At 73.1% G+C, this 56,746-nt stretch carries 54 protein-coding genes and 1 pseudogene (1 of these 55 cut by a window edge); 22 read left to right on the top strand and 33 right to left on the bottom strand.

The genetic code is table 11. The annotated features are described in order from the left end of the window. Positions 1 to 755, top strand: the 3' portion of a protein-coding gene (locus JOF36_RS19605) for an arabinosyltransferase domain-containing protein (protein WP_210028810.1). It extends 2,656 nt beyond the left edge of the window; only the last 755 of its 3,411 coding nucleotides appear in the window; the start codon falls outside the window, past its left edge; its stop codon occupies positions 753 to 755. Between the two features lie 25 nt (positions 756 to 780). Here JOF36_RS19605 and JOF36_RS19610 read toward each other — a convergent pair whose 3' ends face one another. The 3 genes and pseudogenes from JOF36_RS19610 to JOF36_RS19620 form a co-directional block, all read right to left on the bottom strand. Next, positions 781 to 1,191: a hypothetical protein gene (locus JOF36_RS19610; protein ID WP_210028820.1), complete on the bottom strand. Its 411-nt coding sequence runs from the start codon at positions 1,189 to 1,191 to the stop codon at positions 781 to 783. Positions 1,192 to 1,240: 49 nt separating this feature from the next. After that, entirely contained in the window at positions 1,241 to 2,101 is an 861-nt protein-coding gene (locus JOF36_RS19615; RefSeq protein WP_210028828.1) for an alpha/beta fold hydrolase, read from the bottom strand. A 163-nt stretch (positions 2,102 to 2,264) separates the two neighbouring features. After that, a pseudogene (locus JOF36_RS19620) lies at positions 2,265 to 2,636 on the bottom strand (histone-like nucleoid-structuring protein Lsr2); the annotation flags it as partial. A 639-nt stretch (positions 2,637 to 3,275) separates the two neighbouring features. Here JOF36_RS19620 and JOF36_RS19625 point away from each other — a divergent pair. Continuing rightward, positions 3,276 to 3,758 carry a hypothetical protein gene (locus JOF36_RS19625; protein ID WP_210028838.1) on the top strand — a complete coding sequence of 161 codons (483 nt, stop codon included), beginning with the start codon at positions 3,276 to 3,278 and terminating at the stop codon, positions 3,756 to 3,758. Between the two features lie 3 nt (positions 3,759 to 3,761). Here JOF36_RS19625 and serA read toward each other — a convergent pair whose 3' ends face one another. Beyond that, a complete protein-coding gene (gene serA / locus JOF36_RS19630; protein ID WP_210028841.1) occupies positions 3,762 to 4,961 on the bottom strand; it encodes a phosphoglycerate dehydrogenase in 1,200 nt (399 codons plus the stop codon). Positions 4,962 to 5,153: 192 nt separating this feature from the next. Between serA and JOF36_RS19635 the strand changes: the two genes are divergently transcribed. Further along, positions 5,154 to 5,369 (top strand): DUF1918 domain-containing protein, encoded by a 216-nt coding sequence (locus JOF36_RS19635; RefSeq protein ID WP_210028844.1) that lies wholly within the window; start codon positions 5,154 to 5,156, stop codon positions 5,367 to 5,369. Positions 5,370 to 5,457: 88 nt separating this feature from the next. On the opposite strand, the gene JOF36_RS19640 is transcribed toward JOF36_RS19635, so the two are convergent. The 6 genes from JOF36_RS19640 to JOF36_RS19665 form a co-directional block, all read right to left on the bottom strand. Then, a complete protein-coding gene (locus JOF36_RS19640) occupies positions 5,458 to 5,811 on the bottom strand; it encodes a permease (protein WP_210028846.1) in 354 nt (117 codons plus the stop codon). 55 nt (positions 5,812 to 5,866) lie between these two features. Beyond that, a complete protein-coding gene (locus JOF36_RS19645; RefSeq protein WP_210028855.1) occupies positions 5,867 to 6,457 on the bottom strand; it encodes a TetR/AcrR family transcriptional regulator in 591 nt (196 codons plus the stop codon). Positions 6,458 to 6,716: 259 nt separating this feature from the next. Further along, positions 6,717 to 8,384 (bottom strand): FAD-dependent monooxygenase, encoded by a 1,668-nt coding sequence (locus JOF36_RS19650; RefSeq protein ID WP_210028866.1) that lies wholly within the window; start codon positions 8,382 to 8,384, stop codon positions 6,717 to 6,719. 141 nt (positions 8,385 to 8,525) lie between these two features. After that, positions 8,526 to 9,419 carry an LLM class F420-dependent oxidoreductase gene (locus tag JOF36_RS19655; RefSeq protein WP_210028875.1) on the bottom strand — a complete coding sequence of 298 codons (894 nt, stop codon included), beginning with the start codon at positions 9,417 to 9,419 and terminating at the stop codon, positions 8,526 to 8,528. Positions 9,420 to 9,495: 76 nt separating this feature from the next. Continuing rightward, on the bottom strand, positions 9,496 to 9,981 hold the full coding sequence (bfr, locus tag JOF36_RS19660) for a bacterioferritin (RefSeq protein WP_210028884.1): 486 nt from the start codon (positions 9,979 to 9,981) through the stop codon (positions 9,496 to 9,498). A 121-nt stretch (positions 9,982 to 10,102) separates the two neighbouring features. Continuing rightward, positions 10,103 to 10,498 (bottom strand): (2Fe-2S)-binding protein, encoded by a 396-nt coding sequence (locus JOF36_RS19665; RefSeq protein ID WP_307862472.1) that lies wholly within the window; start codon positions 10,496 to 10,498, stop codon positions 10,103 to 10,105. Here JOF36_RS19665 and ligD point away from each other — a divergent pair. From ligD to JOF36_RS19700, 6 genes are all read left to right on the top strand, one after another. Beyond that, complete coding sequence (gene ligD, locus JOF36_RS40955) at positions 10,385 to 12,337, top strand: non-homologous end-joining DNA ligase (protein ID WP_307862473.1); 1,953 nt, start codon at positions 10,385 to 10,387, stop codon at positions 12,335 to 12,337. The genes JOF36_RS19665 and ligD overlap by 114 nt on opposite strands. A gap of 5 nt (positions 12,338 to 12,342) precedes the next feature. Further along, positions 12,343 to 13,116 (top strand): glycerophosphodiester phosphodiesterase family protein, encoded by a 774-nt coding sequence (locus JOF36_RS19680; protein WP_210028897.1) that lies wholly within the window; start codon positions 12,343 to 12,345, stop codon positions 13,114 to 13,116. 43 nt (positions 13,117 to 13,159) lie between these two features. Next, positions 13,160 to 14,476 (top strand): MFS transporter, encoded by a 1,317-nt coding sequence (locus tag JOF36_RS19685; RefSeq protein ID WP_307862474.1) that lies wholly within the window; start codon positions 13,160 to 13,162, stop codon positions 14,474 to 14,476. Positions 14,477 to 14,721: 245 nt separating this feature from the next. Then, a complete protein-coding gene (locus JOF36_RS19690; RefSeq protein ID WP_210028907.1) occupies positions 14,722 to 15,063 on the top strand; it encodes an RNA polymerase-binding protein RbpA in 342 nt (113 codons plus the stop codon). A 138-nt stretch (positions 15,064 to 15,201) separates the two neighbouring features. Then, on the top strand, positions 15,202 to 16,959 hold the full coding sequence (locus JOF36_RS19695) for a DUF885 domain-containing protein (protein WP_210028909.1): 1,758 nt from the start codon (positions 15,202 to 15,204) through the stop codon (positions 16,957 to 16,959). A 250-nt stretch (positions 16,960 to 17,209) separates the two neighbouring features. Then, a complete protein-coding gene (locus tag JOF36_RS19700; protein WP_307862475.1) occupies positions 17,210 to 18,334 on the top strand; it encodes a calcium:cation antiporter in 1,125 nt (374 codons plus the stop codon). A 108-nt stretch (positions 18,335 to 18,442) separates the two neighbouring features. On the opposite strand, the gene JOF36_RS19705 is transcribed toward JOF36_RS19700, so the two are convergent. Then, on the bottom strand, positions 18,443 to 19,021 hold the full coding sequence (locus tag JOF36_RS19705; RefSeq protein WP_210028913.1) for an anthrone oxygenase family protein: 579 nt from the start codon (positions 19,019 to 19,021) through the stop codon (positions 18,443 to 18,445). A gap of 292 nt (positions 19,022 to 19,313) precedes the next feature. On the opposite strand from JOF36_RS19705, the gene JOF36_RS19710 reads away from it, so the two are divergent. Then, on the top strand, positions 19,314 to 20,216 hold the full coding sequence (locus JOF36_RS19710; RefSeq protein WP_210028915.1) for a LysR family transcriptional regulator: 903 nt from the start codon (positions 19,314 to 19,316) through the stop codon (positions 20,214 to 20,216). A 3-nt stretch (positions 20,217 to 20,219) separates the two neighbouring features. Here JOF36_RS19710 and JOF36_RS19715 read toward each other — a convergent pair whose 3' ends face one another. From JOF36_RS19715 to JOF36_RS19740, 6 genes are all read right to left on the bottom strand, one after another. Next, positions 20,220 to 21,293, bottom strand: coding sequence for an MFS transporter (locus JOF36_RS19715; protein ID WP_210028917.1), 1,074 nt, complete (start codon positions 21,291 to 21,293; stop codon positions 20,220 to 20,222). A 28-nt stretch (positions 21,294 to 21,321) separates the two neighbouring features. Then, on the bottom strand, positions 21,322 to 21,816 hold the full coding sequence (locus JOF36_RS19720) for an SRPBCC family protein (RefSeq protein WP_210028919.1): 495 nt from the start codon (positions 21,814 to 21,816) through the stop codon (positions 21,322 to 21,324). A 118-nt stretch (positions 21,817 to 21,934) separates the two neighbouring features. Further along, a complete protein-coding gene (locus tag JOF36_RS19725) occupies positions 21,935 to 23,152 on the bottom strand; it encodes an RNA polymerase sigma factor (protein ID WP_210035947.1) in 1,218 nt (405 codons plus the stop codon). Next, the gene (locus JOF36_RS19730; protein ID WP_210028921.1) at positions 23,149 to 23,487 is read right to left on the bottom strand and encodes a YciI family protein; all 339 of its coding nucleotides are present in this window, start codon (positions 23,485 to 23,487) and stop codon (positions 23,149 to 23,151) included. The genes JOF36_RS19725 and JOF36_RS19730 overlap by 4 nt, the downstream gene beginning before the upstream one ends. A 31-nt stretch (positions 23,488 to 23,518) precedes the next feature. Further along, positions 23,519 to 24,736 carry an FAD-dependent monooxygenase gene (locus tag JOF36_RS19735; protein ID WP_210028929.1) on the bottom strand — a complete coding sequence of 406 codons (1,218 nt, stop codon included), beginning with the start codon at positions 24,734 to 24,736 and terminating at the stop codon, positions 23,519 to 23,521. Further along, a complete protein-coding gene (locus tag JOF36_RS19740) occupies positions 24,733 to 25,314 on the bottom strand; it encodes a TetR/AcrR family transcriptional regulator (RefSeq protein WP_210028943.1) in 582 nt (193 codons plus the stop codon). Before JOF36_RS19740 ends, JOF36_RS19735 begins: the two co-directional genes overlap by 4 nt. Before the next feature lie 152 nt (positions 25,315 to 25,466). Between JOF36_RS19740 and JOF36_RS19745 the strand changes: the two genes are divergently transcribed. Beyond that, positions 25,467 to 26,198, top strand: a complete 732-nt coding sequence (locus JOF36_RS19745; RefSeq protein WP_210028945.1) for a dienelactone hydrolase family protein — start codon at positions 25,467 to 25,469, stop codon at positions 26,196 to 26,198. On the opposite strand, the gene JOF36_RS19750 is transcribed toward JOF36_RS19745, so the two are convergent. The 6 genes from JOF36_RS19750 to JOF36_RS19775 form a co-directional block, all read right to left on the bottom strand. After that, on the bottom strand, positions 26,199 to 26,972 hold the full coding sequence (locus tag JOF36_RS19750) for a polyprenol monophosphomannose synthase (RefSeq protein ID WP_210028947.1): 774 nt from the start codon (positions 26,970 to 26,972) through the stop codon (positions 26,199 to 26,201). After that, positions 26,965 to 28,659: an apolipoprotein N-acyltransferase gene (gene lnt, locus JOF36_RS19755; protein WP_307862476.1), complete on the bottom strand. Its 1,695-nt coding sequence runs from the start codon at positions 28,657 to 28,659 to the stop codon at positions 26,965 to 26,967. Before lnt ends, JOF36_RS19750 begins: the two co-directional genes overlap by 8 nt. 56 nt (positions 28,660 to 28,715) lie before the next feature. After that, entirely contained in the window at positions 28,716 to 29,549 is an 834-nt protein-coding gene (locus tag JOF36_RS19760; protein WP_210028956.1) for a PIG-L deacetylase family protein, read from the bottom strand. A 245-nt stretch (positions 29,550 to 29,794) separates the two neighbouring features. Then, a complete protein-coding gene (locus tag JOF36_RS19765; protein WP_210035951.1) occupies positions 29,795 to 29,989 on the bottom strand; it encodes a PspC domain-containing protein in 195 nt (64 codons plus the stop codon). Positions 29,990 to 30,095: 106 nt separating this feature from the next. Further along, the gene (locus tag JOF36_RS19770) at positions 30,096 to 31,223 is read right to left on the bottom strand and encodes a M24 family metallopeptidase (protein ID WP_210028958.1); all 1,128 of its coding nucleotides are present in this window, start codon (positions 31,221 to 31,223) and stop codon (positions 30,096 to 30,098) included. A 91-nt stretch (positions 31,224 to 31,314) separates the two neighbouring features. Beyond that, entirely contained in the window at positions 31,315 to 32,151 is an 837-nt protein-coding gene (locus JOF36_RS19775) for an ANTAR domain-containing protein (protein ID WP_307862477.1), read from the bottom strand. A 70-nt stretch (positions 32,152 to 32,221) separates the two neighbouring features. On the opposite strand from JOF36_RS19775, the gene JOF36_RS19780 reads away from it, so the two are divergent. Further along, a complete protein-coding gene (locus tag JOF36_RS19780; RefSeq protein ID WP_245350906.1) occupies positions 32,222 to 33,196 on the top strand; it encodes a 5'-3' exonuclease in 975 nt (324 codons plus the stop codon). Positions 33,197 to 33,216: 20 nt separating this feature from the next. On the opposite strand, the gene JOF36_RS19785 is transcribed toward JOF36_RS19780, so the two are convergent. Beyond that, positions 33,217 to 33,801 carry a helix-turn-helix domain-containing protein gene (locus JOF36_RS19785; RefSeq protein ID WP_210028971.1) on the bottom strand — a complete coding sequence of 195 codons (585 nt, stop codon included), beginning with the start codon at positions 33,799 to 33,801 and terminating at the stop codon, positions 33,217 to 33,219. Positions 33,802 to 33,868: 67 nt separating this feature from the next. Between JOF36_RS19785 and JOF36_RS19790 the strand changes: the two genes are divergently transcribed. The 3 genes from JOF36_RS19790 (at position 33,869) to JOF36_RS19800 (ending at position 36,594) form a co-directional block, all read left to right on the top strand. Further along, positions 33,869 to 34,882, top strand: coding sequence for an NAD(P)/FAD-dependent oxidoreductase (locus tag JOF36_RS19790; protein ID WP_245350907.1), 1,014 nt, complete (start codon positions 33,869 to 33,871; stop codon positions 34,880 to 34,882). A gap of 23 nt (positions 34,883 to 34,905) precedes the next feature. Beyond that, positions 34,906 to 35,580 carry an SAM-dependent methyltransferase gene (locus tag JOF36_RS19795; protein ID WP_210028989.1) on the top strand — a complete coding sequence of 225 codons (675 nt, stop codon included), beginning with the start codon at positions 34,906 to 34,908 and terminating at the stop codon, positions 35,578 to 35,580. A 276-nt stretch (positions 35,581 to 35,856) separates the two neighbouring features. After that, complete coding sequence (locus tag JOF36_RS19800) at positions 35,857 to 36,594, top strand: LuxR C-terminal-related transcriptional regulator (RefSeq protein WP_307862478.1); 738 nt, start codon at positions 35,857 to 35,859, stop codon at positions 36,592 to 36,594. A 40-nt stretch (positions 36,595 to 36,634) separates the two neighbouring features. Here JOF36_RS19800 and JOF36_RS19805 read toward each other — a convergent pair whose 3' ends face one another. The 8 genes from JOF36_RS19805 to JOF36_RS19840 form a co-directional block, all read right to left on the bottom strand. Continuing rightward, positions 36,635 to 37,852 (bottom strand): GNAT family N-acetyltransferase, encoded by a 1,218-nt coding sequence (locus JOF36_RS19805; RefSeq protein ID WP_210029002.1) that lies wholly within the window; start codon positions 37,850 to 37,852, stop codon positions 36,635 to 36,637. A gap of 49 nt (positions 37,853 to 37,901) precedes the next feature. Then, positions 37,902 to 38,768 (bottom strand): DUF4333 domain-containing protein, encoded by an 867-nt coding sequence (locus JOF36_RS19810; RefSeq protein WP_210029012.1) that lies wholly within the window; start codon positions 38,766 to 38,768, stop codon positions 37,902 to 37,904. Positions 38,769 to 38,805: 37 nt separating this feature from the next. After that, the gene (locus tag JOF36_RS19815; protein WP_210029023.1) at positions 38,806 to 41,760 is read right to left on the bottom strand and encodes a DEAD/DEAH box helicase; all 2,955 of its coding nucleotides are present in this window, start codon (positions 41,758 to 41,760) and stop codon (positions 38,806 to 38,808) included. A gap of 73 nt (positions 41,761 to 41,833) precedes the next feature. Continuing rightward, on the bottom strand, positions 41,834 to 42,577 hold the full coding sequence (pyrH, locus tag JOF36_RS19820) for a UMP kinase (protein ID WP_210029040.1): 744 nt from the start codon (positions 42,575 to 42,577) through the stop codon (positions 41,834 to 41,836). Between the two features lie 106 nt (positions 42,578 to 42,683). Continuing rightward, positions 42,684 to 43,676, bottom strand: coding sequence for a twin-arginine translocase subunit TatC (gene tatC / locus JOF36_RS19825; RefSeq protein ID WP_210029050.1), 993 nt, complete (start codon positions 43,674 to 43,676; stop codon positions 42,684 to 42,686). A gap of 61 nt (positions 43,677 to 43,737) precedes the next feature. Next, entirely contained in the window at positions 43,738 to 44,025 is a 288-nt protein-coding gene (tatA, locus tag JOF36_RS19830; protein ID WP_210029064.1) for a Sec-independent protein translocase subunit TatA, read from the bottom strand. A 143-nt stretch (positions 44,026 to 44,168) separates the two neighbouring features. Next, entirely contained in the window at positions 44,169 to 45,221 is a 1,053-nt protein-coding gene (locus JOF36_RS19835; RefSeq protein ID WP_210029066.1) for a helix-turn-helix transcriptional regulator, read from the bottom strand. After that, a complete protein-coding gene (locus tag JOF36_RS19840) occupies positions 45,218 to 46,210 on the bottom strand; it encodes a helix-turn-helix transcriptional regulator (RefSeq protein WP_210029073.1) in 993 nt (330 codons plus the stop codon). Before JOF36_RS19840 ends, JOF36_RS19835 begins: the two co-directional genes overlap by 4 nt. A gap of 200 nt (positions 46,211 to 46,410) precedes the next feature. Here JOF36_RS19840 and JOF36_RS19845 point away from each other — a divergent pair, with 200 nt between their 5' ends. The 3 genes from JOF36_RS19845 (at position 46,411) to glsA (JOF36_RS19855) (ending at position 48,852) form a co-directional block, all read left to right on the top strand. Next, complete coding sequence (locus JOF36_RS19845; protein WP_210029075.1) at positions 46,411 to 46,650, top strand: hypothetical protein; 240 nt, start codon at positions 46,411 to 46,413, stop codon at positions 46,648 to 46,650. 84 nt (positions 46,651 to 46,734) lie between these two features. Beyond that, a complete protein-coding gene (gene glsA / locus JOF36_RS19850) occupies positions 46,735 to 47,784 on the top strand; it encodes a glutaminase A (protein ID WP_210029084.1) in 1,050 nt (349 codons plus the stop codon). A 60-nt stretch (positions 47,785 to 47,844) separates the two neighbouring features. Next, positions 47,845 to 48,852, top strand: a complete 1,008-nt coding sequence (gene glsA / locus JOF36_RS19855) for a glutaminase A (RefSeq protein WP_210029093.1) — start codon at positions 47,845 to 47,847, stop codon at positions 48,850 to 48,852. Positions 48,853 to 48,864: 12 nt separating this feature from the next. On the opposite strand, the gene pafA is transcribed toward glsA (JOF36_RS19855), so the two are convergent. Next, the gene (pafA, locus tag JOF36_RS19860; RefSeq protein ID WP_210029097.1) at positions 48,865 to 50,226 is read right to left on the bottom strand and encodes a Pup--protein ligase; all 1,362 of its coding nucleotides are present in this window, start codon (positions 50,224 to 50,226) and stop codon (positions 48,865 to 48,867) included. Between the two features lie 114 nt (positions 50,227 to 50,340). Here pafA and JOF36_RS19865 point away from each other — a divergent pair, with 114 nt between their 5' ends. From JOF36_RS19865 to JOF36_RS19880, 4 genes are all read left to right on the top strand, one after another. Beyond that, a complete protein-coding gene (locus JOF36_RS19865; protein WP_307862479.1) occupies positions 50,341 to 51,846 on the top strand; it encodes a bifunctional phosphatase PAP2/diacylglycerol kinase family protein in 1,506 nt (501 codons plus the stop codon). Next, positions 51,843 to 53,390, top strand: coding sequence for an amidohydrolase (locus JOF36_RS19870; protein WP_210029111.1), 1,548 nt, complete (start codon positions 51,843 to 51,845; stop codon positions 53,388 to 53,390). Before JOF36_RS19865 ends, JOF36_RS19870 begins: the two co-directional genes overlap by 4 nt. Continuing rightward, complete coding sequence (locus tag JOF36_RS40960) at positions 53,377 to 54,156, top strand: class I SAM-dependent methyltransferase (RefSeq protein WP_210029113.1); 780 nt, start codon at positions 53,377 to 53,379, stop codon at positions 54,154 to 54,156. The genes JOF36_RS19870 and JOF36_RS40960 overlap by 14 nt, the downstream gene beginning before the upstream one ends. Before the next feature lie 795 nt (positions 54,157 to 54,951). After that, positions 54,952 to 55,689: an SDR family NAD(P)-dependent oxidoreductase gene (locus JOF36_RS19880; protein WP_210029121.1), complete on the top strand. Its 738-nt coding sequence runs from the start codon at positions 54,952 to 54,954 to the stop codon at positions 55,687 to 55,689. The last annotated feature ends 1,057 nt before the right edge of the window (positions 55,690 to 56,746 follow it).

A 56,746-nucleotide genomic window follows, 5' to 3' on the forward strand; every position in this document is an offset into this window, starting at 1 on the left:
TCGACCCGTCCGGGGAGAACACCGGCACCCTGCGTACCCCGTGGGCGAAGCTGACCGACGAGCAGCGGGCCGGCACGACGCCGCTGGTGGTGACGGCCGCGGGGCGGCTCGGCGGCGGGAACAAGCTGACCGTGCAGTACGCGACAAGACTGTCCGACGGCCGGATGCGCGTGGTGGAGCAGACCGTTCTGGACGACGGCCGCGGCGAGGAGATGCCGTGGCGGGAGCTGCGGTTCGAGCTGCCGGAGCCGGCACGTGCGGCGACCGAGGTGCGGATGGTGGCCCAGGACAACTCGCTGGGTGCGGACGGCTGGCTGGCCGTCGCGCCGATGCGGGCGCCCCAGCTCGCGCCGCTGTCCACGGTCGTCGGTGACCAGGCGATGTTCCTGGAGTACCCGGTGTCGCTGGCGAGCCCCTGCCTGCGGCCGTTCGCGACCTCGGGGGGCATCGCGGAGATCCCGGCGTACCGGCTGCAGGCCGACGGCAGCCGGATGCGGGCCGACGGCGAGGGCTGGTCGTCTCCGCAGGCCGGCGGTCCGCTGGGCTGGATCACCGTGATCGGTAAGCAGACCGAGCTGCCGACCTACCTCGAGGGTGACCCCGCGCGGGACTGGGGGAAGGTGCAGGCGATCCAGCCGTACCGGCCGAACGCGGTGGAGCCGACGCTGGAACACACGGACGTGCTGCGCTCCGGCCTGTACAGCCCGGGCCCGCTCCCGGATCCGCCCCCCGGCATCCCGTCCCCGAGCCGCTGAGCCCGGGGGCGACGCCGGTGTCGCCTCAGGACAGGGCGATGACGCCGAGAGCCACGAGAAGGCCGACCTTGAGCAGCTCGAGGGCCACGTAGACCAGGTGGGTGCGTGAGCCCGGGGCGTCCTCACCGCGCAGCACGGCGGCGGTGCGACGGCTCAGGGCCGGCCGGACGGCGAGCAGCTGCACCGCCAGGACGCCCGCGGCGCCGGCCGCGAGCCAGACCGCACCCGCGCCCCCGGGCGCGACGAGCAGCCCGATCCCGACGATCGCGAGCAGGACGAGTTCGGCGATGTTCAGGGCGCGGAAGACCAGCCGGCCGATGCCGAGGCCCAGCACCGTGGTGATCCCCGGGGCGCGGAACTTCAGTGGCGCCTCGAGGAACGAGATCGCCAGCACCATGCCCAGCCAGACCCATGTCGCAGCCGCGACCACAGCCATCGTCGTTCCCTTCGTCGAGGTACAGCCCAGCACGCCCGGGGCGCGTGGGTCAGGGGCGTCGGTCCCGGGTCAGGCGGAGGATCTCCCCGGCCACGAGCTCGGGCTCGGTGAGCGGGACGAGGTGCCCCGAGCGCAGGGCGAGCACGTGGCGCCGTTCGGGCCCGGCTCCCGCGCGGGCGGCGTGTGCGGTGTTGAGCGCCGCGCGGCTCCGGCGGCCGATCCCGGCGGTCGCCGTCCCGGAGATCACCGTGACCGGTGCGGTCCCACCGGGCGGGGGCTCGGCCCGCAGCCGGCACAGGTCGTCGGGCAGCGACGCCGACTCGGCGAGGTGGGCGTCGATCCCGGCCGGGGTGAGCCACTCGGCGCGCAGGTCGGCGGCCGCGTCGGCGGGAAGGCGGCGGGCGACGGGGCCGGCGGCGAGGCGGGTCAGCCCGAGCCGGGCGAGCAGCGGGAGCACCGCGGCCGACGCGCGTTCGCGGGCGGCGAACGCAGGGGAGAAGTACAGCTCGCAGCCCTCATCCGTCGGGTCGACCAGGACGAGCCCACGGATCCGTTCCGGGCGCTGCGCGGCCGCCACCCGCACGATCGGTCCGCCCCAGCTGTGCCCGGCGAGCACGTAGTCCTCGGCGCCGACGTGATCGAGCAGGTCGTTCAGGTCGGCCGCGAGCCGGTCCAGGGTGGGCGGCCCGGGGTCCGGTGCGCTGCGCCCCAGCCCGGAGCGGTCGTAGACCACGACGGGCGCCGCCCCCGCGATCGCGCGCTGCACCGCGGCCCAGGACGAGCGGGTGGTTCCCATGCCGGCCTCGAGCACCACGGTCGGTACCCCGGCCGGCCCGGGCGTGTGTTGCAGGTACAGCAGCCGGCCGTCCCGGGTCCGGGCGGTGGCGTGCTCGCCCTGACTGTGCGGCACCGGCCGCTCAGCCGCTGAACTGCACCGACGGGGCCTGCGGACGGTCCGTGGCGGGCGCGGGGTCCTGCTCCGACTGCTCCGGCTGTTCCGGCTGTTCCGGTGCGGCAGGCACGGACGGGGCGGACGGCGCCGGCGCGGCAACCGCGGCCGTGGCGGGCGTGCCCCGACGGTAGGCCTCGACGACCTCCGACGGGATGCGGCCGCGCTCGGACACGGTGAAGCCGTTGTCCCGGGCCCACACCCGCACGGCACGGTTGTGCTCACGGGTCGCGGCATCCGACCCGGTGGCCGAGGGTGCGGCCGGCCCGGACGACGCGGGTGCCGCCGAGGCGCGCGCCCGGGCCCGCCGGGCACCGGAGGTGTCCGCGAGCCGGGCCGCGGACACGAACGGCGCGAGCCCGTCCCTCAGCCGCCGGGCGTGGGCGGAAGTGAGGTCGATCTCGAAAAGGCGCCCGTCCAGGCCGAAATCGACGGTCTCGTCGGCCTCGCCACCGGTGATGTCATCGACGAGCCGGGTCGTTTCGACCTTCGCCACTGCAGTTCCTCTCGCGTCGCCCCTCCGGAAGCCCGTCCGGCGTCGGCACGAGCATATCGACGGGGGCGAGCAGCCGGCGCACCCCCGTTCCTGTCGGCCGGGAACCGGCGTCGCACTGCTCGCCACGCACCCGGCCGGGCCGGGGAAACGGCGAATGCGCTGCTGACGCCACCCGCGCGCGAGGTTCCGGCGGTCCGGGCCCGCACCCGCGGAATCGTGGGCCCACCACACGCGCGGCTCACCGGAATGGGCGGGCACAGAACCGGGGCGACCACCCGACGGCTGCGCGAAACCGGGAGGGATCAGCCGCGTGCGGATTGTGAAATCCGTCGCTGTGAATCGGGCAATTCACGGGCCTGCGCCAGGATACCGCGATGCGTATAGCGATCGACGGCGTTCTTCGCCCCGGCCCGGCGGCTGTACGCGCGGCACGGGTTCGTGCGCTGCCCGCCGTTCGCGGACCATCCGGACGATCCGAACAGCGCCCACATGTGCCTCGACCTGTGACCGGACGATCATGTGATCCCACTCTCGCCCGTGCGCGGAGTGTGATCTAGAATGCTCTACGTGTCGTAGAACACGGCGCCGACGCCAGATCGCTCGACGCCTTCCCACAGACGGGGAACGGGGGCCACGGTGATGACGGTCGAGTCCGGTCTGGTCAATGCCGACCTGCGCCGCAAGCGAGCGGTGGATCTGGCCCAGCTGATCCAGGTGCGGCACGGCGACGACGTGACCGCGCTGCGGCGGGGCCTGCTCGACTATCCTTACCCGCGTCCTGTCCCGGAGTGGCACCGCAGGGAGGTCGCGACCGCCGCGGTGGGCAGCGATGTCCGGCTGGCGCTGGTCGCCTCCACCGCACCGGACGGCGCCGCACCGGCCGTCGGCGTGGGGATCTGGGAGCTGACCATCGCGACGCCGGACGGCGGCCCCTTGCCGAGGGGCGAGGCGGAGGGCTGGGCGCGGGCGCTGTTCGGTTACCGGTGCGCGCCTCTGGTCTACCGCAGGCGGACGGGCGGCGGACCGTTCCGCCGCCCGTCCAGTGTGGACTTCGTCGTGCACCACTGCGAGCACGGCCCGATGCACCCCTCGGACGTCGAGGCGTACGGGGCCTGTGCCTGAGCCTCAGAGCTCGTAGGAGCGCAGCCAGACCGTCTGCGGGCCCGTGCGGAGGGTGGACAGCACGTCGTCCGGGAGCGCCCGATCCGTGTCGGTGAGGACGTAGCCGAGCTCACCGCTGGTGGACAGCGCCTGACCGGTCACGTTCACCCCGGCGTCGGCGAGCAGCCGGTTGGTGTCCGCCAGGACCCCCGGCGCGCTCCGGTGCAGGTAGCCGGTCCGGAAGACGCCCGGCGGCCGGGGCGCCGACACGTTCGGCAGGTTGACCGACAGGGGAGTGGCGCCCCCGGTGACGAAGTCGAGCATCTTCGTGGAGACGAAGTGGCCGATCCCCTCCTGGGCCTCCTGTGTCGAGCCGCCGATGTGCGGGGTCAGGATGACGTTGTCCAGCCCGCGCAACGGCGAGTCGAAGACGTCGCCCTGGGCCTTGGGCTCGATCGGGAAGACGTCGACGGCGGCACCGGCGATGTGCCCGGAGAGGATGTTCTCGCGCAACGCCAGCTCGTCGATCACCATCCCTCGCGAGGCGTTGATGAACATCGAGCGCGGCTTCATCTTCGCGAACTGCTCGGCACCGAACAGGCCGGCGTTGCCCGGGCGCCCGTCGACGTGGATCGAGACGATGTCGGCTTCCTCCAGCAGCGCGTCCACGGTCGGGACGCGGCGGGCGTTGCCGTGCGCGAGCCGGTCCGCGGTGTCGTAGAAGATCACCCGCAGGCCGACGGCCTCCGCCATGTTCGACAGCTGGGTGCCGATGTTGCCGTATCCGACGATGCCCAGCGTGCGGCCCCGGAACTCGTGGCTGCCGCGCGCCGACTTGTCCCAGACGCCTTCGTGCATGCGCTGGGTCTTCTCGGTCAGCCGGCGGGCCAGGACGACGATCTCGCCCAGCACCAGCTCGACGACGCTGCGGGTGTTGGAGTAGGGCGCGTTGAACACCGCGATGCCACGCTCGGCGGCCGGGGCCAGATCGACCTGGTTGGTGCCGATACAGAAGCAGCCGACGGCCTGCAGGTCCTTCGCAGCGTCCAGGACGTCCGCCGTGACGGAGGTGTTGGAGCGGATGCCGAGCAGCTGCACGCCGGACACCGCGTCGAGCAGTTCGTCGCCGCTGAGCGAGCCGGGCCGGGCGTCGACCTCGAAGCCCGCGCGTTCGAACGCCGCGGCTGCGCCGGGGTGGATGTTTTCGAGCAACAGGACCTTCACGCCGACCAACCTAGGCCTGCTACCCGGCTCGGGACAGGGCGGGCGCGAACCGGTCGGCACCGTCGCGACGTCTGTCACACCGGTTGCCGACAGCCCGGTCGACGTGCCTCGGCGGCCGGGACGGCTTCCGTGTGGCCGGTCACAGCGGCATCCTGGACGATCGGACGGACACATGTCGGGAAGGAGCGCGCCATGCGAGCACGGGTCGGCGACTGGCTGGTGATCGAGGGACACTTCCTGGACCAGCCGCGACGGCAGGGTGAGGTCGTCGAGGTGGCGCACGACGACGGGTCGCCGCCGTACCGGGTGCGCTGGATGGACGACGGGCACGAGTCGCTGGTCTGCCCGGGCCCGGAGGCACGGATCGAGTCCCGTCCGGTGCCGTCGGCGAACGAGAACCTTCGCTAGGTCCGATCCGGACGGACCCGGGTGAGGGGCTCTCTGACGCTCATACTGTCATAACGTGCATTATCGGCTCAGTCGATGACAGTACGAGCTACTGCTCGCCCTGGTCTTGTTGGCGAATGAGCGCGTCGAGCAGCTCCACGATCTGCGCTTGCCCGGCGGCGGTCTGGTCGAACTTTCCGCGCATCTCGGTGAAGCCGGTATGAGTTTCGCTGCGCAGATCGGCGAGGTCCTCGCGCATGTCGTTGAAGCTGCTGGTCGTGGCTTGTCGGAAGTCGCGTAGCTCGGTGCGGATTTCAGAGACGTCCCGGTCGTTGGCAGCCGCCAGGTGCCGCGCGGCGGCCGCGTCCTCGCGCGCGACCTGCGCCTGCTGAACCTGCTCCGCCAGCTCGCTGACACGGGCTTCGAGCGTAGCCAAGCGAGCCTCAAGGTCAGGTTCCGGCATGAATCAAGCGTACCGAGCGTCGACCGACGCCGGGAACCAATTGCCGTCCTGCCGGCTACATCGCGACCCGGACCAGGGTCTCGGCCGCTGCCCGGGCGGTGGTCGCGGCGTCGGGCTGGCCGACGATGGAGTGGCTGACGATGGCGCCTTCGTGCAAGCTCAGCAGCTGGGCGGCCAGGGTATCCGGGTCGTCGACGCCGGCCTCGGCGAGCAGGTCGCGGAACAGGTCGCGTAGCCAGGTCTTCTCGGCGACCACGAGCCGGCGGCCGGGATGGTCCTCGTCGGGAAGCTCGGCGAAGGCGTTGACGAAGCTGCAGCCCCGGCTGCTGGGCACCAGCCACTCCGGCAACACGTCGAACGGCGCCAGCACCCGGGCCTGCGGATCGGAACCCACGGCGTCGAGGCGGGCGAGCACCAGCTCGCGCCATCGCCGGTCGCGGGCCGCCAGATAGGCCGCGACCAGTGCGTCCTTGGATCCGAAGCGGTCATAGAGAGTCCGCTTGGTGACCCCGGACTCGGCGGCGATGGTGTCCACGCCGACGGCGTGGATGCCGCGCCAGTAGAACAGCTCGGACGCGACCTCGAGGATCCGCCGGGCCCCCGGCGTCAACTTCGGGTCCGCACCGACGTCGGTGTCTCCGCTCATCATCTCCCCTTGACTTCACAGATCTGTGTACCTATCTTCGAGTACACCAGGTTCACAGACCAGTGTAGGAGACCGGAGATGCGAGACGTACTGCGCAGGCTGATCACGACCGGGCGAGACATCGCGTGGGGCATCAACGCAGGCCACGCGATCCGTCACGGCGTACCCGTTCCCGGCCGGGGGCGGTCACTCACTACCGCGACGCACACCCCTACGGCCGAGCCGGGCCACGTGGGTGCCCGGACAGGCGGAGGCTCGCCTACGGGACCAGCGTCGTATCCGGCCGACCCGCGTGAGCTGGGCGGTCCGGCGACGGCTGTGTGCTCCGCGGTGAGGTGATGCGCAGCGCGTGGGCGAGGTAGTCGCGCAGAACATCGGCGTCGGCGGAGTCGGCGACGAGGCCGAGGTAGCCGTCGGGCCGGATCACGGCGAGTCCCTCGGAGCCCAGGCCGTAATGACGGCCGATGGCGTCGTGTGGGTCGACCACGCAGTCCTCCCCCGCTCCGGTGACGTCGGGAACGATTCGGACCACCGAGCCGAGGTCTCCGAGGGTGGCGCGCAGGTCGTCGACCTCGGCGGGGCCCTCGCTGCGGACCAGCAGGACCAAGCCGGACCGGGTCAGGAGCTCCTCGACCGATACCGGTGTGCCGTCGGGCCGCAGCAGGCCGTCGGGGTCCGGGGCGTGCTCCCCCGCCCGCGCGGCGCGGCGGCGGTGGGCGCCGTGGTGTACCGAGAGGGCGCTGTCCCGGTAGGCGATCGTCGTCTCGGCCAGCGTCGCGGCACCCGTCGCCGCAAGCTTCGGAAGGTGGCCGACCAGGAACAGTGCGACGTCGCGGATCGCCGCCTCGGGGCCCGATGCGGTGCCGACGTTCGTCAGCGTCGTGGTCGTCCGGACGACCATGGCCCCGACGGGATGGCGCTCGTCGTGGTAGGTGTCGAGCAGCTCGGGGTCCGCTCGGCGGCGGGCGACGAGGGCGAGCTTCCAGGCGAGGTCGGTGGCGTCCTGGATGCCGGTGTTCATGCCCTGTGCTCCGGCGGGACTGTGGATGTGGGCCGCGTCGCCGGCGAGCAGCACGCGCCCGATGCGGTACTGCGGAACCTGGGCGTGGTGGACCTCGAAGTAGGTCAGCCAACGCGGGTTGCGCACCGTCACGGCGCCACCCATCCGCGTGTCGGCGAGGGCTTGGATCTGCTCGAGGGTGGGGTCGGGAGCTCCGGCACCGGGGTCGCCGACGAAGAACATGATCCGTGCGCGGTCGCCGGCGAGTGGGAAGAGGATGCCCATGCCGTCGGGGTGCAGGAACATGCGTATGGTGTCCGGCGACCACGTGGTGTCGACGTCGACGTCGGCCATGGCGAAGTGCTGGCCGTGGAACCCGCCTTCCAGTCTTGTGCCCGCGAGTGCGCGGGTGGCGCTGTGCCCGCCGTCGGCACCGATGACCCACCCGACGCGCGCCGGCTCCTCCCCCTGGGCGGAGCGCAGGGTGACGTCGACGCCGTCGGCGTCCTGGGTGAGCCCGGTGAGCGTGACGCCGCGTTCGACGACGATCCCGAGTTCGGCGGCCCGGTCGGCCAGGACCGCTTCGGTGTCCGGCTGGGGGACGTCGAGGACGTAGGGATGGCGGCTGGGAGCGTCGGTCACGGCCAGCCGGGCCCGGGTGACGCCGGTGCGGCCGTCGACCATGGCGAGGGCGTCGATACGGCGGCCGCGGGCCTCCAGCGGGTCCAGGACCCCCAGCGCGGCGAGCATCTCCATGGTGCGGGCGTGCACGCCCACCGCGCGTGACTCGGTGGTCGGTTGCTCGAGGGCCTCGACTACCCGGACGGGCACGCTGTGCCGCGCCAGCTGGCAGGCGGCCGTGAGGCCCACCGGCCCGGCTCCGACGACCAGCACCTCGTCCGTCGTGTTCGCCGTCTGTGTCGTCACGCCGGTCTCCCCTTCGCGCCGTGCAGCAGATGGTCGACGACGCGAACCGGGTTGCGGGGCGTCCGGGCACGTGGACCGCGTCCGGGGTGAGTCGGCGGTCACGCCGCCACCGTTACGCCATGGTCGACAAGGTGGGCGCGTTCAGCTCAGGCCGAGGGCCGGGGCGAGTTCGCGCAGTGCGGGCAGCGGGTCGGCGGAGCGGTCGTCACCGAGGACCTGGACCACCACGTGGTCGGCGCCGGCGTCCAGGTGCCGCTTCACGTGCGCGGCGGCAGTCTCGGCGTCGCCCATCGCCACCATGCCCTCGGCCAGTCTGTCCGAGCCGCCGGCGACCAGGTCCGACTCGTCGAATCCCTGCCGCAGCCACGACTTCCGGTAGTTCGCCAGCTGCGAGTACGTGTGCAGGTTCTGGTGCGCGCGCCGGAGACCGGTCTCCCGGTCGGTGGTGAGTGCGACGGCCTGCTCGCTGACCACCCACTTGTCGGGGCCGAGCCGCTCGCGGGTGTACGCGGTGTGCTCGGGCGTCACCAGGTACGGGTGTGCCCCGTCGGCGGCGCTGCCGGACAGGTCGATCATCTTGGGGCCCAGCGCGGCCAGTAGCCGGGCCGGACGCTGCCCGGCCGATTCGATTCGATCCGGGGCCGCATCCATGGTCTGCAGGTACTCCCGCATGGTGCTCAGCGGTTTCGAGTAGGAGCCGGCGTAGCTGCGCTCGACCAGCGGGGCGTGGCTCACGCCGAGCCCGAGCACGAACCGGCCCGGGTGCAACGCCCCGAGCGTGCGGGCGCCGGACTCGCTGGCCGGGGCGCTACGAGCGTGGATGTTGGCGATGCCGGTGCCGACGACCAGCCGCTCGGTGCCGCCCAGCAGCGCGGCGGCCTGGGTGAAGGCCTCCTTGCCGCCGGCCTCGCCGTAGAACAGCGAGCCGTAGCCGAGCTGCTCGATCTCGCGGGCGCGGTCGATCGCGTCGGTGATGGACCACAGGTCGCTGCTCCACCAGACACCGACGCGAGAGCTGAAGTTGATGTTGACCATGCCGCCGAGGCTACCTACCGCCGCCCCCGGCACGCGGAAACTGTCATAATTTCCGGCGCCGGGGGCGTCCGGCCGGTCAGCCCGACGTCGGCGGCTGGTCGACGAGCTGCGCCAGGTACAGCTGCTCGCCGAGCCGGTCCATCAGCTCGAGGTTGGTCTCGATGTAGTCGATGTGGTGCTCCTCGTCGGCGAGGATCTTCTCGAGCAGGGTCGCCGTCGTGATGTCGCCCTTGTCGCGGCACATCGCGACGCCCGGACGCAGGCGCTCCACCACGGCCACCTCGATCTCCAGGTCGGCCTGCAGCTGCTCGCGGACGGTCTGGCCCACGTTCAGCGTGAACAGGCGCTGGTAGTTCGGCAGACCGTCCAGGAACAGGATCCGGTCGGTGAGCTCCTCGGCGTGCCGCATCTCGTCGATGGACTCGCTACGGGTGTAGGCCGCGAGCTTGGTCAGGCCCCAGTTCTGCTGCATCTTGGCGTGCAGGAAGTACTGGTTGATCGCCGTGAGCTCGCTGGTCAGCTGCTCGTTCAGCAGCCTGATGATCTCGTCGTCGCCGCGCATGACTGATCCGATCGGTCGTCCGGTGCTGTCGGGCACCGAATGTAGGCCAGACCACATCGGAGGCAGGCGCCAGGACCGACTCACGGTCGTACAGGCTCACCTGAGTTGGGCGAGCCTCGGATCAGGCGGAGGTGGGCAGCCGGCTGATCTGCTCGCCGGCGAAAGCAGCGGTCAGGAGCGTCTCGAGCCGCCCGTGGCAGCTCCCGCATCCGGTGCCGGCGCCGCAGGCGTCACCGATCGAGTCCACGCAACGGGCGCCGTCGCTGACGCAGGCACGCACTTCGGTCTCAGTGACAGCTGCACAGATGCACGCGAACACAGCTCCCCCTTGCTTGTTGATAGGCAACCCTATCCTGACATCCGCTCCCCTGCCCCACAAGACCTTGATGGCTAGGCTCGTCCCGTGCCCTTGGAGGAGTACCGCCGCAAGCGCGACCGGCGGCGCACCCCGGAGCCCGTACCCGAGAGCGAGCCGACCTCCGGCGGCAACGACCGGTTCGTCGTCCAGGAACACCACGCGACGGCACTGCACTGGGACCTGCGCCTGGAACGTGACGGTGTGCTGGCCTCCTGGGCGGTTCCGAAGGGGCTTCCCGAGGACTCCGAGACGGTCCGGATGGCCGTGCGCACCGAGGACCATCCCCTCGAGTACCTGGACTTCCACGGCGAGATCCCGCGCGGCGAGTACGGCGGCGGGCGCATGTCCGTGTGGGACTCGGGGCGCTACGACACCGAGAAGTGGAACGACCGCGAGGTCGCGTTCGTGCTGCACGGCGAGCGGGCGCGGGGACGGTTCGTGCTCCTGCACCGCCCGGGTGAGCGTCAGGACCGCTGGCTGCTGCGCCGCACCCGCGAACAGCCCGCCACCTCGGCACCGTCCGGGGCGCCGCTCCCCCGCGACGCCGCGCTGGCCGTCGCCACCCCGGCGAAGCGGCTGCCGTCCGGCGACGATTGGCGGGTCCGTCCGGTGTTCGGCGGGCGGCGGGTGCTCGTGCGCAGCGACGGCGGGCGGCTCACGCTCTGTCCGGCCGGCGACGACGGCGTCCCCGGTGAGCCGATCCCGACCCCCGGCCCGCTGCGGGAGCTCGGTCCCGCGCTCGGCGCCGGCGGGCACCTGCTCGACGCCGAGCTGACCGGCGGCGGCGAGCTCTGGATCGCCGACGTCCTGCACACCGCAGGCCGCGACGCCCGGCCACTCCCCCTCGACGAGCGCCGCGCGCTGCTCGAGGACCTCCGGATCGACGGACCGCAGCGCCGCGTCGTCCCGCTCTACCCGAACGCGGGCGAACAGCTGCTAGCCGCCGTCCGTGCGCAGGGGCTGCCGGGAGTCGTCGCCGTCCGGGAGGGGTCGGCGTACCCGCAACCGGGTAGCCCGTCGGACGACTGGCGGGAGGTACGGGTGAGCAGAGCAGGACAGGGATCAACCCGGCCTGCGGCGCCGCGCACAGGTCACGGCCGGGCGTCGCTGTCGAACCCGGACAAGGTGCTCTACCCGGCGACCGGGACGACGAAGGCCGACGTCCTCGGCCACTACCTGGCCGTCGCCGAGGCGATGCTGCCGCACATCGAGGGCCGTCCGGCCACGCTGAAGCGCTGGCCGGACGGGGTGGAGTCGTCGTCGTTCTTCGAGAAGAACGTCTCCCGGCACGCGCCGGCCTGGTTGCGCACCGCCCGGGTCGGGACGCCCGGTGGCCGCTCGGAGTCCGCCGACTTCGCGGTGATCGGCGATGCCGAGGGACTGGCGTGGGCGGCGAACCTGGCGGCCTTGGAGCTGCACGTTCCACAGTGGCGCCTGGGTCCGCGCGACGGCCGCCATCCGCCGGACCGGGTGGTGTTCGACCTGGACCCGGGCGAGGGGGCGACGATCGTCGACTGCTGCCGCGTGGCGCTGCGGCTGCGCGCGCTGCTCGAGGAGCACGGGCTGGCGGTGTACCCGTCGACCTCCGGCGGCAAGGGCATGCAGCTCTACCTGCCGGTGCGGGTCACCGAACTGGAGCGCACCTCGGAGTTCGCCCGCGAGGTCGCCGAGCGGCTCGCCGCGGAGCACCCGCGCGAGACGATCGCGGTGATGACCCGGGCCCGCCGGCGCGGGAAGGTGTTCGTCGACTGGAGCCAGAACAACACCGCGAAGACGACGATCGCGTCGTACTCGTTGCGCGGCCGGGAACGCCCGACCGTCGCGACCCCGGTGACCTGGGACGAGGTGGCGGCCTGCCGGGAGGCCGAGGACCTCGTGTTCACCCACGAGGATCTGCCCGCCCGGCTGGAGCGTCACGGCGACCTGATGCGACCCCTGCTCGACACCGAGGGTTTCCGGCTGCCGCGTGGTGGCGCGATCTTCGAGGTGCCAGGCTGACCGGTGTGCCGCACCCCTACCTCGACGGCCCCTACCCGCGCGCCTACGCCCACCGCGGCTGGCACCTCGGCGAGCTGAGCGGATGTGAGAACACGATCGCCGCGTTCGTCGCCGCCGCCGACCACGGCCTGCGCTATGTCGAGATGGACGTGCACGCGAGCGCCGACGGCGTCCCGTTCGTGCACCACGACCCGGTCCTGGACCGCACGACCGACCGGACCGGCCCCATCGACGGGCTGCGCGCCGCGGAGCTGGACTCCGTACGGGTGCGGGATCGGGAGCCGCTGCCGCGCCTGGCCGACGTGCTCGCCGCGCTGCCCGGTGTGCGGATCACGATCGAGCTGAAGTCCGACGCCGTCGTCGCCCCCACCCTCGCCGTGCTCGACGAGGCCGGCGCCTGGGACCGGGTGTGCCTGGGCTCGTTCCACGACCGGCGCCTCATCGCCGCCCGGCTGGCCGCCGGCGCGAAGCTGTGCACCTCGATGGGGCAGAACGCGGTCGCCGTGCTGAGGGCCCGTGCCTGGGGCGCGCCGCAGCGGTTCCTGCCCCGGTTGACCGGCGACTTCGCCCAGGTCCCGCCCGCCTTCGGGCGGATACCGGTCGCCTCCGACCGGCGGTTCGTCGACGCCGCACACGCGTCCGGCCGGGAGGTGCACGTCTGGACCGTCGACGAGCCGGCCCGGATGCACCGGATGCTCGACCTCGGCGTCGACGGGCTGCTCTCGGACCGTCCGGACCTGTTGCTGCAGGTGCTCGGCGAGCGCGCCGGCTCTGCGTGATCACACCGAGGGCGCCGTCGGTGCGCGCCGATACGCTCGCCCGGTGACCGCAGCGCTCCTCCCCGAGGCCGGGCCCCGCCGATCCCGCGTGTGGGCCTGGGGCCTGTGGGACTGGGGCTCGGCGGGTTTCCAGCACATCGCCCTGACCTTCGTGTTCTCGGTGTACCTGACCGACGCCGTCGGGGCGCACCTGCCCGGTGACGTCTCGGCGAACAGCTGGCTGGCCTGGTCGACGGCAGCGGCCGGGCTGCTGGTCGCGCTGATGGCCCCGGTGATCGGGCAGAGCGCGGACCGTTCGGGGCGGCGGCTGCGTGCCACCGGCGTCTGGACGGCGCTGGTCGTGCTCTGCATGATCGGCATGTTCTGGGTCCGCGACGACTGGACCTACCTGTGGGCCGGCCTGCTGCTGCTCGGGTTCGCGTCGATCTTCATCGAGCTGGCGGCCGTCTCCTACTACGCGTTGCTGGCCCAGGTGTCGACGCCGGCGACGGTCGGGCGGGTGTCCGGGTTCGGCTGGGCGCTGGGCTACATCGGCGGGATCGTGCTGCTTCTCGGCGTCTACGCCGGGTTCCTGTCCGGTGGGGGCGGCCTGTTCGGCGTGTCCACCGACGGTGGCTTCGACGTGCGGATCTCGGTGCTGGTGGCCGCGATCTGGTTCGCGGTCTTCGCCGTCCCGATGTTCCTCGTGCTCCCGGAGACGCGGCCGGTCGCGCCCGGTGCGCCGCGGCTCGGTGTCGCCGGGGCGTACCGCAAGCTCGTGGCGGATCTGGTGGCGCTGTACCGGGCGAGCCCGCACACCGTCTGGTTCCTGGGGGCCAGCGCGCTCTACCGGGACGGGCTGAACGCGATCTTCGCCTTCGGCGGTGTGCTGGCGGTGACCGTCTACGGGCTCGAACCCGGCCAGGTGCTGATCTTCGGTGCCGCGATCAACGTGGTCGCCGCGCTGGGGGCGCTGGCCGGGGGCCGGCTCGACGACCGGGTCGGGCCCAAGGTCGTCGTCGTGTGGTCGCTGGCCGGGCTGACCGTCGTCGGGGTGGTGCTGCTGCTGGTGTCGGGCCCGACGATGTTCTGGATCTTCGGGTTGATCCTGGGCCTGTTCGTCGGGCCGGCGCAGGCGTCCTCGCGGTCCTACCTGCTGCGGCTGTGCCCCGTCGGGCACGAGGGCCAGCTCTTCGGGCTCTACGCCACCACCGGGCGCGCGGTGTCGTTCCTGGCCCCGACGCTGATCGGGCTGTTCACCTATCTGTTCGGCTCGGACCGTGCAGGGACGGTCGGCATCGTGGTGGTGCTGCTCGCCGGGCTGCTGGCCCTGCTCCCGGTCCGGGGCCCGGAACGTGCCCGGCCGCAGTCGCCGGGGTGAACTCCCGGCAACTTGACGGTGAGTAGGGTCACACATGGCTGACACGTCACATCAGCGTGTGTAACGGGCCGCAATAGGGAACACTGGCGCATCGGGCGCAGAGCGGGTTACTCCTGGGTAAGAACCAGGGAACTCCCTGCCCCGCCACCGGAATATCGTAGCGCCACGAACGTTACACCCGGTGGCGGCGACGTAACCGTCGAGGTGTCGCCGCCTCGACAGAGGAGCAAGGAGGGTGACGACGCATGGCCGACCGCGTTCTGCGTGGAAGCCGGCTCGGAGCTGTCAGCTACGAGACCGACCGCAATCACGACCTGGCGCCGCGGCAGATGGTCCGTTATGTGTCCGAGTCCGGCTACGAGTTCGAGGTGCCGTTCGCGAATGACGCAGAAGCCCCGGCGACCTGGGAGTCGCCGCAGGGTGGTGTCGGCCGACGGGTCGACGGGGCCGCGCCGGAGCAGAAGAAGCAGAAGCCTCCGCGCACGCACTGGGACATGCTGCTCGAGCGGCGTTCGATCGCCGAGCTCGAGGAGCTGCTCAACGAGCGGCTCGAGATGCTGCGTGAGCGGCGTGCCGAGATCGCCTGAGTTCGCCTGAGCTCGGAACACGACGGAGCCCGGGTCCCTTTCGAGGGGTCCGGGCTTCTTCGCGTCGACAGGCATGTCGCGTCGACAGGCATGTCGTTGGCGAGGGGCGTGTCGTGGCGAGGGGCATGATGGCGCGCGATGAGCGACGACGACCAGACCCGCCCCGATCCCGACCGTTCCGTGCGCGACCTCGCCGACGACCACGTCCGCCGGCTCGCCGAGCTCGACCCGATCGTCGCCGGTGACCTCGGGTTCACCGAGCGGCAGGACGAGCTGCCCGACCTCTCCCCCGACGGGACCGCCGCCGTCGTCGCGGTCGCCCGGGACACCCTGGGGCGCCTCGCCGCCCTGCCCGAGCCCGGCCACCCCGACGAGCGGCGCTGCGCGCGGCTGCTCACCGAGCGGCTCGGCGCCCAGATCGATCATGTGGAGGCGGGTGAGCCGCTGCGGACGGTGCAGGAACTGTTCGGCCCGCTCGCCACGATCCGCACCGCGTTCACCCTCATGCCGGTCGAGGACGAAGCAGGCTGGGCGACCGTCGCCGCGCGGATGGCGCGGGTGCCGCAGGCGCTCGAGCAGTACCGGGCGTCGCTGACCGAGGGTCGCCGGCAGGGCCTGCTGGCCGCGCCGCGCCAGGTCGTCCGGGTGGCCGAGCAGATCGACTCGTGGCTCGGCGACGCCGGTGGCCGCGGCTGGTTCGCCGCCTTCGCCGCGCCCGCCGAGGTCGGGGCTCCGGTCCGGGCCGACCTCGACCGGGGCGCGTCCGCTGCGGCCGGGGCACTCGCCGAGCTCGGCGCCTGGTTGCGCGCGGACTACCTGCCGGCGGCCGAGGGCACCCCGGACGGGGTCGGGGCCGACCGCTACCGGATCGCCTCCCGGTACTGGAACGGCGCCGACATCGATCCCGGCGAGGTCTACGCGTGGGGCTGGTCGGAGTTCCGGCGGCTGCGCGACGAGATGGCCGTCGAGGCGGGCCGCATCGTTCCCGGCGCGACGGTCCGCGAGGCCATGACGTTCCTGGACACCGACGGCGGGACGACCGGCGTCGTGGTGGGCGGCGAGGCGGCCCGCGAGCACCTGCAGAAGATCATGGACGACACGATCGCGGAGCTGCACGGCACGCACTTCGACCTGTCCGGGCGGATCCGCGAGGTCGAGTCCCGGCTCGCGCCCGCCGGGAGTGCCGCCGCGCCCTACTACACCCCGCCGACGTTGGACTTCTCCCGTCCCGGGCGCACCTGGCTGCCCGCCACCCCGGACGACCGCTACCCGATGTGGGACCTGATCAGCACCTGGTACCACGAGGGCGTCCCGGGGCATCACCTGCAGCTGGCCTCGTGGGCGCTGCGGTCGCGGGAGCTCTCGACGTTCCAGACGTCGCTGGTGGGGGCGGTGAGCGCGGACGTCGAGGGCTGGGCGCTCTACGCCGAGCTGTTGATGGACGAGCTCGGTCACCACACCGACCCCGGTTCGCGGCTCGGGTACCTCAACGGGCAGATGCTGCGCGCGGTCCGGGTGGTGATCGACCTGGGCATGCACCTGTCGCTGCCGGTCCCGGACGACTCACCCGTCGGAGCCGGGCAGGTGTGGACCCCGGAGCTGGGCCGGGAGTTCTTCGGGATGCACGTCGGCGGGGGCGACGCCCTGGCCGACTCGGAGCTGCTGCGCTACCTCGGCGGGCCGGGGCAGGCGATCGGTTACAAGCTGGGCGAGCGGGCGTGGCTCACCGGCCGGGAGCGGGCCCGCGACGCGCACCGGGCCCGCGGGGAGACCTTCGACCTGGCCGCCTGGCACGCCGCCGCGCTCGCCCAGGGGACGCTCGGTCTCGACGACCTGGTCCCGGAGCTGGCCGAGCTGCCGGGCCCCGGCGTCCGGGAGCGGAACGTGAGCCGCTGACGAGAGGGGGATCATCCGTTCGGTGCGGATCGGTGCCAACCCTGGCACCGATCCGCACTGAACGGGTGATCACCCGACGGGCCTCAGCTGACCGGTTGACGGCGGCATCCACCCCATCCGGCTCCGGCTCATGGGCCGGGTACGCAGCCCGGCTGCCGCAGTCGCGACCGTGTTCTCCTGCGGGTACCTCGCGCCACGTGAGTGACAATTGCCCGCAATGTCCGCCATCTCGCGATCGATCCTCACGCCCGTGGCCATCGGGCGCCTCGTCCTGGGCTGGGGCGCTTTCGTCGCGGTGATGGCTGCCGGGCCCCTGCTGGAACCGCCGGTCCCGGCACTGCTGCTCATCGTCGCCCTGGCGCTCATGATCGGCGTCATCCTGATCCTCGCGTTCGGGGTGGTCCATGAGGCCGAACACCTGGCGCAGCGACTCGGAGACCCCTACGGCTCGCTGGTCCTGACACTCTCGATCGTGCTGATCGAGGTGATCCTCATTTCCGCCGTCATGCTGGGCCCCGGCGAGCACGCCACCATCGCCCGCGACTCGGTCATGGCCGTATCGATGATCATCCTCAACGCGGTGATCGGCCTCGCGCTCCTCGTCGGAGGGATCAAGCACGGCGACCTCGCCCACAACCGCACCGGGGTGTCCGCCTACTTCGCCCTGCTCGTCGTGCTCTCCTCGCTCGCCTTCGCCCTGCCCGGCCTGATCGGTCGCGACGGCGCCTACACCCCGGCGCAGGAGATCCCCATCGTCGTACTGACGCTCGCCCTGTACGCCTTCTTCCTCTTCCGGCAGATGGGCACACAGGCCGAGGACTTCCGGGAGATCGACCCCCGCGTGACCCCCGGCGAGGCCTCCCACGGCAACACCGAGTCCGCGACGACAGGCCCGAACGTTCGCCAGATCATCGCCGAGCACCGCACCGAGGTGTCGTTGCGGGTCGCCTTGCTGGTAGCGACGGTCCTGCCCATCGTGCTGCCCTCCCATGACATGGCCACGCTGCTCGACGACGGGCTCGGGCGCCTCGGGGCACCGGTCGCACTCGCCGGCATCCTGATCGCCATGATCGTCTTCCTGCCCGAGTCGATCACCTCGGTGCGCGCCGCGCTGCAGGGCGAGATCCAACGCGTCAGCAACCTCTGTCACGGCGCTCTGGTCTCCACGGTCGGCCTGACCATCCCCGCCGTGCTCATCATCGGCCTGCTCACAGGACAGACCGTCGTGCTCGGCGAGTCCCCGGCCAACCTGCTGCTCCTGGGCGTCACGTTGCTGCTGTCGGTGGCGACGTTCGCGGCCCAGCGGGTGACTGCCATCCACGGCGCAGCCCATCTCGTGGTCTTCGCCGCCTACGGCATCGCCGTGTTCTCCTGAGCCTGCCGATGACGCCACCTGAGCCCGGCTGCCCGCGGCGACCGAACGCGGTCACTGTCGTCGCAGCGGCCTCGGCCAGGCGTCGGCCTGCGGAGTGCGTGTCCTCGGTCATGGAGTCGCTCCTGACGGTGGGCGGGGAACTGCTGAAGTCGAACGGCTTCTCCGGCCGGCCGGGTCGCCGGTGACCCGTCCGTGCAGGACGAGGGCACGGGCCAGGCAGCCGAAGGCGGCGGTGGTGGCGACGGTGCGGACGATGTTCCAGCTGCTCCAGCGGGTCTCCTGGAAGGTCTCGCGCACGGCGGCCAGGTCGGCGATGTGGTCGGGGTCGCCCGCGGTCCGGAGCACCTGGTTGAGCGGCTCGTGGACCGCCATCGTGATGGCGACGGTCGCCAGGTAGAGGCCGAACGCCAGCACGACCCAGGGCAGCGGCGCGCGGTCGTCGGCACGCAGGTAGAGGACCGCGGCGACGCCGGTGACCGCCAACGCACCGACGAAGGCGAGCATGAACAGTGGGCTGGTCATGATCGCCCGGTCGAGGACCTGGAACGCGCCGACGAACGCGCGGTCATCGAGGCGGGTCAGACCTGGCATCACCGAGACATCCCAGGCGAAGAAGAAGCCCGCCGTGAGTCCCATCGTGACGATCGCAGCCAGCAGGGTCGCGGCCTGCCAGGATCGCCGGCTCATCGCGGGCTACCGGGGCCGGGCTGGACCAGGATCCGGACGCCGGTCCTGCCGGTCCTGCCGGTCCTGCCGGTCCTGCCGGTCCTGCCCGGGACGAGTGTCGGTCGGTGCCGTGCGGTCTCGAACACGGCGATCTCGAACACGGCGATCTCGGTCATGGCGGTCCTCGACGTGCCGGGCTCCTCTGCTGGCCCTGCCTAGGATCGGCGCGACCGGGCTGGTGAACAACGCCGGAGTGCGCAACCATCGTTAACCACCAGGTTCACGAACAGCCCGGGTGGGCGGTGGAGCGACGATGGAGCAGCGCGACATCGAGATCTTCCTGACCCTCGCCGACGAACTGCACTTCGGCCGGGCCGCCGAGCGGCTGCACGTGTCCACGGCCCGCGTCAGTCAGACGATCAAGAAACTGGAGCGGCGGATCGGCGCGCCCCTGTTCGAGCGCACCAGCCGCCGCGTGGAGCCCACCCCGATCGGTCGCCGCCTCGACGACGAGCTGCGACCCGCCTACCAGCAGATCTACGACGCCATCGACCGGGCGAGGGCCGCTGCCCGCGGCATCCGCGAGTCACTGCGGGTCGGGTTCATCGGTGCCGCCTCCGGCCAGTTCGTCCTCGAGGTGGCAGAGACCTTCCGCACCGAGCGCCCCGACTGCGAGCTCCGGTCCTACGAGATCCAGTTCGGCAACGGATTCACTCCGCTCCGCGGCGGCGAGATCGACATGGTGCTCGCCACCGTGCCCGACCACGTCGCCCGTCAGGCGGACCTCACCTCCGGAAGCGTGCTGGACCAGGAGAACCAGCTGCTGGCCGTCTCGGCCCGGCACCCGTTCGCCGGTCGACCGTCGGTGGCGTTCGCCGACCTCGCCCGCACCACTGTCCTCCGCACACCACCGGCGATCGCCGACCACTGGGACCGAGCGCTCCTCCCCTCGCACACCCCCGACGGCCGGCCCGTCGAACGAGGGCGCTCCTTCGACACCACCCAGGAGATGCTCGCCCTCGTCGGCGCCGGCCTGGGCACCTATCCGGTGTCCACCCAGTTCACGAGCTACTACGTCCGCCCCGACGTCGCCTACGTGCCCATTCACGACGCCCCGCTCTACCGACGGCGCTTCCACTGGCTGTCCGCTGCCGAGACCGCCACGATCCGGGCCTTCGACCGGGCCGCCGCCGCTGTGGCCACGACGCGGCACTGATCGTCAGGGCTTCGTGGAGGCGCGTCCCGCCGAGGTGGCGGTAGACGGTGGGTCCGGTGGTCGCAGCCGGCTGGTCGCCAGGGCGGCCGGGATGGCGAGGACGGCGATCGTCACCGCGGTGAGTACCGCGGCGGGGGTGCCGAACGCGCCGAGGACCGCTCCGCCGGCGACCGCTCCGAGCGCGATGCCGGCGTTGGCGGCGGAGGCGGGCAGGGAAGCGGCGAGGTCGCCGCCGGGGCCGGCGAGCTCGACGATCCGGTACTGCAGGGCGGGGACCATGCCGAACGCGAACGCGCCCCAGATCAGCAGGGCCACCGCCACCAGCGGTGCGCTCGCGCCGACCAGATACAGGGCGACCAGGCCCGCGGCCAGTCCGATCGTGGCGCTGGTGACGGTGCGGGCGGCGGCGCGGTCGGCGAACCGTCCGCCGGCCGACGATCCGACCGCGGTCGCGGCGCCATAGGCCAGCAGGAACACGCTGACCGCCGGACCGGACACGCCGGTGACGTCGCGGAGGAACGGCACGATGTAGGTGAACGCGGAACTGATCGCGGTGAACACGAGGATCATCAGACCGAGCATCGCGAGCACCCGGGGGGCGAAGGCGTACCGGGCCTGACCGGCGACGGCCCCACCGGTTCCGGGCACGGCCGGGACCGCGACGGCGATGGCAGCCGTGAGGGGCAGTGCGAGCACGAGCACGGCGGCGAACGCGCCGCGCCAGCCGAGGGCCTGTCCGACGAGGGTCCCGAGCGGGACCCCGAGCCCGGTGGCCACCATGAAGCCGGAGATGACCGCGGACAGCGCCCGCCCGGTGCGGTCGGCGGGGACGATCGCGGTCGCCGTGATCAGGGCGGCGGCGATGAACAGTCCCCCTGCGGCGCCGGCGATCGCGCGGGTGAGGAAGAACAGCACAAGGTTCTCGATCAGGAGTGGGAGCAGGGTCGCCACGAGGAACACCACGAGGGTGACGAGCGTGAACGTCGCGAGGAACAACAGGGTCAGCACGAGGCCGGTGCGGGGGCCCGGCGCGGCGGGGCCGTCCTCGGTGTCGCGGGTGTCCAGGGCGGTGGACATGGTCGCCTCCCTTCGGAGCCGGAGCGGGTCAGGCGCTGTATTCCGGGATGGGCCGGCCGGTGCCGCTGATGATCAGCTGCGGCAGGCTGGTGGTGATGTAGAAGGTCCAGCCGGCCGAGCAGGCCTCGAAGCACTCGGATCCCGCCGCGCTCAGGCCCTCGTGCACGAAGCGCAGGGTGGTGCCGTCCGTGGTCGGTGTGATGTCGAAGACGACGGTGGTGTCGGTCCACTCGTTGCGGTCGTCGACGAAGGTGAGATCGGCGTCCACGACGTGCCAGACCATCCGCGCGCCGGGCACGACCTCGGTGAGCCGGAACCGGGCGTAGCGGATGCCGGTCTTCGCCCGGGCCGTCTCTCCCGGGAAGCTGCTGTCGTCGGTGAAGACGAACTCGTCGTGCAGGGCGGCGGTGTCGCCGATGATGTTCTGGCTCCACCATCCGCGCACGTCGGTGATGGCTGCGAAGACCTCGTCCGGCGTCCGGTCGACCGACATCGTGGCGGTCAGGTGGTCGGTGTGCGACATCGTTCTCGTCTCCTTCACTCGTGGGAACTCACCCCACCTACGAAGGAGGCCGTTCGGAATCGACATCGACCCGGGAACTTCTTCACGGTCGCCTCGACGACGGCACCGTGCCGTGTGGTCAGAGTTCGCGCAGGCGACCGGTCAGGTAGCGACGTTCGGCGTCGGTCGGGGCCAGCCGCAGCGCCTCGTCGTACGCCGCGGCGGCTTCGGGGAGACGGCAGGCCCGGCGCAGCAGATCGGCCCGGGTCGCGGGCAGTAGGTAGTACCCCTCGAGCGCGCCCGATTCGGCGAGCTCCTCGACCAGGGCGAGTCCTGCGGGGATGCCGTCGGCCATCGCCACCGCCACGGCGCGGTTGAGGTCCACCACCGGCGATGGCGCCAACCGCGCCAGCTCGCCGTAGAGGATCGCGATCTGCGCCCAGTCGGTGCCGGCTGCGTCGGGGGCGGTGGCGTGGCAGGCGGCGATCGCCGCCTGCACCTGGTACGGCCCGGCGCGCCGCACGGCCAACGCCTGGTCCAGCGTCTCGACACCTTCGGCGATCAGCGCATGGTTCCACCGGGAGCGGTCCTGTTTCTCCAGCGTGACCAGCACGCGGCCGTCGGTGCGTCTCGCACGGCGGGCCTCGAGCAACAGCATCAACGACAACAGGCCGCGCGCCTCGGGCTCGGCGGGCATCAGCCGGACCAGCACCCGGGCGAGGTGGATGCCCTCGGCCGTCAGGGCCCGGCGGCCGTCCTGCTCGTCGTAGCCCTCATTGAAGATCAGGTAGAGCACCCCGAGGACCGCGGGCAGCCGTTGCGGCAGCAGCTCCGCAGGTGGGACCCGGTACGGGATACCGGCCTCGACGATCTTGCGCTTGGCGCGCACCAGGCGCTGCGCCATCGTCGATTCGGCCGTCAGGAACGCCTTGGCGATCTCGGCGGTGCTCAGCCCCGTCAGCGTGCGCAACGTGAGGGCGACCCGGGCGGGAAAGGGCAGCGCGGGATGACAGCACGTGAAGATCAGCCGCAACCGCTCGTCGGGAATCGCCTCGACCGTCGACTCCACCGGGTCCCGAGCCAGCACGGCGAGCTGCCGCAACTTCGCCGCCCCTGCCGTGTCACGACGCAGGCGGTCGGTCGCGCGATGGCGTGCCGTCGTCGTGAGCCATGCTCCTGGACGAGGCGGCACGCCGTCACGCACCCACGTCACCAGCGCCGCGGCGAACGCGTCCTGTGCACAGTCCTCCGCCAGATCCCAGTCCCCGGTCAGCCCGATCAGGGTCGCGACCACCTGACCCCACTCGTCGCGATACGCCGCATCGACTGCGGCACGCACCGCGTCCGGCGCGGTCATTCCCACACCGGCCGAACCTCGACGCACCCCCAGCCCGCGTAGGGATGGCCCGCCGCGATCGCGATCGCCTCGTCCAGATCGGCGCACTCGATGATGTCGATACCGCCGACGAAATCCTTCGTCTCCGCGAACGGGCCATCGGAGACCAGCGTCTCGCCGTCGCGGACCCGGACCGTCGTCGCATCCGCCACGGGACGCAGCCGCGCCCCGCCGAGAACGACGCCACCACGCCGCTCCAGGCCCGCCTCGTACGCCTGATACGCCGGGTCCGCAGCGAGCTCCTCGGTCGTCGACGAGACCCGCTCGTCGTCGCAGATCAGCAGCACGTACTTCATCCCAGGATTATGGCCCGATCCAGCGGAAGGACTACCCACGCCGGGCGGCCGTGCCGGTGGGACTGTTCTGCTGGCGGCGCAGTTCGGTGACGACCGTCGAGGTCTTCCCGGCCAGCGCGCCGCCGATCACCCGGTTCAGGCCGGGCACGCGGGACAAGCCGAGCATTCCTCGCCGGACCCACAGGTCGACCGGCCCGCGCGGCAGGAACCAGCGCACGGCGCGGCGGGCCACCTGCTGCTTCTCCTCGGCCACGGGGCGCCACAGGCGCTCGTACCCGGCCAGTGCGGAGGCGACGGTCGGTGCACGGTGCAGCTGGTCGGCGAGCACGAACGCGCCCGCGACGCCGAGCGACGCGCCCTGCCCGGCGAGCAGCGACACCGCGTAGCAGGCGTCACCGACCAGGACCACCCGTCCGCGGTGCCAGGACGGCATCACGACCTGCGCGACCTGGTCGTAGTACAACTGCTCCGCGGGCGGGCACTGCGCCAGCGCGTCGGGCACGACCCAGCCCAACGAGCCGTACTCAGCTCGCAACGCCGCCACCGGGTCCTGCGGCAGGGCGGGGTCGTCGGTGCGGTGGACGGCGAACACCGCGACCCGGTCGTCGCGCAACCCGTAGAGGCCCAGCTGTCGGTCGATCGTGTCCGTGAGGTGGAACCGGTCCCGCACGCGAGCGTGCAGCGCGGGATCGGTGAAGCTGAACGCCGCGGTGTGGAAGCCCAGGTGGCGCAGGTAGTCCCGTTCCGGGCCGAAGACCATCGCCCGCACCGCGGAGTGGATGCCGTCCGCCCCGACCAGCAGGTCCGCGGTCAGGGTCTCGCCGTCGCGCAGCGTCACCCGGACGCCGTCGGTGCCGGTGTCGTCGATCCGTACCGGGCCGGTCCCGTACCGGATGCGGACCTCCGCCGGCAGGCTCTCGCGCAGGGCCAGCTCGAGGTCGGGACGCATGATGCTGAGCAGCCTGCCGCCGACGACGTCGGCGAACCGGTCGTAGCCCAGCCGGCCCCGGGGACGGCCGTCCGCGCCGACGAACGCCGCTTCGTGCACGTGGTAGCCGAGCTCGTGCAGCCGCGGCGCGATCCCCATCGCCTCCGCCGCGTCGTACCCGGTGCCGAAGAAGTCGATCATGTATCCTTGGGTGCGCGGTCCCGGCGAGCGTTCCAGCACCACGACGTCCCACCCCGCCGTGCACAGCCGGTTCGCCAGCGCCAGCCCGGCGATGCCGGCTCCGCAGATCACTGCCCTCATGGTCCGTCCTCCTGTCGTTCGGTCGTCACCAGCGTCCGGCGGATGACCGGGCGTACCGCGGCCGCCGAGAGCGTCGGATCGAGCGCCTGCTGGAGCACCAGGCCGTCGATCGCCGCGCACAGCACGGCCGCCGTGCTCTCGGGATCCGCGAGCCCGAGCTCGGCGAGCCTGATGGCCAGGCCGCTGCGGAACTGCGCGATCACCTCCGCGACACCGGCGCGCAGCTCGGGGTCGCGGGTCGCCGCGAGATACGTCTCGACGAACAGCACCGACACCGGGTCGGTCCCGGAGTAGGCGCCGAGCGAGGCGACCAGCGCCTCCGCGAGCTCGCCCGGATCACCGGCCCCGGCCAGCAGCGGGCCCGTCTCGACGGTCACCCGGTGCATCACCGCGATCGCGGCCCGGGACAGCAGTTCCTGCACGGACGTGAAGTGGTAGTGCACCAGCCCGGGCGCCACCCCGGCCCGTTCCGCGACGGCGCGGGTGCTCACCGCCGCCCATCCCCGCTCGGCGATCAGCTCCGCGGCGGCGTCGAGAAGACGCTGCCGTACCTCGTGTCCTCGCTGCGCAGACGTCATCCGCGAACCCCTCGGTCACTCGCCCTGGGCGATTGCCCAAATCTAGCGTACGCCTGCGTACGCTGCGCGAAAACCCGTGGGCGGACCAGGTCGACCGCGGCTACCTTTCCGGCAGCCGTGCGTGAGATCGAGGAGGTGGCACAGGCACGACCATGCGATTCACGTCGGAACGGCGCATCGACGACGGCGTCGGAGAACGCGCGTTCACCCTCGGCGAGATCCCCGGAATCCTGTGGACGCCCGGATCCGCCTCCGCACCGGCCCCGCTGATCCTGCTCGGCCATCCCGGCGGGCTGCCCGCGATGTACCCCCGCCTGGTCGCCAGGGCCCGCTCCTGCGCGGCGGAGGGCTTCGCCGCAGCCACCATCGAGCTGCCTTGGAGCGGTGATCGGCCCCGTTCCGCCGCCGCCGAGCAGGCCCGCGCCGATCTGCGCCGGGCGCTGGAGGCCGGCGAGCCGGTCGACGACGAGATCATCGACCGGCTCGTGCTCCCGCTGGTCGACCGAGCGGTCCCGGAATGGCGGGCCACCCTGGACGCCCTCCTCGCACTGCCCGGGATCGGCGGCCCCGTCGGGTACGCCGGAGGAGTGATCGGCATCGGCATCCGGCTGGCGGTGGTCGAGCCGCGCATCGCGGCCGCCCTCCTGTTCGCCGGGAGCTTCGTGCCGCGCACCCTGTTCGAGGAGGCGCGGCAGGTCACCGTTCCGTTGCAGGTCCTGCTGCAGTGGGACGACGAGGGAAACGACCGGCAGATGGCCCTGGACCTGTTCGACGCCTTCGGCAGCAGGGAGAAGACGCTGCACGCCAACATGGGCGGCCACACCGGCGTCCCGCAGTTCGAGGGGGACGCCGGGAACCGGTTCTTCGCCCGGCACCTGAGGTGATCAGGGGTGGGCGTCCTCGGTGACCGGGCCGGTCGGGTGCTGGGGGATGTCGCGGCCGAAGCGGTGCGACACGCCCCAGCAGGTCACCCGCCACAGGGCCTCGGCGACGATCGCGCCGTTCATCTTCGAGGCGCCGCGCTCCCGCTCGGTGAAGGTGATCGGCACCTCGTGCACCCGGAAGCCCGCCTGCACGGCGCGCCAGGCCATGTCGACCTGGAAGCAGTAGCCCTGCGAGGCGACGTTGTCGAGCTTCAGCTGCTCGAGCACGGCGCGGCGGTACACCCGGTACCCGCCGGTGATGTCGCGGATCGGGACGCCGAGGGCGAGGCGGGAGTACAGGTTCCCGCCGCGGGAGAGCATCTCGCGGTGCCACGGCCAGTCCACGACCCGGCCGCCGGGCACGTAACGGGAGCCGAGGACGACGTCGGCGTCCTCCAGCGCGGTCAGCAGGGCCGGGAGGTCCTCGGGGGCGTGCGAGCCGTCGGCGTCCATCTCGACCACGACCTGGTGCTCACCGGTCAGCGCGTGCCGGAAGCCGTCGAGGTAGGCAGCACCGAGACCGGCCTTGCCCACCCGGTGCAGCACCCGCACCCGGTCGTCGGCGGCGGCCAGCTCGTCGGCCAGCTCACCGGTGCCGTCCGGGCTCGCGTCGTCGACGACGAGGACGTCCGCGTCCGGGACCGAGGCGTGCAGCCGCGCCACCGCGGGGCCGAGGTTCTCCCGCTCCTCGTAGGTCGGCACGACGACCAGCACCGGGCCCGGTGGTTCAGCCATTCTCGTCCTTCCCCGCCCGTACACGCCGCCGCGGCGACCCTGCCTCACCACGCTCCCGACGCGCCGCCGCGAAGGCGAGTCCGGCTGCGAGCAGACCGACGATCGTCAGGGTCCACTCCGGCCCGGAGCGCAGGCGTGCGGACAGCGTAGTCGTCGTGCGGAGGTCGACGCGATCGACCAGGACGCCGGGGACGAACTGACCGGTCCGGTCGGTGACGGTGCCGTCGGGGGTGATCATCCCGGACACCCCGCTGGTGGTCACGACGACGACCGGGCGGTCGAACTCCACCGCGCGGACCCGGGACATCGCCATCTGCTGGTAGGTCATCTCGGTGAGGCCGAACGTGGCGTTGTTGCTCGGGACGGCGAGCAGCTGGGCACCCGCCGCGACGGCGTCACCGAAGGCGTCGTCGAAGGCGATCTCCCAGCAGATCGCGACCGCGGTCGGCACCCCGGCGAGATCGACCAGGCCGTCCCCGCCACCGGGGACGAAGAACCCGGCGCGATCGACATACTCGGAGAAGAGCCGGAAGAACGACCGCCACGGCATGTACTCGCCGAACGGCTGGATGCGGCGCTTGTCCTGCCGGTCGACGACGCCGGTGCCGGCCTCCCAGACCAGCGCGGCGTTGCTGGTGGTCCGGTCCGGGTTGACCAGCACCGCACCGACCATGATCGGGGCGCGGATCGCGCGGGCCGCGGCGTCGATCCGGGCGGCGGCGTCGGGGTTGCGCAGCGGGTCGATGTCCGAGGAGTTCTCCGGCCAGATCACGAGATCGGGCTGTGGTCTGTTGCCGGCCGCGACCTCGGCGGCGAGGTTCTCGGTCTCGCGGGCGTGGTTGTCGAGCACGGCGCGGCGCTGGGAGTTGAAGTCGAGGCCGAGCCGGGGGACGTTGCCCTGGATCGCGGCCACGGTGACGGTGCGGGCCTGCTCGCCGGGGGTGGGCGGGACCAGCGACGCCAGCGGCCCGGCCACGGCGACGAGTACCAGCAGCACGAGCGGGACCGCGACAGCACGCGCCCATCCCGGTGCGGTGTCCGGCTCGCCGGGGGCGGCCCGCGCAGCGGTCCCGCGGCGCACCAGACGGCGCAGGAGCTCGGCGACCGCGAGGCCCGCCAGGACGGTGACGAAGCCCAGCAGCGGCACCCCGCCGATCGCGGCGACCGGCAGCAGCGGCGACTCGGGCTGGCCGAACCCGACCCGGCCCCACGGGAACCCGCCGAACGGGACGCTGCCACGCAGCAGCTCCCCACCGATCCACAGCGCCGCCGCCCACACCGGCCAGAGCGCTCCGAGCCGACCGGGTACCCGCGACACCAGCGCGATCAGCGCACCGGTCAGGCCGAAGAACAGCGACTCGAACACCGACAGCGCCACCCAGGGCAGCGTCTGCACCAGCGAACCGACCCACACCAGCAGCGGCAGCAGGAACCCGAGCCCGAACGCGAACCCGGCGAGGAACCCGCGGCCCGGGCGGGCGTCGCGCAGCACCAGCCCGAGCAGGGCGAACGCCGGCAGGACCAGCCACCACAGGCCGTCGCGGGGCGGGAACGACAGGTAGAGCAGGACCCCGCCGAGCAGGGCCACACCCGCCGCGACGCCGGAGTCGAGCCACCGCCGCGACCGGCTCGGCGCACCGTCACCGGTCACCGCTGCGCCGGCCGGGGGAACGAGCGAGGAGGCCACGCCCGCGAGCCTACGACGGGCACCGTGAGCCCCCGGTGATCGCCTCGCAGCCGCGGTCAGCGGGCGCCGGCGAGGAGGTGGGCGTTGCCGAGGGCGTCGAGGACGCCGGGGGGCTGCGCGACGCCGCCGCGCAGGAACCACTCGTAGCCGTAGGCCGCGGCGAACGTCTCGGCGGGCACCGTGGCCGGGTCGATCTGGCTGCTGTGCGCGAGCATCGCCTCCCGCTTGGTGCTCAGGTCCGCGTCGGTCCCGCGCACGGCGACGGCGATCTCCACGGTGACCCGGCCGAACCCGACGCCGGCGGCGCGGGCGGCGCCGTGCACGAGGTGCCCGTCGCGGGCCGAGAGCGCGAGGTGCTCGCGGTCGACGGTCATCCGGTAGCCGTCGGCACCGGTGAGGGCGACGGCCACGGCGCCGGCGGCGTGCGCGGCGCGGTGGTCGGGATGGCCGTAGATGCCGGCGTCGTCGTCGTGGATGACGGTGCCCGCACCCTCGGCGTCGACCAGCTCGGCGATCCGGCGCCCGAGCAGGACGGGATCGGCCCCGGCCAGCGCCCGCGGGTGCCGGGTGCCGGGGCCACCGGGCAGGCCGGAGTCGCGATGACCGAGCAGCACGAGGCGGGAGACGCCGAGCAGCGCGGCGGCGTCCTCGAGCTCGCGGCGGCGCCGGTCGGTGATGTCCTCCCCCGGTGCCAGCGGTACCCGGGAGCCGCCGAGGTCGCCGCCGGTGGCCATGACCAGTACGACGCGGGCGCCGGCGTCGGCCAGGCGGCGCAGGGTCAGGCCGGTGAAGATCGACTCGTCGTCGGGGTGGGCGTGCAGGGCGAGCACGGTCTCGCCGGACAGATCGGAGCCTGGCAGATCGGAATTGTGCAGATCGGAATTGTGCACCTGGGTGATCGCTTCGCGTGCGGGGCCAGCGGGGGCCGGTTCGACGGGGACCGGAGACGGGTCGGTACCCGGGACGCGGAAGCGGAGAGCGTCAGCCGCGCGGGTACGGACCCGGACGACAGCAACACGCGGCGGCGCGCAGCTCGGCGCGCGCGGCGGCGGTCGTCGGGGCGATCACGCGGCACATCATGGCAGGGCCGCCGTCGCGGGGCCACGCCGGGCCCCTGCGACAACGGCCACACGAATCAGTAGTCCGTCTTGGGCATGATGATCCACAGCACGATGTAGATCACGAACTGCGGGCCGGGGAGCAGGCAGGACAGCACGAACAGCAGGCGGACCGTGTTGCGTCCCAGCCCGAACCGGTCGGCGAGGCCGGCGCACACCCCCGCGATCACCTTCCCGTTGCGCGGGCGGACGAGACTGCGGGACTGCGGCATGTTCACCGTGGCTCCTTCGGACGTTCGGTACGTACACCTCACAGCCTGGCAGGAGCGGAGGCGGTTCCGCTCGGGGAACACCCCGGAACCGCCTCCGGGTTTGCCCTCACAGCACGGTCAGCTCACGCGGGTTGGTGTTGAGCCGCTCCACGCCGCCCGCGGTGACGACGACGATGTCCTCGATCCGCGCCCCCCACTTCCCCGACTGGTAGATGCCGGGTTCGATGGAGAACGCCATGCCCTCCTCCAGCACGAGCTCGTTCCCGCCGACGATGTAGGGCTCCTCGTGCACGTCGAGCCCGATGCCGTGCCCGGTCCGGTGGATGAAGTGCTCGCCGTGCCCGGCGGCGGCGATGTGCTCGCGGGCGGCGCGGTCGATCTCGGACGCGGTCACGCCCGGCTTCACCGCGCCCACCGCACGCTCCTGGGCCTCCTGCAGCACCGCGTAGGTCGCCTTCACCTGCGGGTCAGGCTCGCCGCCGACCGCGTAGGTGCGGGTGCAGTCGGAGTTGTAGCCGCCCGGCAGCGGGCCGCCGATGTCGATGACGACCACGTCGCCGGCCTCGATCACCCGGTCCGACACGTCGTGGTGTGGGCTGGCGCCGTTCGGGCCCGAGCCGACGATGACGAACGCGGCCTCGGTGTGGCCCTCGGCGAGGATCGCGGCGGTGACGTCGGCGGCGACCTCGGCCTCGGTACGGCCCGGCTGCAGCCACTCGCCCATCCGGGCGTGCACCCGGTCGATGGCCGCGCCGGCGGCGCGGAGTGCGGCGATCTCGCCGGCGTCCTTGCGCATCCGCAGCTCGCGCAGCACGGAACCGGCCAGTGCCTGCGGGACCTCCGGGAATGCGGCGCGCAGGCCGAGCACGTGGCGGGCCGCCATGTCGTCGTCCACCGACATCCGGGTCGGGCCGCCGGCCAGGTCGCTGACCAGCAGGTACGGGTCCTCGCCGTCGGTCCAGGTGACGAGGTCGATGCCGAGGGCCTCCAGCGGGACGTTCGCGAAGCCGGGTGCCTCCAGCGACGGGACGACCAGCGCGGGCGGGGCGCGGTGCCCGGCCGCCGGGACGATCAGGCAGGTCAGCCGCTCGTGGGAGGACCCGTCGAAACCGGTCAGGTAGCGCAGGTCGGTGCCCGGGGTCAGGAAGAGCACGTCGGTGCCCTGCTCGGCGGCGTGCTCACCTGCCCGGCGCAGCCGGTCGGCGAGCAGCTCGGTGGGGACGGCGTCGGTCATGGTCCGCAGCGTAGGCGGGCACAGGGGGTGTGCGCCCGCGACCCGGCGCGGCCCGCGCCACGGCGTCGGCGGCCGGTCGGCCGGGCGCACGTCACGGCGTGTCGAGCGTGGTGGGGTCGGCGGTGACGGTGCCCGCGAGGTCGACGACCTTGACGTTGAGGTCCTGGGAGGTGCGGCGCAGCACCTCGAACGCCTGGTCGGCGGTCAGGCCGCGGCGGGTCATCAGGATCCCCTTGGCCTGCCCGATCACGTCCCGGGAGGCGATCGCCTGCCGCAGCTGCGTCTCCTGGAGCCCGGCCATCGACACCGCGCCGCAGACCGCCAGGGCCAGGGACGCATGGGTGGCGAGCAGCAGCATCCGGTCCCGGTCGGCGGGGACGAACGCGGTCGCGGGACGGGCGTAGACGTTGAGCGCGCCGGACAGCCGGGGCGGCTGCGCGTCCGGGAGCAGTGCGGTGGCCAGCACGGAGCGGTACCCGAACCGGGTGGCGGCCTCGGCGAACTCCGGCCAGCGCCCGTCGCTGCGCAGGTCGTCGGCGACGGCGAGGGCCGGTCCGTCGGCGCGGGCGGACTCGACGCACGGCCCGCGGCCACTGCGGTACTGGGCCTCGTCGATGTCGGACGCGGCCGGGCCGGTCTCGATCGGCGTGTGGAAGCGGCCGTCGACGTCGCGCAGGGTGACGCTCACGAGGTCCGCGGCCGGGACGACCCGGCGCGCCGCGGCGGCGACCCGCGCGAGGATGTCGGCGACGGAGCCGGAGGCCAGCAGCGCGGTGGTCAGCTCCGCGAACTCGCGGGCGAGCGGCCCGGCGTCGCCCAGGCCGCCCTCGGCGTACCCCGGACCGTCCCCGGCCCGGACGAACCGCGCGCGCTCCTCGGCCCACGCCTGCTCGCCACGACCGGGCCGGGCCGTCCCACTGTGCTCCACCGGCTCATGATGCACACCCGGGCGCCGGTGCGGCTCGCCGCCGCCGCCGCGGATGCCAGACTCTGCGACCATGAGCGACCGCCCGCTGATGCTGCTCGACTCCGCGAGCATGTACTTCCGCGCCTACTTCGGGGTCCCGGAGAGCATCACCGCACCCGACGGCACACCGGTGAACGCGGTCCGCGGCTTCACCGACATGATCTCCCGGCTGGTGACCGAGCACCGCCCGGCGCGGCTGGTGGCGTGCCTGGACCTGGACTGGCGGCCGGCGTTCCGGGTGGCGGCGCTGCCGTCGTACAAGGCGCACCGGGTGGTGGCCGGGCAGGCGGCCGACGAGGTTCCGGCCGGTGTCCCGGAGGAGGTCCCCGACACCCTGGCACCCCAGGTCCCGGTGATCATGGAGGTCCTCGCCGCGGCCGGGATCTGCACCGGCGGCGCCCACGGCCACGAGGCCGACGACGTCATCGGCACGCTGGCCGCCCAGGAGGGCACCGACCCGGTGCTGGCCGTCTCCGGGGACCGGGACCTGATGCAGATCGTGCGCGACGAGCCGGGCCCGCCGGTCCGCCTGCTCTACATCGGACGTGGGCTGAACAGGGCCGAGTTCCTCGGCCCGGACGAGGTCGCGGCGAAGTACGGGGTGCCGCGCGACCGGGCCGGGGCGGCGTACGCGGAGATGGCGATGCTGCGCGGCGACCCCTCGGACGGGCTGCCGGGCGTCCCCGGCGTGGGCGCGAAGACGGCGGCGACGCTGGTCGGCCGGTTCGGCTCCTGGGCCGAGCTGCTGGGCGCGGTCGACGCGACGGGGGACACGCGGCTGGTGGCCGGGGTGCGGGCGAAGCTGGCGGCGGCGAAGGACTACCTCGACGTCGTCGAGCCGGTGGTGCGGGTGGTGACCGGTGCGCCGGTCGAGCTGAGCCTGCCCGACACGGCGCTGCCCGGCGCGCCGGCGGACCCGGCGCGGCTCGACGAGCTGGCGCAGCGCTGGGGCCTCGAGTCCTCGGTGGCCCGGCTGCGCAAGGCATTGGCGTCCACCACGACCTGAGGCCGGCAGCCCACCGGCGCTCACCCACGGTCGCGCGGCGCCGCCCGGGTGTGGATCTTCTCGCCCTGCGGCCCGAACAGGCTCAGCACCTCCACCGACCGCCCGCGGTCGGCGCCGCCGAACCAGTGCGGGACGTGGGTGTCGAACTCCGCGGCCTCCCCCGCGCCCAGCACGACGTCGTGCCCGCCCAGCACGAGGCGCAGCCGCCCGTCGAGGACGTAGAGCCACTCGTAGCCCTCGTGCACCCGCGGGTCGGGATCGTCGCCGCGCCACGGGATCAGCATCTTGAACGCCTGCAGCCCCCCGGGCCGTTCGGTCAGCGGCACGACCGTCATGCCGTGGGTGTGGCGCGGTCGCAGCCGCACCCGCGGGTCCCCGACCGGTGGTGCGGCGACCAGCTCGTCGAGGGGAACCTGGTGCGCGGTGGCGAGCGGCAGCAGCAGCTCCAGGGTGGGTTTGCGGCCGCCGGACTCCAGCCGGGACAGCGTGCTGACCGAGATGCCGGTCGCCTCGGACAGGTCGGCCAGGGTCATGCCGCGTGCGGTGCGCAGCCCGGCCAGCCGGGGGCCGACGCCGGCCAGGGTGTCCGCGATCTCCTCGTCCATGCCGACCAGTTTGCCATTACAGCAACAGAGTTTGCCATTCTTCGTGATGAGCGTTCATTCTCGTGTCATGACTTCCTACGACGTGATCGTGATCGGTGGCGGCGCCGCCGGACTGTCCGCCGCCCTGAACCTCTCCCGGGCCCGCTGGCGGGTCCTCGTCCTCGACGACGGCACCCCGCGCAACGCCCCCGCCGCCGGCGTGCACAACTGGCTCACCCGCGACGGCCTGCCGCCCGCCGAGATCGGCCGGATCGGGCGCGCCGAGGTGACCGGCTACGGCGGCACCGTGCGCGACGTACGCGCCGTCGCCGCCCGCGCGTTGCCCGGCGGCGGGTTCGCGGTGACGACCGGGGACGGCGACCGGGTCACCGGCCGCCGGCTGCTGGTCACCACCGGCCTGACCGACGAGCTCCCGCCGGTCGACGGCCTGGAGGCGTACTGGGGCGGTGCGGTGTTCGGCTGCCCGTTCTGCCACGCCTGGGAGCACCGCGACACCCGGATCGGGGTGCTCGCCACCGGGCCGCACGACCTGGTCAAGGCGCACATCGCGACCCGCTGGAGCGACGAGGTGACGCTGTTCCTGCACACCGGCCCGGACCCCGACGACGAGCAGTGGGCCGGGTTCGCGGCCCGCGGGATCGCCGTCGTCGACGGCGAGGTGCTCGGGGTGCAGGGCAGCGGCGACCGGCTCACCGGGATGCGGCTGGCCTCCGGGACCGTGGTGCCGGTCGACGCGCTGGCGATCTCACCGCGGGCCCGGGCGCGCGCCGGGTTCCTCGACGGCCTCGGGCTCGCGGCCGTCGAGCACGCCTCCGGGCTGGGCGATCACCTGCCCGCCGATCCCGCGGGCGCGACCGGGGTGCCCGGGGTGTACGCGGCCGGGAACGTCACCGACCCGATGGCGACCGTTCCGGCCGCCGTCGCGGCCGGCGCGACGGCCGCCGCGGCGATCACCCGGGACCTGCTGTTCACCGACGTCGAGCAGGCCGTGCGGGACCGCGCGACACCGTTCTCCGCCGCCGCCGAGCGCGACTGCGCCGACCGGGTCGCCGACGAGCGCGTCCACGGTCTCGTTCCGTGACTTCGAACCTTCAGGAGGACCCCGTGAGCACCGACCACCAGCACACTCACCACCACTCGCAGCCCGATCCGGCCGCCGACCAGTTCTCGGCCGGGTTCTGGGACACCCACTACGCCACGAAGACCCGGCTGTGGAGCGGCCGCCCGAACCGATGGCTGGTCACCGTGGCGGCCGACCTCACGCCCGGGCGTGCGCTGGACGCCGGCTGCGGCGAGGGCGCGGACGCGATCTGGTTGGCCGAGCGCGGCTGGCAGGTCAACGGGACCGACGTCTCGCAGGTCGCGGTGGAGCGCGCCCGGGCCGCGGCCGAGCAGGCCGGGGTGGCGGACCGGATCACCTTCGCGGTCGGCGACCTGCGCGACGACATCCCCGCCGAGCAGGCCTACGACCTGGTCAGCGCGCAGTACCTGCACCTGCCGTCGGCGATCCGGCGACCCGCCTACGCCCGGCTGGCCGCCGCCGTCGCCCCCGGCGGCACGGTGCTGCTGGTCGGGCACCACCCACGTGACCTCGACGGGCCGATGCCGCGCCCGCAGGATCCCGACCTGTTCGCCGACGAGCAGGAGCTGGCCGCCGCGTTCGACGAGCGGGACTGGGAGGTCGTGGTGGCGCAGGCCCGCCCGCACCCGGCGACCCACCCGGACGGTCACGAGGTGACCGTGTACGACACGGTCGTCACGGCGCGGCGGCGCGGGTAGCCGCCGGTCACGACACCGCCGCGACGGTGGCTCGGGCAGGCGCGGACCGCCGGCCAGGTGCTCGGCAACACCCAGGGGCACCGCGATCGCCCCTGTGGCGACCTCGACCCCCGATTAGGACCGAACGGCGGTCGACGGCTCCGCATCCGGCTGTGTACCTACTAGAGGGACCGCTCCAGACCCCGGCGGGCATCGACTCCTGTCACCTCGATGCGCCGGGGCCGGCCGATCGGTCCCGGTGGGAAGGGGCCGTTCGTGTCCCGTACTCCGGCAACGGTGCCGGCTCCGCCGCCACCGTCAGCTCCCCCGCCGTCCGCTGCTGTCCCCGGCACCGTTCTCGACCCGTCGCCGACCGCGACGATCTGGATCGTCGACGACCACCAGCTGGTGGCGTCCTCACTGGCCGGCAGCCTGCGCGCCGCCGGGTACCGCGCACTGTGCCACCCGATCCGCTCGGCCCCCGACATCCTCGCCGCCACCATGCGTTCCGGGGCCGGGCTGGTGCTGCTCGACCTCGAGCTCGGCCGCGACGGCGCCGGTCACCGGATCGACGGTGTCGCACTGGTCGGCCCGCTACGGGCGGCGGGCCGGCACGTGCTGGCGCTGACCGACAACACCGCGCCGGAGGAGATCGGCGCCGCCCTGTCCGCCGGAGCCGCCGGCGCCATACCCAAGAACGCCCCGTTCGCCACCCTGCTGACCGCCGTGCACGGCGCCCTCACCGGTCGTCCGGTCAACTCCCCGGCGCAGCGCCGGCACCTGATCGAACAGCACGAGCGCCATCAACGCGCCCACCACCACCTGCACGACGCGCTGGCCGCCCTCACCGCCCGGGAACGCGAGGTCCTCGAACTGCTGGCCGCGGGCCAGCGCGCCCGGACGATCGCCGCGCACTACGTCGTCTCCGTGGCGACCGTGCGCACCCAGATCCGGGCCGTGCTCACCAAGATGGGGGTCAACTCCCAGCTGGAGGCCGTGGCCCTCTACAGCCGGTACGCCCGCCCCGGGCGCTGACCCCGCGGGGCCCGGAAGCCCGCGCCATCCGGAAAGCCGGTTAGAAGAACGTGCCGCACCACGGCGCCGGCCCGGGCACCGCGAACACCGCGTCCGCCCGGGCGGCGGCGCCGAGCGTGTGTTCGGTCCACCGCCCGCCCCGGGCCAGCGCCGAGGGTGTGCGGTCGCCCAGGAAGGCCGGTCCGAGGGACTCCAGGCCGCACTCCAGGTCCGGCAGCGTGTCCCCGGCCGGGGCGACGCCGTCCGGGCCGATCCGCCAGGTGCCGGCGTCGTCGAACAGCGGGTCGTGCAGGCGCAGCACCACCGGGTCGCCCGCACCCCACGCGCGGGCCCCGAGCGCGCCGGCGACGTCCACGATCCGCAGCCACAGGTCGTCGGACCGGCCGGTGACGCGGTGTGCGCGCAGGTCGGTGAGCATCAGGTCGAGGTCCTCGTCGAGCGGGCGGCTCCAGGCCGACACCGCGGCGGCGAGGTCGATCCCGGTGAGGAACCGCCACAACCCGGCCGTCGCGGCCGGGGAGCCCGCCCACAGCTGCTGGATCCGGATCTCGTCCCGGCCGCCGGGCAGGTCCCCCTCGGTCACACCCCACACCGCGAAACCGTCGTCGCCGTCCGGGCCGGTGTGCACGGCGATCGCCTTGTACTCGCCGGCGGCGGGGCCCGCCGGGTCGATCGCGCGGCGCCACCAGCGGGCGGTGCGGGTCATCCCGCCCGGGCGCCCGGCCGCCAGCCGGTCCTGCAGGTCCGGGAGCACCTTGGCCGCCTCGGCGCGGTCGAGCATCCGGACCGTGCCCGCGGCCGGGGCGTCCGGCCGCCATCCCGGGCGTGCGGTGACGGTGACGTGGTCGCCGCGCGAGGCGACGCCGTAGCCGTACCGGCCGTAGATCGCCGCCTCGCTGGCCCGCAGCACCGCGGCGGTGTCGCCGCGGTCGCGCACCGCGCTCAGCTGCGCCCGCATCAGCGCGGTCAGCCGGCCGGCACGGGTGGAGTCGGCGCGGACACCGACGCCGCTGACCGCCGCCGCGGCCACCCCGGCGCCGCCGGGCACGGTCAACCGGGTCGGGAACGAGTTGGCGCTGCCGACGATCTCGCCGTCCGCGGTGTACACGCCCAGCCAGTGCTCGTCGGCGGCCTGGCCGTGCGCCTCCCACACCTCGTCGCTCACCGGGCCGCGGTGCAGCGTCCCGTGGAACACGTCGGAGGCGGCGCGCCGGTCGGCCGGGTCGGTCAGGGTGCGGACGTCGTGCACTGTGCTCACGTCCGGTCAGCCTTCCGGTCCGGGCCGCAGCTCGCCACCGCTTTCCGGTTCAGACCCGGTTGACCTGGTAGTCGCCCTCGTCGGAGGTCACCACACCGGGCACCTCGACCTGCTCGCCGTCGACCACGGCCTGGCAGCTGAACGTGGTCCCGGCCGAGACCGTGACGTCGTCCGGGCACTGCACGGCGCCGACGGTGAGCCCGTAGTCCTCGGTGAGTACCTGGTTGACCCCGGTCTGCAGGGCGGTCTGGTCCAGGTGCTGCGGGAGCGCCCAGGCGGGCCACACGAGCGCGGTGACCAGCAGGATCGCGACCAGCAGCACGCCGCCGCCGATCAGGCCCCACTTCTTCGCGTCGAGCCCGCTGCGCACGGCCTCGGGCGGCGCCCACGGCTCCTCCCCGTCCCGGCTCGCCGGCCAGGCGCCCGATCCCCGGGCACCGTCGGCGGGCTGCGCGGTCGTCGCCTGGTCATCGGCCCACGCCGACGCCGGGGACGCGGCCGGAACGGCGTCGGTCGGCACCGCATCGGCCGGTTCCCCGGCCCGGCGGCGACGCCGCGGCCCGGTCGGGACGGCCCAGCTGTCGCCCTGGTCCGATGCGGCCTCGTCGCCCCACACCGGTGCGGACCGCGTGGCCTGCTCCGACGCGTCCCAGCCGCCGGTGTCCTGGGGCGCCCACGCGCCGGTCGCCCCGGCGTCGCGACCCGCGCTCTGCTGCGCGGTCCCCGGGTCCCAGCCCGCGTCCGCCGCACCCTGCCCGGCCCAGCCTTCCCGCGGGTCCCGCTCCGGGGACCAGGCACCGGTCGTCGCGGGATCGGCGCCCCACCCGCCCGGCGGTGGTGTGCCCCACGCGGGCAGTTCCCCCGTCCGCTCGGTGGCATCCTCCGGATGCCGATCCGGTCCCTGCGGGTTGCTCATCGCCGACCTCTCGCCGTCCTGCTGCTCGTCTCGCGCGTCATTCGATACCGGCCGCGACGACGCCGCGGCGGACCGCACCGGACGCCCGGTGTGCGGCCTTCCCGACGCCGCTCGACCGGCCGGCGACACCGGCGATCTGGTCGAGCAGGTCGAGCACCTGCCGGGCCCAGCGTACGAAGTCGCCCGCGGACAGTTCGTGCCCGTTGCGCTCGGCGGCCTCCAGAACCTGTGCGAGGGACTCCCCGCGCGCCCAGCGGTGCATCGGCCAGGCGAAGGCCAGGTCGGGGGCCCGGGTCCGTTCGGCCTTGTGCCGCCGCTGGTCGGCGTCGAGCTCCTCCCAGAGCCCCACGGTGCGCTCCAGGGCGTCGGCCACCGGACCGGAGGGCAGCCGCGGCGGCGGGCTGTCGTCGCGGCGGGACTCGTACACCAGCGCGGACACCACGGCGGCGAGCTCGTCGGGGGCCAGCCCCTCCCAGGCGTCGTGGCGCAGGCACTCGGCGGCGAGCAGGTCGGACTCGCCCCACAGCCGGGCCAGCACCCGGCCGTGCTCGGTGACCTCGCCCTCACCGGCGGCGACCTGCTCGGCGGGCATCAGGTAGCCGCGCTCGGTGAGCAGCGCCCGGATCCGGTCGAACGCCCTGGCCAGCGAGTGCGTGGTGGAGCGGACCTTCTGGCGCAACGACTCGGTCTCCCGCTCGAGGCGGACGTGGCGTTCGGCCCAGCGGGCGTGCACCTCCCGGTCGTCGCAGCCGTGGCAGGCGTGCGCCCGCAGGGCCCGGCGCAGGGTGACCAGCTCCGGGTCGTCCTGCACGCCGTGGCGTTTGCGGCGCCCGTCGGTGTGCGGCGCGACGATGCGCGAGCTGCGCAGCGACGACGCCAGGTCCCGGCGCACCTGCGGTGACCGGTGCTCGACCCGCTTCGGCAGCTTGATCCGGCCCAGCACCTCGACCGGCGCCGGGAAGTCCGCGGCGGACAGCCGCCCGGCCCAGCGGTCCTCGGTGCAGACCAGCGGGCGCGGCTCGGCGTCGCGGCCGTTCGCCGAGAACGCGCCGATGCCCGGGTCGAGCACGACCGCGATACCGGCCCGCTTCCCGGCGGGGATCGCGATCACGTCACCGGGGCGCAGCTCGCGCAACGACTCGGCGGTCTCGTCGCGCGACTCCGCGGTGTTCTGCCTGCGCAGCGCCTTCTCCCGCTCGGAGAGCCGCCGGCGCAGGTCGGCGTACTCGGTGAAGTCGCCGAGGTGGCAGGTCATCGACTCCCGGTAGCCCTCCAGGGCCTCGGCGTTGCGGTCGATCCGCCGGGCCAGCCCGACCACCGACCGGTCGGCCTGGAACTGGCCGAAGGAACGCTCGAGCAGCTCGCGGGCGGCGTCGGTGCCGAGCCGGCCGACCAGGTTGACCGACATGTTGTAGACCGGCCGGAACGAGCTGCGCAGCGGATAGGTGCGGGTCGAGGCCAGGCCGGCGACCTGCTCGGGGTCCATGCCCGGGGCCCACAGCACGACGGCGTGCCCCTCGACGTCGATGCCGCGCCGCCCGGCCCGCCCGGTGAGCTGGGTGTACTCCCCCGGCGTCAGGTCGACGTGCGCCTCGCCGTTGAACTTGACGAGCCGTTCCAGGACGACGGTGCGGGCCGGCATGTTGATGCCCAGCGCGAGGGTCTCGGTCGCGAACACGCAGCGCACGAGCCCGCTGACGAACAGCTCCTCGACGGTCTCCTTGAACGCGGGCAGCATGCCCGCGTGGTGCGCCGCGACACCGCGCTCCAGGGCCTCGCGCCACTCCCAGTAGCCGAGCACCCCGAGATCGTCCTGCGGGAGACCGCCGGTGTGCTTCTCGACGATCCGGCGGATCTCCTCGACCTCGTCGGGCTCGGTGAGCCGGACCCCGGCGCGCACGCACTGCCCGACGGCGGCGTCGCACCCGGCACGGGAGAAGACGAAGGTGATCGCGGGCAGCAGTCCCTCGCGGTTCAACCGGTCGATCACCTGCACCCGCGACGGCGGCCGGAACCCGCCGCGCGACGGCCCGCCCGGCCGCGGCCCCCGGCCGACGACGGCGGTGGGGTCGGGTTTGCCACCGTTGCGTCCCCGCCCGCGCGGGCCGCCCCGGCCCCGCGGGCCGCGGTCACCGGACCGGTCCGGTGACCGGGAACCGGTGAAGTCCCGCCGCTGCATCTCCCGGGTGTAGCGGACCAGGTCCGGGTCCACGACCAGCTCGGCCGCGCCGTCGCCCGGGCGGTCGTGCCCGCCCCGGTCGGTCGTCCGCTTCTCGCCGAACAGGTCGAACAGCCGGTTGCCGACCATCATGTGCTGCCACAGCGGCACCGGCCGGTGCTCGTCCACGACGACCGTGGTGTCCCCGCGGACCTCGATCAGCCAGTCACCGAACTCCTCGGCGTTGCTGACCGTGGCCGACAACCCGACCATCGCGACGTGCTCGGGGAGCTGGAGGATGACCTCCTCCCACACCGCGCCGCGGAACCGGTCGGCGAGATAGTGCACCTCGTCCATCACGACGTAGCCGAGATGGTCGAGCCGCCCGTTCGCCCGGCCGCCGGTCCCGGAGGCGGCGCCGTCGGAGTAGATCATGTTCCGGAGCACCTCGGTGGTCATCACGACCACCTGGGCGTCCCCGTTCACGGCGGTGTCCCCGGTGAGCAGGCCGACCGCGTCCGCCCCGTAGCGGGCGACCAGGTCCGCGTACTTCTGGTTGGACAGCGCCTTGATCGGCGTGGTGTAGAAGCACTTGCGCCCCTCGGACAGGGCCAGGTGCACCGCGAACTCGCCGGCGACCGTCTTACCGGCACCGGTGGGCGCGCACAGCAGGACACCGTGCCCGTCCTCCAGTGCCTCGCACGCGTCGCGCTGGAAGCCGTCCAGGTCGAACGGCAGCAGCCCGGCGAACTCGGCGAGCCGCGGATGTGCGGCGCGGGCCTTCGCCGCCGCGTAGGCGGCCGCCGGATCGCTCACGCCGGATCGGGTACTCACGCCCACAGGCTGTCACACACCCCCGACGGCCCGCCCTGTCGGACGGCCCGCCGTGACGTGCACGTCACACCGATCAGGGCTGTGCGTACTCGGCCTCGACGATGTCGGAGTTGATCTCCGTGCCGTGGTGCTCGCCGCGGCAGATCGCGGCCATCAGGCCGTCCTGCTCGATGTCGAACACGTGCAGCGGCAGGCCGTGGTCGCGGGCGAGGATGAACGCCGTCTGGTCCATCACGGCCAGCCGCCGCGACAGCACCTCGTCGTAGGGCAGCCGCTCGTAGCGGCGCGCGTCGGCGTTCGTGCGGGGGTCGGTGTCGTAGACGCCGTCGACCCCGTGCTTGGCGACGAGCAGCGAGTCGGCACCGATCTCCAGGGCCCGCTGGACGCTCGGGTAGTCGGTGGTGATGAACGGCTGGCCGTTGCCACCGGAGAAGATCAGGATGGCGTCCTTGTCCAGGTGCCGCTTCGCGCGCAGGCGCAGGAAGGGCTCGGCGACCGTGTTGATCGGGATCGCGGTCATCACCCGGACGTTGGCCTCGCCGCCCGCCGAGAGCTTGCCGCGCAGCAGCAGGCTGTTGATGACGGTGCCGAGCATGCCGATGTTGTCCGCCTCGACCCGGTCGATCCCCCAGGTGTCGGAGCGGTTGCCGCGGAACACGTTCCCGCCGCCGACGACGATGGCGACCTGTACGCCCAGCTCACGGACCTGCCTGATCTGCTCGGCCAGGTGGGCCAGCGCCTTGGCGGAGAACCCGAAGCCGTCGTCACCGGCCATCGCCTGCCCGCTGAGCTTGATGACCACCCGCTTGTACTTCATGCGCGTCCGACCCGCTCCTCGCCCTGTGCTGCCGCCGTTCGGTCCGGGCAGAGCGTACGGACACCTCCGGGCCGCCCCTCGGCGCGGGTGCCCGCGCCGGGGACGGTCAGGTGATGTCGTCGTACCGGGGGGCGGCGCCCGGCTGCGGATCGGTCTGCACCGGCGCCGCCGGCGGGCCGGCCGCGGCGGGCCCGGACCCGGCGCCACCGGCGGTCGCCGCGGCCGGGGCCCGCTCGCCGATCTCCGACGGGTCGTCCAGGTCGGAGGGCCCGTCGATCCTCGACGGTGTCGTGTCGATCTCCGACGGGCTGTCCGGATCGTCCCAGCCCTCGGCCGCGCGCTTGCGGGTGCGGCGCCGGTCGTTCAGCCGGCAGATCTGGATCGCGCCCTCGAACAGCAGGGCGAGCGCGAACGCCAGCGCCAGCATGGAGATCGGGTCCTGGCCGGGGGTGGCGATCGCGGCGAAGACGAACAGGCCGAAGAACAGCCCGCGACGCGACTTGCGCAGTGCCTCGTAGGAGACGACCCCGGCCCCGTTGAGCGCCACCACGAGCAGCGGGATCAGGAAGCTGACCCCGAAGATGACGATCAGGTTGACGACCAGCGAGAAGTACGACGTGCCGGTCAGCGCGGTCGTCTGGATCTCGCTACCGATCGTCAGCAGGAAGCCGAGCGCCTGGGGGATGATCAGGTACGCGAGGACGGCGCCGGCAACGAACAGCACCGCGGCGACCGAGACGAAGCTCAGCGCGTAGCGGCGCTCCTTGCGCATCAGGCCCGGCGTGATGAAACCCCAGAACTGGTAGAGCCAGATCGGGCAGGCCAGGATCACCCCGGCCGTCGCGCCGACCTTCAACCGCAGCATGAACTGGTCGAACGGTGTGGTGCCGAGCAGCCGGCAGCTTCCGTCGGCGGTGAGCACCGCCCGTGACGAGTCCGGCAGCGAGCAGTACGGCTCCTTGAGCAGGTCCCCCAGGCTGGGGAGACCGAAGAACGAGACCTCGAACCAGATGTAACCGAACACCGTCGTCACCGCGATCGCGGCGAGCGAGATGCCGAGCCGGTTGCGCAGCTCGTAGAGGTGCTCGACCAGGGTCATGGTCCCGTCGGGATTGAGACTGCGCGTCCGACGGAACGGGGACTTCACGGCGCCGGTTACCTCAGCTCGGGTTCGCGGTACCGCGGTCCTGCGGCTGCCGGTCCTGCGCCTGCGGGACCGGGTCGCCCTCGGTCTGCGGCGCCGGGGTGACCGACGGCAGTTCCTGCGGGGTGGTCCGCGACTCCTGCGTGGTCGTCGACTTGGCCTCGTCGTCCTTGAGGCCCTTCATCTCACCCTTGAACACGCGGGCCGACTGACCGACCGAACGCGCCATCTCGGGCAGCTTCTTCGCGCCGAACAGCAGCAGCAGTACGGCGATGATGATCAGCCACTCGTAGCCACCGGGCATGGTCAACCTCCGTCGGTCTTCACCGGGTCACGGCTGAGTCTACGCACCGTCGTGGTGCGCTCCCGCGCGCCCGGGGCGAGCGGGGCGGGTGATCACCGGCTGTTCACCGGGTGGCCACGCCGCCACTCGGGGTGACCGTACCGTCACGTTCCGTCCGACCGTGACAGGGCCTCCCGGGCGCGCTCGCGCACCACGCCGGACAGCTCGACCGGCTCCACGATCCGGGCCGCCCCGCCGAGCCCGAGGACCAGCCGGACCAGCCAGTCCGGGTCGGCGAACCGGATCAGGACGCGCAGCAGGCCGTCCGCACCGGGGACGGGGCCGTCGCCGCGCGGCCCGGCGTCCCGGGCCGCGCCGGGGGCTCCCGGCGGCGGATCGCCCTCGACCGCACCGCCGCCCGCCGTCCGCACGTCGTCGACCGGGTAGTACTCGGCCACCCAGTGCGCGCCGGGGCCGAGCTCGAGCACGGCGTGCCGGTGCCCGGCCCGGGGGCCGAACAGGCCGTGCGAGACGTCGGTCGGCTCGGCGTCCGGATGCGGGTGTGCGGGTTCGTCGAGCTCCTCGGCCTGCTCGACGCGGTCCAGCCGGAACATCCGCACACCCTCGGCGCGCCGGCACCAGGCCTCCAGGTAGCCGCGCCCCTCGGCGACGACCAGCCGCATCGGGTCGACGTCGCGGCGCGACACGGCGTCCCGGCTCGCGGTGAAGTACACGATCCGCAGCGCCCGGCCGTGGTCCAGGGCCCGGCGCACGACCGCCGTCGTCTCCCGCTCACCGGTCCCGGACTCGACGGTCACCAGCCCGCCGGGGCCCGCGGCGTCCCCGACCGCCGCCTCGATCTTGCCGATCGCGCGGGCGACCGCGTCGGAGTCGACCACCCCCGGGGTCTGGTGCAGCATCCGCAGCGCGACCAACAGGGCCGTCGCCTCGCTGGTGGTCAGCCGCAGCGGACGGGTCAGCCCGGCGTCGAACACGACGTCGACGGTGTCCCCGGCGAAGGACAGGTCGACCAGGTCGCCCGGGCCGTAGCCGGGCAGCCCGCACATCCAGAGCAGCTCCAGGTCCTTGCGGAGCTGTTTCTCGTCGACCCCGAAGTCCGCGGCCGCCTCCGCCAGTGGCACCCCGGGGTGCGCCCGCAGGTAGGGCACCAGCGACAGCAGCCGGGGCAGGCGCTGCGCGACCCCCTGGCGGCTCACCGCGGGCTCTCCAGCGCCGCGAGCCGTGCCGCGCCCGCCCACAGCTCCCGGACGGCGGCGACCAGTTCCGGCGGGTCCAGGACGGCGATGTCCGGCCCGTGCCCGGCCAGCCACCGGGCGACCGTGCCCCGGTCCCGGACGTCCAGCTCGATGACGACCCCGGCACGCCCGGTGTGCTCCTGCGGGCCGAGCTCGCGGCCGAGCCGGCGCAGTCCGGCCGCCCGGTCCTCGGCGACCCACACCCGGGCCGTCCCGGACACCGGCCGCGGCCCCGCCGAGACCCGCACGATGCCGCGCAGGTCGACGCCGTCGGGCACGGTGACCGCACCGGCCGGGCCGGTCGCGCGGACCGCACCGGTGATGCGGGACAGGCGGAAGCAGCGGATGTCCGCGCGGTCGCGGTCGTGCCCGACGAGGTACCAGCGCCCGCGGTAGGACACGACGCCCCACGGCTCGACCGTGCGGTGGGCCGGCGGGTCGGCCGGGCCCCCGCGGCGGTGGTCGAAGGTCACCACGCGCCCGGACCGGGTGGCGGCCAGCAGCGGCGCGAGCGCCGGCTCGCCCGCGTGCGGCCCGGGCCGCACCGTCGCGGCCGGGGCCTCGGCGACCTCCACGCCGGCCGCGCGCAGCTTCACCAGTGCCCCGTGCGCGGCACCGGCGAGGTCCGGGGTGTCCCACAGGTTCCCGGCCAGCGCGACGACGGTGGCCTCGTCGGGCGCCAGCTCGATCTCGCCGAGCTCGTAGTCGGCCCGCGCGATCCGGTAGCCCTCGACGGTGTCGAACATCGACGTGTGCCCGGTCTCCAGGGGCACGCCCAGCTCGCGCAGCTCGGACTTGTCCCGCTCGAACATGCGGAAGAAGGCCTCGCCGTTGGGCGCCTCGGCGTATCCCGGCACGGTGGCCCGGATCCGCTCCGCGGACAGGTACTGCCGCGTCGACATCAGGCAGAGCACCAGGTTCACCAGTCGCTCGGCGCGGGAAGACGACACGCCGGGGATCGTATCGGCGCGTGCGGCGGCGGACCGGGCGCCCCGCGCGGTCCGGCACCGGCGACCGCGGGCGGTGCCCGGTCCGGTGACGGGGTGTCTCATCCTGCGACAGCCCGGTTGACGGCCGCCCCCGCCGCGGAAAGGCTCTGGCTTCAGCGCGGCGACGCGGCCGCGCGGGGTACGTACGTGGAGGTGGCGTGATGACCGCGGAGCAGGAGACGTTCAACCCGTGGACCGTGGTGAACCTGGTGTTCCACCATCTCGCCGAGCAGGGCCTGCACCCGGTGCTGGGCGAGACCGGTGATCCCGCCGCGGCGGCCACCGGGCTGTTGCGGTCCATGGGCATCGAGCCGGCCCCGGAGAAGGCGGGCCCCGCCGACCCGGAGGTCCAGGACGAGCTCGCCGAGATCCGGCGCCGGATCATGCCCGGGATCGAGTGAGCCGGGGCCGGTGATCTAGGTTCCGCTCCGCAACCGGTAGCGGCGGTCCAGCAGCCCCGCGCGGACACGGCGGAGGGCGGGGACGTGGAGCAGCAGACCGAGCGGGAGATCGTGCAGCAGCAGCTCGAGGAGCTGCACCGGACCCTCGGCCGCCCCGGCGGCATCCCGGACGGCCGGGTCGTCGCCTACTACCCGCCGTCGATGGCGGGCGAGGCGCACCTGTTCGGCCTGGCCGCCACCGACATCGACGGCACCGAGTGGCAGGTCGGCGACGCGGACGTCCGGTTCCCGCTGCACTCGATCTCCAAGGTGTTCACCTACGGCCTGGCGCTGGAGGACAACGGCCGCGAGGACGTCCTGCTCCGGGTGGGGGTGGAGCCCTCCGGCGACCCGTTCAACTCGATCAGCTTCGACGAGGTCAACCACCGGCCGTTCAACCCGATGATCAACTCCGGGGCGCTGGTGGCGGCCAACCTGGTGCACGGGTCCAGCAAGGAGGAGAAGGTCGAGCGGCTGCTGACCCGGCTGCGGATCTACTCCGGCAACCCGGACCTGGCCGTCGACGAGGAGATCCTGGCCGAGCAGCTGGTCTCCAACGACCGCAACGTCTCGCTGTCCTACCTGATGCGCAGCCTCGGCATGTTGCACGGCAACATCGAGGACAACCTGTACGTCTACCTGGCCGCCTGCTCGGTGACCGTCACCGCGCTGGAGCTGTCCACGATGGCCGCGACGCTGTCCCGGGGCGGGGCGAACCCGTTCACCGGCGTCCCCGCGCTGCCCCGGACCTACACCCGCGACGTGCTGTCGGTGATGAGCATGTGCGGCATGTACGACGCCGCCGGCCAGTGGGCCTACGACGTCGGCATCCCCGCCAAGTCCAGCGTCTCCGGCGCGATCCTGGCCGCCATCCCGGACGCGATCGGCGTGGGCGTCTACTCCCCCGGGCTGGACCGCAACGGGAACTCCGTGCGCGGCGTCGCGGTCTGCCGGGCGTTGTCGGACCGGTTCGGGCTGCACGTGTTCGCCGATCCCTCCGAGTCGCGGCTGGGCCGGATCGTGCGGCCGGGCCGGCGCGAGAACGCCACCGAGATGTACCCGTCGGGTGACGGCTGGCTCCCCGAGGGGTTGTAGGGCCAAGATCTCCTCCGGCGTCACCGATCTCCCCCCGACGTCACCGACGAGAGGACAGCGATGGTCGCCGAGGCCGAGCGGGAACTGGTCCAGGAGCAGCTGGAGGATCTGCGCAGCACGTGCTCGGCGGGCGGCGGGCTGCTGCTGCCGGGCGAGGAGGTCGTCAGCTACTACCCGCCCGAGATGCAGCGGCGCGCCGACGAGTTCGGGCTGGCCGGCACGAACGTCGACGGCACCCGGTGGCAGGTCGGGGACTGCGACGTCCGGATCCCGCTGCACTCGATCTCCAAGGTGTTCACCTACGGGCTCGCGCTGGAGGACAACGGGCTCGACGAGACCCTGCGCCGGGTGGGGGTCGAGCCGTCCGGTGACCCGTTCAACTCGATCACCTTCGACGACGTGCACCACCGGCCGTTCAACCCGATGATCAACGCCGGGGCGCTGGTCGCGGCCAACCTGGTCAAGGGCGCCACCAAGGAGGAACGGGTCGAGCGCCTGCTGGAACGCAACCGGGCCTACACCGGGAACCCGGACCTCGTCGTCGACGAGCAGGTGCTGGAGCAGCAGCTGGTCTCCAACGACCGCAACCTGGGCCTGAGCTACCTGATGCGCAGCCTGGGCATGCTGCACGGCGACATCGACGACAACCTCTACGTCTACCTCGCCGCCTGCTCGATCACCGTCACCACCCCGGAGCTGTCGGCGATGGCCGCCACGCTCGCCAACGGCGGGGTGAACCCGTTGACGGGTGTCCGGGCCCTCGACCGCGAGCACCTGCGCACCGTGATCAGCGTGATGAGCATGTGCGGCATGTACGACGCGGCCGGCGAGTGGGCGCACGACGTCGGCATCCCCGCCAAGAGCGGGGTCTCCGGCGGGATCATGGGCGTGCTGCCGAGCTACTTCGGGCTCGGCGTCTACTCCCCCGGCCTGGACCGGCACGGCAACTCGGTCCGCGGGGTCGCGGTCTGCCGGGAGCTGTCGGCCCGCTTCGGGCTGCACATGTTCGCCGACCCGAGCGAGTCCCGGTTCGGCCGGGTGGCCCAGCCGCAGGTGAGCCACGGCTGAGCCGGAGCCCGGTCAGAGCGAGGCGATCAGCCGGTCCACCCGCTCGTCCACCGCGCGGAACGGGTCCTTGCACAGCACGGTCCGCTGCGCCTGGTCGTTCAGCTTCAGGTGCACCCAGTCGACGGTGAAGTCGCGCCCGGCGGCCTGCGCGGCGGCGATGAAGTCGCCCCGCAGCTTCGCCCGGGTGGACTGCGGCGGGGTGTCCTTGGCCGCCTCGATGTCGCCGTCGTCGGTGACCCGGTCGACGAGGTCCTTGCGCTGGAGCATGTCGAACAGGCCGCGCCCGCGCCGCACGTCGTGGTAGGTGAGGTCGAGCTGGGCGATCCGGGCGCTGGACAGCTCCAGGCCGTGCTTGGCCTGGTACCGCTCGACGAGCCGGTGCTTGATCGCCCAGTCGATCTCCCGGTCGATCAGCGACAGGTCCTGCTGCTCGACGGCGTCCAGGGTGCGGCCCCAGAGCTCGACGACCCGCTCCATCACCTTGTCCTCGTGCCCGCGCGACTGCATGAACTCCACGGCACGGGCGTAGTACTCGCGCTGGATGTCGAGCGCGCTGGCCTCCCGGCCACCGGCCATCCGGACCGGGCGGCGCCCCGTGAGGTCGTGGCTGATCTCCCGGATCGCGCGGATCGGGTTGTCCAGGGTGAAGTCCCGGAACTGGACGCCTGCCTCGATCATCTCCAGCACGAGGTGGGCCGACCCCACCTTGAGCAGGGTCGTCACCTCGGACATGTTCGAGTCGCCGACGATGACGTGCAGCCGCCGGTAGCGCTCGGCATCGGCGTGCGGCTCGTCGCGGGTGTTGATGATCGGGCGGGACCGGGTGGTCGCCGAGGAGACGCCCTCCCAGATGTGCTCGGCCCGCTGGGACAGGCAGTACACCGCCCCGCGCGGGGTCTGCAGCACCTTGCCCGCACCGCAGATCAGCTGGCGGGTGACCAGGAACGGGAGCAGCACGTCTGCGATCCTGGAGAACTCGCCCTGCCGGGCGACCAGGTAGTTCTCGTGGCAGCCGTAGGAGTTGCCCGCGGAGTCGGTGTTGTTCTTGAACAGGTAGATGTCACCGCCGATGCCCTCGTCGACCAGCCGGCGCTCGGCGTCGACGAGCAGGTCCTCGAGGATCCGCTCGCCCGCCTTGTCGTGGGCGACGAGCTGGGTCAGCGAGTCGCACTCGGCGGTGGCGTACTCGGGATGGGAACCGACGTCGAGGTAGAGACGGGCACCGTTGCGGAGGAAGACGTTGGAGGACCGGCCCCACGACACCACCCGGCGGAAGAGGTAGCGCGCCACCTCGTCCGGGGACAGTCGGCGCTGTCCGTGGAAGGTGCACGTGACACCGAACTCCGTCTCGACCCCGAAGATCCGACGCTGCATGCCGTTCAGGGTATGCGCCCGACCCCCTCTACTGTCAGTGCTGTGAGCGGATGGTTCGAGCGCGTCGCACGACGGTCCCGACGGGTGAACGGGGGAATCACCACCGTTTCCCAGGTGGACCAGGCGATCACCGACTTCATCGCGGGCCGCCCGCCCAGCCGGGTGGACACGACACTGCGCCGGCTCACCCACACGGCCGATCACAGCGTGCTCTGGTTCGCGGTCGCGGCGATCCTCGCCGTCCGGCGGGGTACGGGGCGGCACGCGGCGATGCGCGGGGTCGCCTCGATCGCGCTGACCAGCTTCACCGCCAACGCGGTGCTGAAGCCGCTGCTGCCGCGCCGCCGCCCGGCCGCGGCGGAGCTGCCGGCGTACCGGACGGTGGCCTGCCCGCCGTCGTCCTCGTCGTTCCCGTCCGGGCACGCCGCCTCGGCCGCCGCGTTCGCGACCGCCGTGCTGATGGAGAACCGGCAGGTCGCCCCGGTGGTCGTGCCGCTGGCCGCGCTCGTCGGGTGGTCGCGGGTGCACGTCGGTGTGCACTGGACCTCCGACGTGCTGGCCGGTGCGGTGGTCGGCACGTCCGTCGCGCGGCTCACCCGCCGCTGGTGGCCGGTGCGGCCCAGCGACGAGGCCCGGGCCCGCCCGATCGACACCGTGCACGCGCTCCCGCAGGGCGACGGCCTGGTGATCGTGTCGAACCCGTTCTCCGGCCCGCCGGACCACGACGTGTCCGACGAGGTGCGCGAGCGGCTCCCGGCCGCGCACCACCTCGTCGTCGGGGACGGGGTCAAGGTGGAGGACATGCTGGAGGACGCGATCGCGCAGCGCGGGCGGTGGGTGCGTGCGGTCGGCGTCGCGGGCGGGGACGGGACGGTGGGCACCGCCGCCGCGGTCGCGGACCGGTACGGGCTGCCGCTGGTCGTCGTCCCGGGTGGGACGCTGAACCACTTCGCCCGCGACGTCGGCGTCTACGACGTCCAGGAGGCCGTCGACGCCACCCAGGCCGGTGAGGCCGTCGCCGTCGACCTGGCGCTGGTCGAGGCGCATCCCGGCCGCCTGGACGACCCGGAGGACGTCTCGGTCACCCGGACCCGGTACTTCCTCAACACCGCCTCGATCGGCTCCTACCCGGAGCTGGTGCGGCTGCGCGAGCAGTGGCAGCCCCGCTACGGCAAGTGGCCGGCGTTCGCGGCCGCGCTGATCACCGTCCTGCAGCGGTCGGAGAAGATCAGCGTGCGGATCGAGGACCGCTGGTACAAGGTGTGGTTCCTGTTCGTCGGGAACGGCCCCTACCACCCGCGCGGCGCCGTGCCGGCGTGGCGGCCGACGCTCGACTCCGGGCTGCTCGACGTCCGCTGGCTCCGTGCCGACGTCCGGTTCTCCCGGCTGCGGGTGGTGCTCGCGCTGATCCTGTCCGCGCTCGGGCACAGCCGGGTCTACCACCAGCGCGAGGTGCCGCGCCTCGACGTCGAGCTGCTGGAGCCGAGCATGCTGGCCACCGACGGCGAGGTGGTCGAGGAGGCCGGCCGCTACACCTTCCGGGTCGCCGAGCGGCCGATCCCGGTGTACCGGCGCGACGAGGAGCGCTGGACCGGCCGCGACCGCCCGTTCCAGGGATGAGCACCCGCCGACGTACTCCCTCCCGCGGAGGCGGCATCGGTACCGTGCTGCTGCGTTCGGTACGTCCCCTCCTTGCGGACCGCACCGGCCTCGGCGAGCCGGTGGACGTGCTGCTGTCCGGGCACCGGGTCGCCGCGATCGGCACCGGTCTCGACGCCGGTGGCGCCGAGATCGTCGAGTGCGACGGCCGGGCGCTGCTGCCCGGCCTGTGGGACCACCACGTGCACATGGCGCAGTGGTCGCTGGCCCGCCGCCGCCTCGACCTGTCCGGGGCCCGCTCGGCCGCCGCCTGCGCGGCACTGGTCGCCGACCGGCTGGCGATCGACCCGCCCGCGCCGGGCGAGGTGCTGGTCGGGTTCGGGTTCCGGGACGCGCTGTGGCCCGACGAGGCACACCGCACGCTGCTCGACGACGTGTCCGCGGGCGTCCCGGTCGTGCTGGTGTCCGGTGACCTGCACCAGGGCTGGCTCAACAGCGCCGCCTGCGAGCGGTTCGGGCACCGTGGGCACCCGACCGGCCGGATCCGGGAGTCGGAGTTCTTCGCGGTCACCGTCGCGCTGCAGGACGTGCCCGACGACGTGCTGGACGGCTGCGTGGCCGACGCCGTGGCGGCCGCGTCGGCGCGCGGGGTGGTCGGGATCGTCGACTTCGAGGCGCCGTGGTCGCTGCCGGACTGGCGGCGCCGGATCGAGGCCGGCACGACCGGGGTCCGGGTCGAGGCGTCGGTGTGGCCGGACCGGCTGGAGGCGATGATCGCGACCGGGCTGCGCTCCGGCGACGTCGTCGAGGCGACCGGGGGCCTGCTCTCCGCGGGCCCGCTGAAGGTGATCACCGACGGGTCGCTCAACACCCGCACGGCCTACTGCTACGACCCGTACCCCCGCCCGCCCGGCGCGGTGATCGACCACCCGTGCGGGCTGCTGCTGGTCCCGCCGGACGAGCTGCGGCCACTGCTGGCCCGGGCCCGCGACGCCGGGCTCGAGGCCGCGCTGCACGCCATCGGCGACCACGCCAACACCCTGGTGCTGGACGCCTTCGCGAGCTCCGGGGCGCGCGGGCGGATCGAGCACGCCCAGCTGCTGACCGGCGCGGACGTACCCCGGTTCGCCTCGCTCGGCCTGATCGCGTCGGTGCAGCCCGAGCACGCCCTGGACGACCGCGACGTCGCCGACCGGCTGTGGGCGGGCCGCACGGAGCGCGCGTTCGCCTACGGCTCGCTGCACGCCGCGGGCGCCCGGCTCGCGCTGGGCTCGGACGCCCCGGTCGCCCCGCTGGATCCGTGGATCGCGCTGGCCGCGGCGGTGCACCGGACCGCCGACGGGCGGGACCGCTGGCACCCCGAGCAGGAGATCGACCGGGCCGTGGCGCTGGGCGCGTCGTTCGGGGTGGTGCCCGGGTCGGTCGCCGCGGTCGCCGAGGGTGTCCGGGCGGACCTGGTGCTGACCGACGCCGACCCGACGTCCTGCGATCCGGTCACGCTGCGGGAGATGCCGGTCGCCGGGACGCTCGTCGGCGGCCGGTGGACGCACCGTGCCGGAGTCTGACGCTGTTCCGTCCTCCGACGGCGCCGATGACGACGGCGGCGATGACGGCGGCGGCGATGACGGCGGCGGCGGCGGTGCCCGGTCCGGCCGGCCCGCGGGGCGGCCGGGCCCGGCCGGACCGACCGGACCGACCGGGCCCGCGGTGCTCGAGGAGGTCGCGCTACCGCACGGGCCGCTGACGATCCTGCGCCCGGCCGACCCGGACGCGGTGGAGTTCGACCCGGTCACCGGCGTCGAGGGGGCGGAGGAGCTGCACCCACCGCACTGGGCGCGACTGTGGCCGTCGGCGCGGGCCCTGGCGGCGGCGCTGGAGCAGGCCGGGCCGCGGCGGCTGGCCGGGCGCCGGGTGCTGGAGCTCGGCTGCGGGCTCGGGTTGCCGTCGCTGGTCGCCGCACGGGCCGGTGCGGTACCGGTGCTCGCGACCGACCGGTCCCCGGCCGCGGTGGCCTGGGTCGCCGCGAACGCCCGGCGGTCCGGTCTGCAGGTCGACGCCGCGGTGGCGTCGTTCGACGGGCGCGATCCCCTGCTCGACGCGCAGCGCTGGGATCTGGTGCTGGCCTCCGACGTCCTCTACGGCGCGGCCGCCGCCGACGCCCTGAGCGTGCTGCTGCCCCGGGTGACCAGCCGCCGGGCCGCGGTGTGGCTGGCCGACCCCGGGCGCCCGGAGACGCCGCGGTGGCTCGAGGCCAACCGGGACACCTGGACGGTCCGCACCCGGCCGCTGCCGCACGGCGTGGACCTGCACGTGCTGCGGCGCAGGCCCTGAGCTTGATCTTTAGCCTTGGCTGGTTCGGCTCGTCGCGGCATTAGCCGCGCGTTTCCCAACGTCGTGGCGGGTAGCGCGGCGTCGGTTGCGGGACCCGGGCCCGGCCCGGCTAGATTTCGGTGCCCTGGCCGGGCGGCTGGTGTTCACGCGCAGGTGGCGAAACCCGCGACGGGGTCAGCCCCAAGGTGCGCAGCACGCCCTCGAAGCACTCGTCGACGCAGCTCGCTTTACCTCGCCGCACGTTGGTGCTCTATTGGACTGGCTCTCGGCGGTGACGCTCCCGGACGGTGGTGTGCCGTTCAGCCTCCCCGTGAAAGCCCAGAATCCGTTCTCGTCGGAAACCGGTGGTCCCGGACCTGGCCGTCGACGAGGAGATCCTGGCCGAGCAGCTCGTCTCCAACGACCGCAACGTCGGAACCGGCTCAGCTCACCCGACCCGGTCAGGGTGTCCGGGCACGCATCGCCACCGACATGGTCACACTGGGCATCGCGGCCACCGTAATCGTCTTCGCGTTCTGTGAGAGGTACCCGAAGAGGATCGAGCGGTGGCCGCACCCATGTCCGGCCGACACGCCGCACTACCTGCATCAACTCGGCGACGGCAGCGCCTCGAGGTTAAAGATCAAGCTGGGAGCAGGAAGCTGCTTATCAGCCTCGAACGACCATCCCACGCCTTGTCATGCCCAAGTCATGCCCAAGGTAGAACTCCACGTCCGGTTCCCGCCAGAAGCCCGCCCACAGATCTGACAGCGTACTCGATGTCAAAAGAGCCATCGAACGAAAGAATCGATCACAGTGTCTTCAGTCAGTATCGTCACGGGCGCGACCCGCGGTCTCGGCTTCGCAACGGCCCAGGCGCTCGCCCACCTCGGTCACTTGGTCGTCGTCAGTGGTCGTGACGAGGGGGCAGCGCAAGACGCGGCGGAGAAGCTCCGTGCCGGAGGCGGGAGGGCTCAGTTCGTTCAGCTCGACGTCACCTCGGAGACAAGCGTCAAGTCTGCAGCGGCGCAAGTCGCTCGGTGGACCGACCATGTCGACGTGCTGGTCAACAACGCGGGCGTGCTCCCGGAATGGACTGACAACCAACCGCACGAATTCGCAAGCGTGACGATGTTCGAGCGTACATTTCAAACCAATGTCTTCGGGGCGGTCGCAGTGACGGAGCAGTTTCTTCCGCTGCTCCACCGGTCGAGGGCCGGACGAATCGTCAACATTTCATCGACCATGGGCTCCCTGCACGATCAGACAAATCCGGACTCGCCCTACTTCCAGATGGTCGTGCCCGCGTACCAGAGCTCGAAGGCCGCGCTCAACGCCGTGACGATCACCTTGTCCAAGGCACTGGCTGCGAGCAACATCAAGGTGACGTCAGTGTGTCCCGGCTTTGTCCAAACCAACCTCACGCCGATCAGCAGAGAGCAGGCACCTCTAACCGCAGAGCAGGCTGTTGCGCCAATCATTTCCGCCGCGACGCTGCCGGCCGGTGCACCCTCCGGACAGTTCGTCGACGCCGCCGGCATCGTCGCCTGGTAGATAGCGCTTCCGGCGACCAGGCTTCGCCGCGGTCGAAGCTCAAGGCCTCACCCGATGCGCCCTTATGGAGCGCTAGACACCGCTGGCGCAGCCGGACGCGCGGGGTCAGCCGCAGATGCGGCCATCATCGGCCGCGCGTAACCGCTTGAGGTAGGCCGGTGAGCCCGTAGTCGGCGCCGGTCGGCAACTGCACATACCGCAGCTGCCGGCCGAACCGGTCGGTATCCACCCCCGGCTCGGCGACCAGGTCACCACCTGGGCGGCCAACAACCGGCGTGCCTCGGCGGTGGCCTGCGGCTGCACCTCGTCGGCGGTTTCAAACGACGGCGGGGCAAGCCCGCTAGGGCTCCGCGGCGTCGAGCTCTCACACGCGTCGATCCCGAGCCTCCGCGCGGTCTGCCCATCGGAGGTGTCGAAGGTGTCGTCGTCGGTTACCGACGTGACCGTCACCGTGCGGGCCGCCACCAACTCAACGGGTCCACCCGGCACGGCCGATTCCGGCGGCGGTCGGGGCCCGTCAGCACGACCGCGGCGACGACCAGCGCGGCCGACGCCGTCACCGACCACCACCCGGTCCTCGTCGACACGATCATCGACGCGTTCCCAGGCCGGCCGTCGCGGGCGCGGCGCAAGAATCGTGCCTGCCGTTCCTGCAGCCCGGCGCGGACGGTCCGGCCTGCTCCATCCTCGACATGTCCTCATGAGAAGTACCGCTGCCGGGCCTGCGGGCGTGCCCGCTCCGGCGTTGTCGGTACCGTCCGGAAGAATTCGGTCGAATTTGGTCTCGGCGGGGTCTTCGGGGTGGCCGCCGTTTCCCGGTCGGCACGGCCCAGATCCGGATGTGGGCGCCGCGGCGGAGCCGACGTCCGGGTTGGCGGGTGCTGGGCAGTGACCGCGACCGCACTCGGATCGGCAGGGGCGCAATGCTGGAGCACCGCGAGCAGCCCGGCGTCGAGGGCCGCGTCGCGCGCGGCCGCCGTACTGAGCCCGACCAGCGTCGGCACTTCTACACGCGGGCGGGCGCGCATGGTGCTCCCTCTCCCGCTGCGGTCGGCGG

It is taken from the genome of Pseudonocardia parietis, assembly GCF_017876315.1.
GTDB classification, from domain to species: Bacteria; Actinomycetota; Actinomycetes; order Mycobacteriales; family Pseudonocardiaceae; genus Pseudonocardia; species Pseudonocardia parietis.

Coding starts and splice junctions, on each gene's coding strand:
- tatA (WP_210029064.1), bottom strand. CDS start 44,025: ATGCCCGGTGGCTACGAGTGGCTGATCATCATCGCCGTACTGCTGCTG.
- JOF36_RS19635 (WP_210028844.1), top strand. CDS start 5,154: ATGCGAGCACGGGTCGGCGACTGGCTGGTGATCGAGGGACACTTCCTG.
- JOF36_RS19710 (WP_210028915.1), top strand. CDS start 19,314: ATGGAGCAGCGCGACATCGAGATCTTCCTGACCCTCGCCGACGAACTG.
- JOF36_RS19690 (WP_210028907.1), top strand. CDS start 14,722: ATGGCCGACCGCGTTCTGCGTGGAAGCCGGCTCGGAGCTGTCAGCTAC.
- glsA (WP_210029093.1), top strand. CDS start 47,845: ATGGTCGCCGAGGCCGAGCGGGAACTGGTCCAGGAGCAGCTGGAGGAT.
- JOF36_RS19845 (WP_210029075.1), top strand. CDS start 46,411: ATGACCGCGGAGCAGGAGACGTTCAACCCGTGGACCGTGGTGAACCTG.
- JOF36_RS19770 (WP_210028958.1), bottom strand. CDS start 31,223: ATGACCGACGCCGTCCCCACCGAGCTGCTCGCCGACCGGCTGCGCCGG.
- JOF36_RS19715 (WP_210028917.1), bottom strand. CDS start 21,293: ATGTCCACCGCCCTGGACACCCGCGACACCGAGGACGGCCCCGCCGCG.
- JOF36_RS19640 (WP_210028846.1), bottom strand. CDS start 5,811: ATGCCGGAACCTGACCTTGAGGCTCGCTTGGCTACGCTCGAAGCCCGT.
- JOF36_RS19720 (WP_210028919.1), bottom strand. CDS start 21,816: ATGTCGCACACCGACCACCTGACCGCCACGATGTCGGTCGACCGGACG.
- JOF36_RS19725 (WP_210035947.1), bottom strand. CDS start 23,152: ATGACCGCGCCGGACGCGGTGCGTGCCGCAGTCGATGCGGCGTATCGC.
- pafA (WP_210029097.1), bottom strand. CDS start 50,226: ATGCAGCGTCGGATCTTCGGGGTCGAGACGGAGTTCGGTGTCACGTGC.
- bfr (WP_210028884.1), bottom strand. CDS start 9,981: ATGCGCGGCGACGACGAGATCATCAGGCTGCTGAACGAGCAGCTGACC.
- JOF36_RS19645 (WP_210028855.1), bottom strand. CDS start 6,457: ATGAGCGGAGACACCGACGTCGGTGCGGACCCGAAGTTGACGCCGGGG.
- JOF36_RS19695 (WP_210028909.1), top strand. CDS start 15,202: ATGAGCGACGACGACCAGACCCGCCCCGATCCCGACCGTTCCGTGCGC.
- JOF36_RS19625 (WP_210028838.1), top strand. CDS start 3,276: ATGACGGTCGAGTCCGGTCTGGTCAATGCCGACCTGCGCCGCAAGCGA.
- JOF36_RS19780 (WP_245350906.1), top strand. CDS start 32,222: ATGAGCGACCGCCCGCTGATGCTGCTCGACTCCGCGAGCATGTACTTC.
- JOF36_RS19785 (WP_210028971.1), bottom strand. CDS start 33,801: ATGGACGAGGAGATCGCGGACACCCTGGCCGGCGTCGGCCCCCGGCTG.
- JOF36_RS19810 (WP_210029012.1), bottom strand. CDS start 38,768: ATGAGCAACCCGCAGGGACCGGATCGGCATCCGGAGGATGCCACCGAG.
- JOF36_RS19765 (WP_210035951.1), bottom strand. CDS start 29,989: ATGCCGCAGTCCCGCAGTCTCGTCCGCCCGCGCAACGGGAAGGTGATC.
- JOF36_RS19745 (WP_210028945.1), top strand. CDS start 25,467: ATGCGATTCACGTCGGAACGGCGCATCGACGACGGCGTCGGAGAACGC.
- JOF36_RS19740 (WP_210028943.1), bottom strand. CDS start 25,314: ATGACGTCTGCGCAGCGAGGACACGAGGTACGGCAGCGTCTTCTCGAC.
- JOF36_RS19655 (WP_210028875.1), bottom strand. CDS start 9,419: ATGGTCAACATCAACTTCAGCTCTCGCGTCGGTGTCTGGTGGAGCAGC.
- pyrH (WP_210029040.1), bottom strand. CDS start 42,577: ATGAAGTACAAGCGGGTGGTCATCAAGCTCAGCGGGCAGGCGATGGCC.
- tatC (WP_210029050.1), bottom strand. CDS start 43,676: ATGACCCTGGTCGAGCACCTCTACGAGCTGCGCAACCGGCTCGGCATC.
- JOF36_RS19870 (WP_210029111.1), top strand. CDS start 51,843: ATGAGCACCCGCCGACGTACTCCCTCCCGCGGAGGCGGCATCGGTACC.
- JOF36_RS19750 (WP_210028947.1), bottom strand. CDS start 26,972: ATGGCTGAACCACCGGGCCCGGTGCTGGTCGTCGTGCCGACCTACGAG.
- JOF36_RS19610 (WP_210028820.1), bottom strand. CDS start 1,191: ATGGCTGTGGTCGCGGCTGCGACATGGGTCTGGCTGGGCATGGTGCTG.
- JOF36_RS19735 (WP_210028929.1), bottom strand. CDS start 24,736: ATGAGGGCAGTGATCTGCGGAGCCGGCATCGCCGGGCTGGCGCTGGCG.
- JOF36_RS19705 (WP_210028913.1), bottom strand. CDS start 19,021: ATGAGCCGGCGATCCTGGCAGGCCGCGACCCTGCTGGCTGCGATCGTC.
- JOF36_RS19730 (WP_210028921.1), bottom strand. CDS start 23,487: ATGAAGTACGTGCTGCTGATCTGCGACGACGAGCGGGTCTCGTCGACG.
- JOF36_RS19790 (WP_245350907.1), top strand. CDS start 33,869: ATGACTTCCTACGACGTGATCGTGATCGGTGGCGGCGCCGCCGGACTG.